The sequence below is a fragment of the Campylobacter concisus genome (genome assembly GCF_050447485.1).
In the GTDB taxonomy this organism is placed as follows: Bacteria; Campylobacterota; Campylobacteria; order Campylobacterales; family Campylobacteraceae; genus Campylobacter_A; species Campylobacter_A concisus_BQ.
In genome coordinates this window covers 57,672-104,887 of sequence record NZ_JALMFY010000002.1, presented here as the reverse complement: position 1 = coordinate 104,887, position 47,216 = coordinate 57,672, and the positions used below count along the sequence as shown (strand labels likewise).

48 protein-coding genes (1 of these 48 only partly in view) are annotated in these 47,216 nt (G+C 39.7%); 30 read left to right on the top strand and 18 right to left on the bottom strand.

Features of this window, described 5'->3' with window-relative positions; all coding sequences use genetic code 11:
- Positions 1-446 (bottom strand): ABC transporter substrate-binding protein (locus MTT29_RS09905; RefSeq protein ID WP_429800541.1); only part of this gene is annotated, 446 nt, incomplete at its 3' end.
- 218 nt (positions 447-664) lie between these two features.
- Between MTT29_RS09905 and MTT29_RS09900 the strand changes: the two genes are divergently transcribed.
- Together MTT29_RS09900 and MTT29_RS09895 are read left to right on the top strand one after the other, a co-directional pair.
- Positions 665-2,896 (top strand): nitric-oxide reductase large subunit, encoded by a 2,232-nt coding sequence (locus MTT29_RS09900; RefSeq protein WP_429800540.1) that lies wholly within the window; start codon positions 665-667, stop codon positions 2,894-2,896.
- A 71-nt stretch (positions 2,897-2,967) separates the two neighbouring features.
- Positions 2,968-3,522 (top strand): DUF1523 family protein, encoded by a 555-nt coding sequence (locus MTT29_RS09895; RefSeq protein ID WP_103611345.1) that lies wholly within the window; start codon positions 2,968-2,970, stop codon positions 3,520-3,522.
- Positions 3,523-3,535: 13 nt separating this feature from the next.
- On the opposite strand, the gene ybeY is transcribed toward MTT29_RS09895, so the two are convergent.
- The gene (gene ybeY / locus MTT29_RS09890) at positions 3,536-3,973 is read right to left on the bottom strand and encodes an rRNA maturation RNase YbeY (RefSeq protein WP_429800539.1); all 438 of its coding nucleotides are present in this window, start codon (positions 3,971-3,973) and stop codon (positions 3,536-3,538) included.
- 24 nt (positions 3,974-3,997) lie between these two features.
- Between ybeY and queC the strand changes: the two genes are divergently transcribed.
- Positions 3,998-4,696, top strand: a complete 699-nt coding sequence (gene queC, locus MTT29_RS09885) for a 7-cyano-7-deazaguanine synthase QueC (RefSeq protein ID WP_429800538.1) — start codon at positions 3,998-4,000, stop codon at positions 4,694-4,696.
- Between the two features lie 56 nt (positions 4,697-4,752).
- Here the strand turns inward: queC and MTT29_RS09880 are convergent, their stop codons facing one another.
- Both MTT29_RS09880 and MTT29_RS09875 read right to left on the bottom strand, forming a co-directional pair.
- Positions 4,753-4,959, bottom strand: a complete 207-nt coding sequence (locus tag MTT29_RS09880; protein WP_429800537.1) for a hypothetical protein — start codon at positions 4,957-4,959, stop codon at positions 4,753-4,755.
- On the bottom strand, positions 4,956-5,396 hold the full coding sequence (locus MTT29_RS09875; protein ID WP_429800536.1) for a hypothetical protein: 441 nt from the start codon (positions 5,394-5,396) through the stop codon (positions 4,956-4,958). Before MTT29_RS09875 ends, MTT29_RS09880 begins: the two co-directional genes overlap by 4 nt.
- A 220-nt stretch (positions 5,397-5,616) precedes the next feature.
- Here MTT29_RS09875 and hcp point away from each other — a divergent pair, with 220 nt between their 5' ends.
- Complete coding sequence (gene hcp / locus MTT29_RS09870) at positions 5,617-6,945, top strand: hydroxylamine reductase (RefSeq protein ID WP_429800535.1); 1,329 nt, start codon at positions 5,617-5,619, stop codon at positions 6,943-6,945.
- A gap of 33 nt (positions 6,946-6,978) precedes the next feature.
- Here the strand turns inward: hcp and MTT29_RS09865 are convergent, their stop codons facing one another.
- From MTT29_RS09865 to mobB, 5 genes are read right to left on the bottom strand one after another with little or no spacing between them, the layout of a single operon-like run.
- On the bottom strand, positions 6,979-7,956 hold the full coding sequence (locus MTT29_RS09865; protein WP_429800534.1) for a ferrochelatase: 978 nt from the start codon (positions 7,954-7,956) through the stop codon (positions 6,979-6,981).
- Entirely contained in the window at positions 7,957-9,891 is a 1,935-nt protein-coding gene (metG, locus tag MTT29_RS09860) for a methionine--tRNA ligase (protein WP_429800533.1), read from the bottom strand.
- Positions 9,892-9,906: 15 nt separating this feature from the next.
- Positions 9,907-10,125, bottom strand: coding sequence for a hypothetical protein (locus tag MTT29_RS09855; protein ID WP_002940116.1), 219 nt, complete (start codon positions 10,123-10,125; stop codon positions 9,907-9,909).
- 5 nt (positions 10,126-10,130) lie between these two features.
- Complete coding sequence (locus MTT29_RS09850) at positions 10,131-10,988, bottom strand: class 1 fructose-bisphosphatase (RefSeq protein ID WP_429800532.1); 858 nt, start codon at positions 10,986-10,988, stop codon at positions 10,131-10,133.
- Positions 10,988-11,467: a molybdopterin-guanine dinucleotide biosynthesis protein B gene (gene mobB, locus MTT29_RS09845; protein WP_103646102.1), complete on the bottom strand. Its 480-nt coding sequence runs from the start codon at positions 11,465-11,467 to the stop codon at positions 10,988-10,990. Before mobB ends, MTT29_RS09850 begins: the two co-directional genes overlap by 1 nt.
- Positions 11,468-11,588: 121 nt before the next feature.
- Between mobB and MTT29_RS09840 the strand changes: the two genes are divergently transcribed.
- Positions 11,589-12,068, top strand: a complete 480-nt coding sequence (locus MTT29_RS09840) for a hypothetical protein (RefSeq protein ID WP_429800531.1) — start codon at positions 11,589-11,591, stop codon at positions 12,066-12,068.
- Here MTT29_RS09840 and MTT29_RS09835 read toward each other — a convergent pair.
- Genes MTT29_RS09835 through gltX form a run of 3 tightly spaced genes read right to left on the bottom strand, consistent with a single transcriptional unit; the run spans position 11,989 to position 15,201 of the window.
- Complete coding sequence (locus tag MTT29_RS09835; RefSeq protein WP_429800530.1) at positions 11,989-13,626, bottom strand: lytic transglycosylase domain-containing protein; 1,638 nt, start codon at positions 13,624-13,626, stop codon at positions 11,989-11,991. The two genes, MTT29_RS09840 and MTT29_RS09835, sit on opposite strands and share 80 nt — an antisense overlap.
- Positions 13,604-13,897, bottom strand: a complete 294-nt coding sequence (locus tag MTT29_RS09830; protein WP_429800529.1) for a YggT family protein — start codon at positions 13,895-13,897, stop codon at positions 13,604-13,606. The genes MTT29_RS09835 and MTT29_RS09830 overlap by 23 nt, the downstream gene beginning before the upstream one ends.
- Before the next feature lie 8 nt (positions 13,898-13,905).
- The gene (gene gltX, locus MTT29_RS09825; protein WP_429800528.1) at positions 13,906-15,201 is read right to left on the bottom strand and encodes a glutamate--tRNA ligase; all 1,296 of its coding nucleotides are present in this window, start codon (positions 15,199-15,201) and stop codon (positions 13,906-13,908) included.
- 146 nt (positions 15,202-15,347) lie between these two features.
- Here gltX and mscL point away from each other — a divergent pair, with 146 nt between their 5' ends.
- From mscL to MTT29_RS09790, 7 genes are all read left to right on the top strand, one after another.
- Positions 15,348-15,755: a large-conductance mechanosensitive channel protein MscL gene (gene mscL / locus MTT29_RS09820; protein ID WP_107856048.1), complete on the top strand. Its 408-nt coding sequence runs from the start codon at positions 15,348-15,350 to the stop codon at positions 15,753-15,755.
- Between the two features lie 99 nt (positions 15,756-15,854).
- The gene (locus tag MTT29_RS09815; protein ID WP_107805582.1) at positions 15,855-16,493 is read left to right on the top strand and encodes a Crp/Fnr family transcriptional regulator; all 639 of its coding nucleotides are present in this window, start codon (positions 15,855-15,857) and stop codon (positions 16,491-16,493) included.
- A 120-nt stretch (positions 16,494-16,613) separates the two neighbouring features.
- Positions 16,614-17,186 (top strand): cytochrome c3 family protein, encoded by a 573-nt coding sequence (locus tag MTT29_RS09810; RefSeq protein WP_103603629.1) that lies wholly within the window; start codon positions 16,614-16,616, stop codon positions 17,184-17,186.
- A gap of 9 nt (positions 17,187-17,195) precedes the next feature.
- Positions 17,196-18,563, top strand: coding sequence for a multiheme c-type cytochrome (locus MTT29_RS09805; protein WP_429800527.1), 1,368 nt, complete (start codon positions 17,196-17,198; stop codon positions 18,561-18,563).
- Between the two features lie 588 nt (positions 18,564-19,151).
- Entirely contained in the window at positions 19,152-19,493 is a 342-nt protein-coding gene (locus MTT29_RS09800; protein ID WP_429800526.1) for a metallophosphoesterase, read from the top strand.
- A gap of 8 nt (positions 19,494-19,501) precedes the next feature.
- A complete protein-coding gene (locus MTT29_RS09795; RefSeq protein ID WP_429800525.1) occupies positions 19,502-19,894 on the top strand; it encodes a hypothetical protein in 393 nt (130 codons plus the stop codon).
- Between the two features lies 1 nt (position 19,895).
- Positions 19,896-20,696 carry a phosphatidylserine decarboxylase gene (locus tag MTT29_RS09790; RefSeq protein WP_429800524.1) on the top strand — a complete coding sequence of 267 codons (801 nt, stop codon included), beginning with the start codon at positions 19,896-19,898 and terminating at the stop codon, positions 20,694-20,696.
- Positions 20,697-21,100: 404 nt separating this feature from the next.
- Here the strand turns inward: MTT29_RS09790 and guaA are convergent, their stop codons facing one another.
- From guaA to MTT29_RS09775, 3 genes are all read right to left on the bottom strand, one after another.
- Entirely contained in the window at positions 21,101-22,633 is a 1,533-nt protein-coding gene (guaA, locus tag MTT29_RS09785; RefSeq protein ID WP_429800523.1) for a glutamine-hydrolyzing GMP synthase, read from the bottom strand.
- Between the two features lie 10 nt (positions 22,634-22,643).
- Positions 22,644-24,032, bottom strand: coding sequence for a sodium:proton antiporter NhaD (gene nhaD, locus MTT29_RS09780; protein ID WP_429800522.1), 1,389 nt, complete (start codon positions 24,030-24,032; stop codon positions 22,644-22,646).
- 113 nt (positions 24,033-24,145) lie between these two features.
- Complete coding sequence (locus MTT29_RS09775; RefSeq protein WP_012001408.1) at positions 24,146-24,313, bottom strand: LptM family lipoprotein; 168 nt, start codon at positions 24,311-24,313, stop codon at positions 24,146-24,148.
- Positions 24,314-24,343: 30 nt separating this feature from the next.
- Between MTT29_RS09775 and MTT29_RS09770 the strand changes: the two genes are divergently transcribed.
- The 4 genes from MTT29_RS09770 to MTT29_RS09755 are packed head-to-tail and all read left to right on the top strand — an operon-like array spanning position 24,344 to position 30,207.
- Positions 24,344-24,796: a hypothetical protein gene (locus MTT29_RS09770; protein WP_021089660.1), complete on the top strand. Its 453-nt coding sequence runs from the start codon at positions 24,344-24,346 to the stop codon at positions 24,794-24,796.
- On the top strand, positions 24,790-26,607 hold the full coding sequence (gene uvrC, locus MTT29_RS09765; RefSeq protein ID WP_429800521.1) for an excinuclease ABC subunit UvrC: 1,818 nt from the start codon (positions 24,790-24,792) through the stop codon (positions 26,605-26,607). The genes MTT29_RS09770 and uvrC overlap by 7 nt, the downstream gene beginning before the upstream one ends.
- The gene (locus MTT29_RS09760; RefSeq protein WP_429800520.1) at positions 26,604-27,338 is read left to right on the top strand and encodes a hypothetical protein; all 735 of its coding nucleotides are present in this window, start codon (positions 26,604-26,606) and stop codon (positions 27,336-27,338) included. Before uvrC ends, MTT29_RS09760 begins: the two co-directional genes overlap by 4 nt.
- Positions 27,328-30,207 carry a hypothetical protein gene (locus tag MTT29_RS09755; protein ID WP_429800519.1) on the top strand — a complete coding sequence of 960 codons (2,880 nt, stop codon included), beginning with the start codon at positions 27,328-27,330 and terminating at the stop codon, positions 30,205-30,207. The genes MTT29_RS09760 and MTT29_RS09755 overlap by 11 nt, the downstream gene beginning before the upstream one ends.
- A gap of 56 nt (positions 30,208-30,263) precedes the next feature.
- Here MTT29_RS09755 and MTT29_RS09750 read toward each other — a convergent pair whose 3' ends face one another.
- Complete coding sequence (locus MTT29_RS09750; protein ID WP_004317216.1) at positions 30,264-30,617, bottom strand: histidine triad nucleotide-binding protein; 354 nt, start codon at positions 30,615-30,617, stop codon at positions 30,264-30,266.
- Between the two features lie 118 nt (positions 30,618-30,735).
- On the opposite strand from MTT29_RS09750, the gene pheS reads away from it, so the two are divergent.
- The 9 genes from pheS (at position 30,736) to MTT29_RS09705 (ending at position 41,192) form a co-directional block, all read left to right on the top strand.
- Positions 30,736-31,731, top strand: a complete 996-nt coding sequence (gene pheS / locus MTT29_RS09745; RefSeq protein ID WP_429800518.1) for a phenylalanine--tRNA ligase subunit alpha — start codon at positions 30,736-30,738, stop codon at positions 31,729-31,731.
- Entirely contained in the window at positions 31,728-34,064 is a 2,337-nt protein-coding gene (pheT, locus tag MTT29_RS09740) for a phenylalanine--tRNA ligase subunit beta (RefSeq protein WP_429800517.1), read from the top strand. Before pheS ends, pheT begins: the two co-directional genes overlap by 4 nt.
- A complete protein-coding gene (gene aroA, locus MTT29_RS09735) occupies positions 34,061-35,347 on the top strand; it encodes a 3-phosphoshikimate 1-carboxyvinyltransferase (RefSeq protein WP_429800516.1) in 1,287 nt (428 codons plus the stop codon). The genes pheT and aroA overlap by 4 nt, the downstream gene beginning before the upstream one ends.
- A complete protein-coding gene (locus MTT29_RS09730; protein ID WP_429800515.1) occupies positions 35,328-36,152 on the top strand; it encodes a 4-hydroxy-3-methylbut-2-enyl diphosphate reductase in 825 nt (274 codons plus the stop codon). The genes aroA and MTT29_RS09730 overlap by 20 nt, the downstream gene beginning before the upstream one ends.
- Before the next feature lie 80 nt (positions 36,153-36,232).
- Positions 36,233-37,909, top strand: coding sequence for a 30S ribosomal protein S1 (locus tag MTT29_RS09725; RefSeq protein WP_107714188.1), 1,677 nt, complete (start codon positions 36,233-36,235; stop codon positions 37,907-37,909).
- A gap of 5 nt (positions 37,910-37,914) precedes the next feature.
- Complete coding sequence (locus MTT29_RS09720; RefSeq protein WP_429800514.1) at positions 37,915-38,397, top strand: hypothetical protein; 483 nt, start codon at positions 37,915-37,917, stop codon at positions 38,395-38,397.
- On the top strand, positions 38,391-39,971 hold the full coding sequence (serA, locus tag MTT29_RS09715; protein ID WP_429800543.1) for a phosphoglycerate dehydrogenase: 1,581 nt from the start codon (positions 38,391-38,393) through the stop codon (positions 39,969-39,971). The genes MTT29_RS09720 and serA overlap by 7 nt, the downstream gene beginning before the upstream one ends.
- Before the next feature lie 21 nt (positions 39,972-39,992).
- Complete coding sequence (efp, locus tag MTT29_RS09710; RefSeq protein WP_004317246.1) at positions 39,993-40,559, top strand: elongation factor P; 567 nt, start codon at positions 39,993-39,995, stop codon at positions 40,557-40,559.
- Positions 40,560-40,583: 24 nt separating this feature from the next.
- Positions 40,584-41,192, top strand: coding sequence for a DUF4304 domain-containing protein (locus MTT29_RS09705; RefSeq protein ID WP_429800513.1), 609 nt, complete (start codon positions 40,584-40,586; stop codon positions 41,190-41,192).
- A gap of 592 nt (positions 41,193-41,784) precedes the next feature.
- On the opposite strand, the gene MTT29_RS09700 is transcribed toward MTT29_RS09705, so the two are convergent.
- Both MTT29_RS09700 and surE read right to left on the bottom strand, forming a co-directional pair.
- Positions 41,785-42,432 carry a tRNA threonylcarbamoyladenosine dehydratase gene (locus MTT29_RS09700; RefSeq protein ID WP_429800512.1) on the bottom strand — a complete coding sequence of 216 codons (648 nt, stop codon included), beginning with the start codon at positions 42,430-42,432 and terminating at the stop codon, positions 41,785-41,787.
- Positions 42,422-43,198 carry a 5'/3'-nucleotidase SurE gene (gene surE, locus MTT29_RS09695; protein WP_429800511.1) on the bottom strand — a complete coding sequence of 259 codons (777 nt, stop codon included), beginning with the start codon at positions 43,196-43,198 and terminating at the stop codon, positions 42,422-42,424. Before surE ends, MTT29_RS09700 begins: the two co-directional genes overlap by 11 nt.
- 102 nt (positions 43,199-43,300) lie before the next feature.
- On the opposite strand from surE, the gene lpxB reads away from it, so the two are divergent.
- From lpxB to MTT29_RS09670, 5 genes are all read left to right on the top strand, one after another.
- A complete protein-coding gene (gene lpxB / locus MTT29_RS09690; protein WP_429800510.1) occupies positions 43,301-44,335 on the top strand; it encodes a lipid-A-disaccharide synthase in 1,035 nt (344 codons plus the stop codon).
- A 3-nt stretch (positions 44,336-44,338) separates the two neighbouring features.
- Positions 44,339-44,824, top strand: a complete 486-nt coding sequence (gene greA / locus MTT29_RS09685) for a transcription elongation factor GreA (protein ID WP_103581979.1) — start codon at positions 44,339-44,341, stop codon at positions 44,822-44,824.
- 62 nt (positions 44,825-44,886) lie between these two features.
- The gene (locus MTT29_RS09680; RefSeq protein WP_429800509.1) at positions 44,887-45,678 is read left to right on the top strand and encodes a UDP-2,3-diacylglucosamine diphosphatase; all 792 of its coding nucleotides are present in this window, start codon (positions 44,887-44,889) and stop codon (positions 45,676-45,678) included.
- Entirely contained in the window at positions 45,678-46,631 is a 954-nt protein-coding gene (locus tag MTT29_RS09675) for a chemotaxis protein (RefSeq protein WP_012001425.1), read from the top strand. The genes MTT29_RS09680 and MTT29_RS09675 overlap by 1 nt, the downstream gene beginning before the upstream one ends.
- 8 nt (positions 46,632-46,639) lie before the next feature.
- Positions 46,640-47,216, top strand: partial view of a hybrid sensor histidine kinase/response regulator gene (locus MTT29_RS09670; RefSeq protein ID WP_429800508.1) — the 5' portion only. The gene runs 1,775 nt beyond the window's last position; the window shows 577 of its 2,352 coding nt (coding positions 1-577); the start codon lies at positions 46,640-46,642; its stop codon lies off the right edge, out of view.

Sequence of the window (47,216 nt, the reverse complement as noted above, 5' to 3'; positions counted from 1 at the left end):
TAGATGCTTTTCTCCATATCTGGATAGTCTCTAAAGATCAAATTTACCGCGCTAAAGCCATTTTTGATAAGTTCATCTTGAAAATTTTTGTTATACACTATGATAACGTCAGGTGCAAGTTTAACAAGCTCTTCGATCTGAAGGTCTTTGCCATTTAGTGCAGCTGGTAAATTTTTAAGTCTTGGATAGACGTGCTCAAACCACTTGTTGTTTTTGATCAGATCAGTTGTGGCTACAACCTTATCCATACCGCCAAGTGCTAGGATGATCTCGTTGTTTGCATTCCACAGTGCTGCGATCTTCTCAACCTTCTCAGGCACGCTTACTTTGACACCTTTCATATCTGTGATGCTTCTAGCAGACTCAGCTGCGCTTAGGCTAAGAGCTGTAAAAAGCGAAGCAACAAGGCCTATTTTAGCCACTTTGTGCATGAAATTCATTTGCATATTTTTTCCTTTTTTCGTGTGAAATAGTTTGGTTGGTATATTACTGCTATTTACATTAATGTTATGTAAAATTTGCATGTTCATTGTGAAAAAATTGCATGTTTTGTAAATTCATATAAAGTTAATAGGATAAATATTCTCTTTTTATTGACATATATCATTAGTCACTATTTTGAAATGAGATAAACTTTCTCCTAAATTTTAAAAAAGGAGAATTGATGCGTGAATACAAGAGATACTGGCTCGCACTTGTTGCTGTGCTGGTAGTTTGCTTTAGTATTTTAGGCTACTACGGCGTTGAGGTTTATAGAAATTCGCCTCCAGTTGTAAATTTCACTGACGAAAATGGCAAGGTCGTGATCGATAAAGAGAGTATCTACAAAGGTCAAGAAGCTTGGCAAAGCATAGGCGGTATGCAAGTTGGCTCTGTTTGGGGGCACGGGGCATATCAAGCGCCTGATTGGAGTGCGGACTGGCTTCACAAAGAGCTAGTTGCCTTTTTAGAGATCAAGGCTGATGAAATTTATCATCTAAAATACACCGATCTAAACGACGAGCAAAAGGCAAATTTAAAGGTTTTGCTTAAAAAAGAGTATAGAGAAAATAGCGTAAAGGACGATAAATTTGTGCTAAGCGCCGATAGGCTAAAGGCGATAAGTCAAGTAGCTAGCGAGTATGCTGCTCTTTTTGGAGATGATCCGAAGTTTAAATCTTTAAGAGAAGCTTATGCGATGAAAGAAAACACGCTCCCAGGTGCAAGCGACAGAGCTGATCTAAATAACTTCTTCTTCTGGTCGGCCTGGGCGACAGCGACAAACAGACCTGGCAGCGAGGCAACCTACACAAACAACTGGCCGCACGAACCACTAATCGATAACGTGCCAACAAGCGAAAATATCTTTTGGTCGATTGCAAGCGTCGTGATACTTCTAACAGGAGTTGGACTTCTTGTTTGGTTTAGCTCATTTTACGGCAAAAAAGATGATGAAAAGCTTGAGCCTATCAGCGAAGATCCGCTTAAAAAGCTAAATTTAACACCATCACAAAAGGCACTTAAAAAGTATCTCTTTGTCACATTAGCTCTATTTGCGTTTCAAATTTTAATAGGCGGCTTTACAGCTCACTACACAGTCGAAGGACAAGAATTTTATGGCATAAATTTATCAGCCTACATTCCTTATTCGCTTGCTAGAACGTGGCATATACAAGCTAGTATCTTCTGGATAGCGACTGGATTTTTGGCAGCCGGATTATTTTTAGCCCCTATCATAAATGGCGGCAAGGATCCAAAATTTCAAAAGCTTGGCGTTGATCTGCTCTTTTACGCGCTACTTTTCCTTGTAGTTGGCAGTTTTGTGGGTGAATATTTAGCTATCGCAAACATCATGCCTATAAATTTAAGCTTCTGGCTTGGACATCAAGGATATGAATATATCGATCTTGGACGAGTTTGGCAGATCATTTTGTTTGTTGGTCTTGTCATCTGGATGCTTCTGCTTCTTCGTGGATTTGCAGGCGGGTTTAAAAACAAAGGCGATAAAAATTTACTTGCTATCTTTGCTATGTCAGCGGTTGCGGTTGGCTTGTTTTACGGAGCAGGACTATTTTATGGTCAAAGAAGCCCGCTTCCAGTGATGGAGTACTGGCGCTGGTGGGTTGTACACCTTTGGGTTGAGGGCTTTTTTGAGGTATTTGCGACAGCATCACTTGCCTTTGTCTTTGTTTCTTTGGGCCTTGTCTCAAAAAGATTTGCGACATTTTCAACGCTTGCAAGTGCGTCACTCTTTATGGTAGGTGGGATCCCAGGCACCTTCCATCACCTCTACTTTGCAGGCACTACAACGCCTATAATGGCTGTTGGTGCAAGCTTTTCAGCGCTTGAGGTCGTGCCTTTGGTCTTGCTTGGAGCTGAGGCATATGAACACTACAAACTTCAGTTCGCTCAAAGCTGGGCTAAAACGCTTAAGTGGCCACTTTACTGCTTCATCGCAGTTGCCTTTTGGAATATGCTAGGTGCTGGTGTCTTTGGATTTTTGATAAATCCTCCAATTTCACTATTTTACATCCAAGGACTAAATACAACGCCAGTTCACGGACACGCGGCACTATTTGGTGTTTATGGATTTTTGGCACTTGGCTTTGTTTGGCTTGTGGCTACTTATTTATTTAAAGGGCAAGAATTTGATGAAAATCTGATGAAAGTTGGCTTTTGGGGACTAAATGCGGGACTTATGCTAATGATCGTGCTTTCACTACTTCCAATAGGAATTTATCAAGCATTTGCAAGCTTGGAGCAGGGCATGTGGTATGCAAGAAGTGCTGAGCTTTTACAGCAGTCGCACTTGCAAAATTTAAGATGGTTAAGGATGCTTGGCGATACGATTTTAATAATCGGCGGCATCTGCTTCTTTGCTCAGCTTTTAAAATTTATGCTTAATAAAAAGGCTTAAATTTATGGGGGCGCTTTGCCCCTTTATTTAAGCTATCTTTTCATAAAATAGCGCAAATTTAAAGGATAGAAATGATGACATTTTTAAAGAGAATTTGCGTTACATTTGTTGTGCTTTTGCACCTGTTTTTGGCGTTTTTAGTTGATTTTTCATTTCCACACTACGCAAGCGTGCAGATAACTGGCGGCGACGTAAAACGCATGGATAAAGATGGCATAATAGACGCTAAAAACCCAGCCGACGGCCCTGTAAGAGATGTCTATTTTATCTACACAAAAGATGCGAAAAACGCTGAAAAAGTTATGGCTTATAGAAACGAAGATACGGCGTGGGGCTTTCCATTTTATTTTAAATTTAACTCAGCCGACATCCAAGCCAAGGCTCAAGGCTTTACAAATAGCGATAAAAACGTCACTATCAAATACTATGGATATAGAATTTCTATGCTAAACGAGTTTAGAAACGCGATCTCGATAAAAGATAGCGGCACAAATACCAGCTGGCCTATCGCTAGCTACGTGCTTTACTTCATTTTATTTATCTCGCTTGTTATCTGGATAAGAAAGATAAATAAGGCTTTTGCGCCAAAAGTTGAAAATTTAGAGACAAAAAAAGAGGCTGTATAAAACAGGGGCTTTATCAGCCCTTTTTGTTTATTAGATCAATGAGTCTAACGTCCTCGCTTCTTACGATTAGGCTCTTTGGCAAGTTAAATTTAGCTATCACCTCGCACTCTTTCTCTCTCATCTGCCCATCATCTTTTTCATGATCGAAGCCTAAGATATGCAGCAAGCCATGTGTGAAAAGTAGCGCAGTTTCGGCATCTTCGCTGTGATTTAGCTCGGCTGCTTTTTCTTTTACCATATCTTTGTTTATGACTATTGAGCCAAGTGGGGCGTGTATGACAAGCTCAAGGGGGAAGCTTAAGACGTCAGTGGTTTTATCTATGCCGCGCTCGGATCTATTTAGCTCTCTCATCTCATCTTTATTGATAAAAACTAACTCAACTTCACCTGGCGTTAGATATGAGCAAATTTGATCTAAAATTTCAGGATAACTCTCTTCGCAAAGTATCATTTTTGGCTTGTCCTTAGTAAATTTTTGTATAATTTTAGCAAATTTAAAGGGCAAAATATGAAAAAAGCAGTTTGTATAATGAGCGGCGGTATGGATAGCACGCTTTGCGCTGTGATGGCAAAAAGGGCTGGATATGATGTGGTCGCACTTCATTTTGACTATGGCCAAAGGACGATGAGGCGAGAGAAGCGCGCTTTTGACGAGATATGTGAGCAACTGGGTGTGGTTAAAAAGATAAACCTTGATGTTGGCTTCATCGCTCAAATAGGCGGAAACTCGCTAACGGATAAGAGCCTGCAGATAAGAAAAGATGGCGTTAGCAAGGATGTGCCAAACACCTACGTGCCGTTTAGAAATGGCGTATTTATCTCAATCGCTGCCGCGCTTGCCGAAAAAGAGTGGGCACAGGCGATCTACATAGGCGTGGTCGAGGAGGATAGCTCGGGGTATCCTGACTGCAAAGAGAGCTTTATAAAAAGCATAAATGAGGCGATAAATTTAGGCACTTCGGCTGATTTTTCTTGCGAGATCATAACGCCGCTTGTAAATTTAAGCAAGGCTGATATCGTCTCAAAGTCGCTTGAGCTTGGCTCGCCAATAGAGCTAACATGGAGCTGCTACGAGAGCGAGGACGAGGCGTGCGGGCTTTGTGATAGCTGCAGGCTAAGGCTAAATGGCTTTAAAAAAGCAAACGCCGTTGATAAAATCCCTTATAAAAAGTGAAATTTGCCTTGAAATTTAAAAGCTAGCTACTATAAATTTAGCAGCTAGCCTAAAATTTATTCTAAATTTAGTTCCCTTATCTGTTTTGCAAGCTTCTCTTTGTACTCAGCTAGAGAGCTTTTGATGATATTTGCATAGTCATTTTGATTTACCAAAAAGTACTCCTCTTTGCGTTTTACGACCGTGCTTAGCTCTTTGTTATTTACGCTTAAAATGGTGCTTATATCAGCGTTTAGACCAACTTTTACCGCACCAAGCGTCATATAAGTCCAAAGTTTTCTATCCTTGCATTGACGCTTATCGTATCCTTGTCTATCTCGTTTTCGTTTTTTATGACCAAAAAGCCGTTGCTTCTAAAGGCGTCTTCTATGCGCGCCATTACTATGCTAGTTGTCCTTTGTTTATTTTCTAAAATGACGTTCCACAGCCCTTTGCCATAGCCGTTTCTGGTTCTACCGATGTATTTTTGCTTCTCCTTTGCGCTAACTTCATTTACATTGTGCTTATATAAAGATGGAGTGCTGGCTTGTTTTGGGTTGTTTTCAAAGGCTCTCACATCCTTGACGCTTTCGATGTAAATTTTTGTCTTTTTGCTAATGCTTGAAGGTGCTTGTTCATCTGGTAAGCTCACAAATATCCCCTTTGGAGCGCAGCCACAAAGCATAAAAGCGGCAAATACCACTAGTAATAAATTTTTCATTTTCATACTTTTAAATAAATTTCAAATGTAAATCGTTTTTTTGTAAATTTTATTAACTCTTTGTGCTAAATTTCAAATTTATATTTTGATATCCATAATCATAAAACCTTAAATTTAACAACTAAAATTTAAATTTAACTTTTCTTGACTGCTATCAACCAAAATGGCTAGCCACCTAGGATAAAATCCGCTTAAATTTTTAAATTTACAAGGAGAGACGATGAAAGATATGAAGATGTTTTGCCATCAGTGCGAGATGAGCGCTGAGGATGGATGTGGTGCAAAGGGCCAGCCTATGGGCACCTGTGGCAAGAGCGACACGCTAGCGCTTTTGCAAGATACGATGGTTTTTGGCTTAAAAGGCCTTAGTGCATACCGCCACCACGCGCACGAGCTTGGCGCTGATACTAGCAACGTTGATCGCGTTATGGCTGATACGCTTTATTTTACGCTTACAAACTCAAATTTCAACTTAGATGAGCACATCAAACAGCTTCTTGAAGTAGGCGGTGCTGGTGTTGAGGTGATGAACCTGCTAAGCGAGGCTCACACGGCTAAATTTGGCATCCCAACACCAGTTAGAGTGAGCCAAAACAAGGTTGAGGGCAAGGCGATTTTGGTAAGTGGCCACAACTTATACGCCCTAAAAGCGCTACTTGAGGCGACAAAGGATAAAGGCATCAACATCTACACTCACTCAGAGATGCTACCAGCTCATGGATACCCAGAACTACGCAAGTATAGCCACCTAAAAGGCAACGTCGGCAAGGCGTGGTTTGACCAAACTAAGCTATTTAACGAATTTAAAGGCGCGATACTAATGACAACAAACTGCATCGTGCCACTACGCTCAAACTGCACATACGCTGACAGGCTATTTGGCTACTCAATCGCTGGCACAAACGGCGTAAAACACATCGAAAACGACGACTTCACACCACTTATCGAGTGCGCTTTAGCTTGCGGCGACGTTAGCGGCTTTGATAGCGACGAGAGCCTAGTAACTGGCGGACATTACAAGACTATTTTAACTTTAGCCCCACAAATTTTAGACGCGATAAAGACTGGCAAGATCCGCAGATTTTTCGTGATCGCTGGCTGTGACGCGCCTGGCAAGGGACGTGAGTACTATAGAGAGCTAGCTGCTAGCCTTCCAAAAGACTGCGTCATACTTACTTCAAGCTGCGGTAAATTTAGATTTAACGACATCGACTTTGGCAACGTCCCAGGCACCGAGCTACCACGCTACATCGACCTTGGCCAGTGCAACGACAGCAACGGCGCAGTTAAAATAGCCCTTGCACTAAGCGAGGCAACAGGCATCGCAGTAAATGACTTGCCAGTCTCTATCGTGCTAATGTGGATGGAGCAAAAAGCGGTCATCATCTTGCTAGCGCTATTTAGCCTTGGTATCAAAAATATCAATGTAGGACCTAGCTTGCCTAAATTTTTCAATGAAGAGATCATAAATTTCTTAGTGGATAAATTTAACGTTAGACCAATTAGCGGCGACGCGCAAGCTGATCTAAAATACTTCTTAGGTGAGTAAAAAACTGCCAGGGCTTAGGCTCTGGCTCTAAATTTAAAAGAGTCCGCTTTGCTCTTTGCTTTGGCTAAGGCTATCAAGTAGTTCTTCTTTTTTGCAAAGCACAAGGGAGTAGACGAAATTTTGTAGCTTCTTTATCTCGTCTAAATTTTCATAAAAAATGGCGTTTTCAACCTTTAGTGTGCTATCTTTTGGCAGGCAAAATTTAAGCTCGCTTTCGCTGAAATTTCGCCTTAGAAATATGCTTTCAGTCAAAAATAGCTCCTCGTCTTCTTCAGCTATCACCGCTCTAAAACTGCTACCAAAACCAACTGGCTTAAAGTCTTTGTCGATAAAGACTGGGTCAAAGTGCGATGAAATTCTGCTCTCTGTCACTTTAAAGCCAATATTGTTTTTCTTAAGATAGCCAAGAAGTCCGCAAAACATCCCAGCAAAAACTCTAGGGATGGATAAATTTTGATAGTATTTGTCATCGTAAATGAGCGTTGTAAAAAAGATCGAGCTTGGATTTAGCACGCTTATGTTTGTGTCAGTCCAGGCTGTCTCGTAAAGTAGCGAGAGCCTTTGAAGTATCCTTGTATCGTCGCTAAAAAATGTGTCAAATAAATTTGCATGAAAAATTTTATAAAAAAGCTCGGTCAAATTTTCAGGTATGACGTGGGCGTTTTTTTCGAGGTGTGACTTCTCTAAAAGCGCTTTTATGAAGGGATTGACCGCGCAAAATTTGATATTTTTGTGGATCGCTTCAAAGCGCATGAGCTTGATGATAGCCGTTTGCAGGCTTGCTACCTTGATAAAAGCTATCTCATCGTCGCTTGGCGCGATCTCCTCTTCACTAATGATAGCGTAGGCGCCTTGCTTTATCGCAGGTGCGATCTGATCGCTTTGTGTGGCGATGAGAGCGTAGCCTCGTTTTATGTTTTTAGCCTCAAACGCGAAGCTAGTCACGCTTGAGATGCTTGGGTTGTTTAAAATTTGCCCATTTATTATGTGGGTTAAATTTTCTATCGTCATTTAGCCAACGATCGCGCCGTTTTTGACCTTGCCCTGCGTGCCAAGAAGCGTTAGCGAGCCGTCTGATGCGCTTAGGATCATGCCTTGTGAGACATATTTTTTCATCATTGTTCGCTCTTTTAAATTTGCTAAGACGCAAACTTGCTTGCCCACAAGCGAGCTAGGCTCGTAGTATTTGGCGATGCCTGATAAAATTTGACGTGGCTGCTCCTCGCCAAGATCTATCTTAAATTTAAGCAGCTTCTCACTGCCCTCAACTCTCTCACACTCGAGCACTTCGCCTACTTTTATCACTATTTTGGCAAAGTCATCGATACTAATGATACCTTCTTCTTTTTTCTCCTCTTTTGGCTCAGCTTTTGCCTCTACTTTTGCTTCTTCTTTTGACTCGCCAGCCTCGCCCATTAGCTCTTTTTCTATCCTTGGGAAAAGTGGCTCAGTAGCTTTTGCTACAAAATTTGAAATTTCATTTTTTAATACAAGGCTTTCATAAGAGGCCGTATCTATGCTAAAGCCAAGCGTATCAGCTATCTTGGCGCAAGTTTTTGGCATAGCTGGGCTAAGCAGTATCGCCACTTTTGCAAGTAAATTTGCGCAAAGTGCCACAAGTGCGTTTGCCTCGTCGCTTTTGCCAGCTTTTACAAGTGACCATGGCTCATACTTTGCAACGGCTGCGTTTGCAAGCGTTACGACCTTCCAAAGATCCTCTAAATAGCGGTTTGTCGCTAAATTTTCTAAATTTTTTATCGCCTCATCAAGATAGCCCTTCGCCTCATCAAGCTCGGCTTTGTGAAATTTGATCACATCTTTTGAGTCGATCTTATAGTCGCTATACTTTGCGCTCATGCCTACAATTCGGCTTAGCAAGTTGCCAAGTCCGTTGCCAAGCTCTGAGTTTATGCGCTCGATCAAGGCCTTTTGGCTGTAGTCGCCATCTTGTCCAAACGGCACCTCTCTAAGCAAAAAGTATCTGAAATTTTCAAGTCCATAAGCGTTTGCGACCTCCCTTGGGTTTATGACGTTGCCTTTGCTTTTGCTCATCTTTTCGCCATCTATCGTCCACCAGCCGTGCGCTGCGACGTGTTTTGGTAGTGGCAAGCCAAGGCTCATCAAAAATGCCGGCCAATAAACTGCGTGAAAACGCAAAATGTCCTTGCCGACGATGTGCGTCGTATGCGGCCAAAAGTCCATTCTAGCGTTATCTCTTGAGTATCCTAGCGTTGTTAAGTAGTTTATGAGTGCGTCAAGCCAAACGTACATAACGTGCTTGTCGTCATTTGCGCTCTTTGGTAGCTTTATGCCCCAGTCAAAGCTCGTTCTTGTCACTGAGAGGTCTTTTAATCCGCCTTTTACAAAGCTTACGACCTCGTTTTTCTTGCCCTTTGGGATGACGCAAAGCTCGTCATTTTCATACCATTTTAAAAGCGCGTCTTCATATTTTGAAAGCTTAAAAAAGTAGCTCTCTTCTTTGACTAAGGATGTCACGCGGCCGCAGTCTGGACAGCGGTTGTCCTCGAGCAGGTCTCTTTGGTTAAAAAATGTCTCGCAGCTAACGCAGTAAAAGCCCTCGTATTCGCCCTTGTAGATATCGCCGTTTGTTTGCATCTTTTCAAAGACATTTTGCACGGTTTGCTTGTGCTCTTCGTCGGTTGTCCTTATGAAGTGGTCGTAGCTTATCTCAAATTCATCCCAAAGCGATCTAAATTTCGCACTGATCTCATCAGCATACTCTTTTGGCGTCTTGCCTCTAGCGCGAGCTGCTTGCTCGATCTTTTGACCATGCTCGTCTGTGCCAGTCATAAAGTAGGTATCTTTGCCTTGCAAGCGGTTAAATCTAGCTAGTGTGTCAGCGATGATAGTCGTGTAGGCGTGGCCGATGTGTGGTACGTCATTTACATAGTATATCGGAGTAGTTATATAAGCTTTTTCTTTCATATTTTTCCTTTAAATTTAAAAATCAAATCCGCCGTCACTGCCGGTGTTGCCTTTTGACATCGAGTTGTAGCAGCTATTTACATACTCTATCCTCGTCTCGCAGTCAAAAAATGCCTCGCAGTTAAAACAGCTTTTACGCCCTTTTTGCTCTTGGCACTCTTGCATGATCTTAGCCTTTTGCTTTAGGGCTAGCTCGAATGCGTCAAGTGGCTCGTTTGCTTGTGCTTCTTGCATTATTTTTACTCGTAAAATTTATGCAAAAGAGAAATTTCATCACGCGAGCCAAAGAAGCATGGCGTTGTTTGGTGGATTTTTTCTATTTTTATATCAAAAAGTGTTTGGTTTTTGCCATCTGTCGTTGCGCCCTTTGCGTTTTCATATATAAAGGCAAATGGCAACACCTCAAAGACAACCCTTAGCTTGCCATTTGGATGATCGCTCGTTGCTGGGTAGCTAAAAAGACCGCCACCTTTTAGTAAAATTTGATGCAAGTCGCTCACCATCGCACCTGAATATCTTAGCCTGTAGCCCTCGTTAAATAGCTCGTTTATGAAGTTTCTATGAGTTTGGCTCCAGCCTTTTTGCGTAGCTCCTGTGGCGTTTAGCTTGCCTTTTTCTTTTAGCTCAAGCTCTTTTACAAATTTAAACTCGCCATCTTTGCCAAGCCTATAAAATTTAGGCAAAGCACCTTTTTTCTCGGCAATTACTAGCTCAAGTCTTGGACCATAGATGCTGTAAGCTGCGGCTATTAAATTCTCTGGTTTTACCTCGTTTTCATATATGCCAAAGATCGAGCCAACGGCGAAATTTACATCAACTAAGCTTGAGCCATCGAGTGGATCGTAAGCGATGATAAATTTAGCATTTTTGTTTATCTCAAGCTCATCCTCTTTCTCTTCGCTAATTAGTGCTTTTACGCAAGAAAGCTGCTTAAATTTAGCTGTGATGATCTCATCACTTTTGACGTCAAGCTTTAGCTGGGTGTCGCCTGTTGCGTTTTCGTGAGTTGTGTAGCCAAGATCGGCGTATTTTATGACCTCGCTTATCTCTTTTGCGATATCTTTAATGGTGTTAAAAATTTGGTTTAGTTCTTGCATTATACAGCCTTTGCATTTTTTATTATCCACGCACAAATGGCGTCTATATCGTCTAAATTTAGATTTGTGATCTCGTAGGGGATCTGCTTTTTATAAGTGGCGATCGCATCTGAAAAGCTAAGATAAGCTTCATCGATCTCGCCTCTAAAGACGCTTAGTCTTGGCAGTGGCAGCGTCTTTAGCCCCTCGACTAAGAGTATGTCAAACTCGCCGATCATCCTTATGACCTCGTCTATGCCTTGCGAGCTTTGTGAAAAATAAGTCGTTCTAGTCGGACTCATCACGACTACGTCAGCTCCTGCCTGAGAAAATTTAAAGCTATCTTTGCCTTCAACGTCAAATTTGGCCTTGTCGCCTGGGTCGTGCTTGACTACGACGACCTTTAGCCCATCATCTATAAATTTTTTTGCGACTTTTAAGATAAGTGTCGTTTTTCCGCTGTTTGAAGGGCCAGAAAAAGCAATGGCAAGTCTTTTCATAAGAGCCTTTTTAGTTAAAATTTCTTGCGATTATAGCTCATATTGGCTTTAAAATTTATGAGTGAAATTTAAAAAATAAAATGCTAAAATGCGAGAAAATTTAATGTTTTAAGAGTTTTTTATGAGAAAATTTACACTATTTTTTATATTTATTTTGATGATATTTGGTTGTGCTGATCAAAAAGTGATCGTGCATGAGCCACTAAAAAATGAGCTTTTAGCCTACACAAGCAAGAGCGAGATCATAGATGGCACAGATAGAACGCTCATAATCGCAACCTATCTAAATCCTATATATAACTCAAATTTAGACGAGAGTAAAGAGCACTTTTTAGTAGCCATAAACCCAAAAGAGCATGCGCAAAATTTAAATAATATAAAGGTAAATGGCGACTCAAATGCCACAAGTGCAAGGCTGCTTAGTGAAAATGACGAGATGCTTAAATTTGCTGGATTTTCTATGCCTTGGGCGGTTTATTATGAAGTGACCGCACCAAGTAAGCAAAGTGACGATCTCGCGCTTAGTTTCGAAATTTATCAGTCAAAGCCGGTTTTGTTAAATTTTCGAAAAGTTGCGAAATCTTTATACTGGAACCATTAAGCGCCCTATAGATCACGTAGTTTGCAAGCACCTTCTTGCCGTAGTTTCTAGTCTCTGCAACAGGGACTAGCTCGATCGATAAAAATGGCTCAAATTTCCCCTCTTTAAACATATCATCTCTTGTTATGACTTTTTTGGTAAAGCCGATACCGCCGTTATATGCGTATGCGGTAAAGAGTGGATGATAGAGAAATTTATCAAGGTAGTTTAGGTGGTGATTTGCAAATTTAAAGGCGACATCAGTTTTAAAAAGATCGTCCTGGTCAAAATTTGGGATTTTTAGCTCTTTTTTGCCAATCGCATTTGCAAGAAATGGCATAAACTGCATCATGCCAAGGGCGTATGAGGTAGAAACGACGCTTGGGATAAAGAGGCTCTCTTGCCTTGCAAGTGCGTAGATCATCGACTTTCGCTCAGTGCTGATGCCCTCAAGCTCTGGTGAGCTTGGCATCAAAAAGTACTGCTTCTCCCAGCCGTGCGCCTTTTGCATGAAGTATGCGTATGCACCGATGCTCTCGTTTGTGTAAAATTTCATCGCAAATTCGCTTGCTTGTGTGGCGTTCATATCCTTTGCAAGAGCTGCGGTTTTGTTCCATAAAAATGGATCGCTCACATCAAAATTTTCGATATTTTGCTTGCTAGGTCTTGGCACGATCACTTCAAGTGGCTCGCCACCTATCATATCTCTAGCATAAAGCGAGTAGATATTTGCATCTTTGCTAGCACTTAGCTCTTTTAAAAAGCTCTCATCGCCGCTTAGCTCATACTGCCAAAATGTGGCATTGTCCCTTTGCCAAGCCCTATCAAAGGTATTTTTAGCTCTTGTGAAAAAACTAAATGCAACGTCATTTTGACCAAGCAAGATGGCGTTTAGCCCAAGTGTAAATGCGTCGTTCTTCTCAGTGACAGCTGGATCTATGCCAAGTAAATTTCTTCTAAAGCTTTCATATTTTTTATTAAAGACTACATCGTTTAGTAAATTTGTAAAGCCCTTTTGCATGTAGAGCTTGTTCATAAAATTTGCTTCAAAATTTACGCTAAAAAGCGCACTTTTACTTTGCGGGCTTGAAGCGTTAAAAAGATCTAAAAAGCTCTTTGCATCGTTTGCATTTGCAAAGCTAAGAGCTGGGTTTGGCTCGTTTAAAGTGCGTAAAATTCTAGCTTTTTCTGGGTTTATGCTTGCAAGATTTGCCGCTAAAATTTCACGAGTTTTGCTATCAAGTTTTAGAGAAAAGCTCATCGTTGTTAGTAAATTTTGGCAAGCCAAGCTAGCAGTTGTGATGTTGCTTGCGTTTATGCCAGGGCACTTGCTAGGGGCTGCTTTGGGAGGTAAAATTTTATTGATTGATTTTTGAACTAAGCCACTTTTTCTAAAAACGTCGCGTGAAAGCTCTGCTATCTGCTCCTTTGTGTAGCTGCCCTCGTTTATAAGGCGGTTTATGTAGTAGTCTTTTGCAAGGCTTTTTGGCTCGTTTTTTAGCTCCTCGTAGGTGTAAATTTTAGCTAAAAGAGCAACGCAGGCTAAAGAGAGGATACTAAAGTGACGCAGCAAAAACAAATAAAAGCCTTATTAAAAATTGATCTATGAGTTGAAGTGCTAAAAGCACGATGAGTGGGGCAAAGTCGATACCGTTAAATTCTGTTTTGATGTAGCGTCTGATGAGGCTATAAACAGGATCAGTCAGCCTATAAAGTAGCTGCACGACTGGCGAGCTAGGATCAGGCTTGACCCAGCTAATGAGAGCGGCTGCGATGATGATCCAAGTATAGACCGTGATGATAAGGTGCAAAATGTTTGCGACCGCTGAAAATAGGGTGGAAAGTATCATTTTTGCTCCTAGATTAAAATTTTGCCTAGATCATCTTTAATGAGTGGATAGAGCTCGCTAAGCTCAGGGCCGTGAAGGTCGTTTGTAAGAAGCGCACGTAGCGGCATGAAAAAGTTTTTGCCTTTTAAATTTGTAGCACTCATAAGCTCTTTTTTAAACTCATCAAAACTCTCGCACGCTTTTAAATTACGAGCTGCTTTTTTGATGATCTCAAATTCGTTTTTATACTCATCTGGAGCTATTTTTGGTGAGTATATAGCCTCTACTTTTGCCTTTATCTCAGGCACTAGCGAGCTTTCTTGAGTGTAAAATTTAACTAGCTCAACCTTGCTATCATCCACGCCAAAGATCTCCTTTATGCGCTCTTTTGAAGCAAGCTTGATGTGTTCTCTATTTATCTGCTCAAGCTTTTTCACGTCAAATCTAGCAGGTGAGCGTGAAATTTTAGTTATATCAAACCACTTTACTGCCTCTTCGATCGTAAAAATTTCAGTTGGAGTTTTGTTGCCAAGAAGTATCAGATAGTTTGCGATCGCCTCAGGTAAAAATCCCTGCTCAAAGAGCCATTTTACGCTTGATTCGTTCTCGCGTTTGCTCATTTTTTTGCCCTCTATATTTAAAAGGATAGGCAAATGCGCATAGTTCATCTTGCCGGTGTAGCCAAGCCCCTCGCGTATGAGGTCTTGCTTTGGTGTGTTGCTCACGTGATCCTCGCCGCGTATGACAAAGGTCACGCCCTCAAGCATATCATCAACCGCGCAGGCGAAGTTATAAGTTGGAGTTTTGTCTGCTCTCATGATGACAAAGCTATCAACGGCGTCTGGCTCGAAGCTTAGCTCGCCTTTGATCGCGTCTGTAAAGCTCATCGTACGTGTTGGTTTTTTCATGCGGATGACAAATGGCTTCTCGCAGTTTAAAACTTCAGCGTCGCTTAGTCTCTCGCAGGTGCCGTCATATCTATATGCCACGCCTTGCTCTTTTGCTTTTTGTTTTTTTGCTTCGAGCTCTTCTTCGGTGCAAAAGCAGGCAAAGGCCTTTTTGTCGATGAGAAGCTTTGATGCAAGCTGTCTGTGGAATTTTAAATTTTCACTTTGGATGTAAATTTGCTCTGGTTTTATGCCAAATTTGCTCAAAATTTCTAAGATATCTTTCTCTTTTCCCTCGATATTTCGCTCTTTGTCAGTATCTTCTATGCGTAAAATAAAGCCACTTTTATCTTGCAAAGAACAAATATAGTTGAAAATAGCAGCACGTAAATTTCCTATGTGCATATCTCCTGTTGGAGAGGGTGCAAAACGATACATAAGCTCATTCCTTACGTTAAATTTGAAGTTTGGATTATAACACTAGCTTGATAAATTTAAAGTTATGTAATTTTAAATTTTTAGGCTAAGCAAAGCATATTTTTTATAAAATCCGCACGAAAATCTAACTATCATAGGAGAAAACAATGAGTTTTATAAGCGAATTTAAAGAATTTGCGATGCGCGGAAATGTCATAGATATGGCAGTTGGTGTTGTTATCGGTGGGGCATTTGGAAAGATTGTCTCATCACTAGTTGGCGATATTATCATGCCAGTAGTTGGCGCTATAACAGGCGGTGTAAATTTCACTGATCTTAAGCTAACACTAAAAGAAGCAGTAGAAGGCGCGCCAGCTGTTACGATAAACTATGGCTCATTTATACAAACAATGGTTGATTTCTTAATCATTGCGTTTTGTATTTTTTGCGTCATCAAAGCTTTAAATACACTTAAAAATAAACTACCAAAAGAAGAAGAGGCAGCTCCTGCAGAGCCTGAAACTCCAGCTGATATAGCAATTCTGACTGAGATCAGAGATCTTCTTAAAAAATAAATTTTTTAATCAAAAGGGAGAAAGCTCCCTTTGAAATCCGTTAAATTTTGTCCTATTTTTTATGCTAAAATGCTTTTTTATCTTAAAAGCGAGTAAAATATGATAGAACAAATCCCATTTTTTCAAGGTCTTGACGCAGAGGACCTAGCCAAACTTGAAGCAATCAGTGTTGTTAAAAAATACAAAAAAGGCGAGTTTTTATTTATAGAGGGTGAGGAGCCAAAGTGGCTTACATTTTTGATAACTGGCTCGGTTAAACTTTATAAAACTACGGCAAATGGTAAGGAAATTTTTATCCATCAGCTTGCACCTATGAATTTTGTAGCTGAAGTCGTAAATTTTGAAAATATCCCTTATCCTGCAAGCGCCATTTTTACTATCTCTGGTGAAGTTTTAAAGATAAATTATGAAAAATTTGAAGCACAATTTTTAACAAAGCCAGAAATTTGCATGAAATTTCTAAAATCAATGGCTCAAAAGATAAGAATAACTACAAATTTACTTCATCAAGAGCTCATCTTAAGCTCTGAAGAGAAGGTTGCTAGGTTTATTTTAGATCATGAAGATCTATTTAATGAACTAAAGCATACAAAAATTTCATCAATACTCAATATGACTCCAGAAACTTTTTCGAGAATTTTAAATAAATTTAAAACAAATGGTTTGGTCAAACTTGATGAGAAGAACCAAATTCTAGAAAAAAATGTAGGTGGGCTACAAGAAATTTATTCTTATTGAAAGTTAATATCAAATAAATATTTTCATTTACTTAAAGAAAAAATTTATATATTTTTGGATAGTATTCGTCTAAAATTTTCGTAAAAATTTACGATATATTGATAAATTCAGGAGGAAATTTTGGCTGAAGTTAAGAAGAAATTTTTTGTTTGGTCATCTGTGATAATAGGCATCGTAATCGGCCTTATTGCTTCTATGGGCATAGCTGATGCACTTCACGCGACTGGTAGCGGCTACATCTGTACCATTTGTCACACGATGGATCCTATGAATGCTGCATATCATGAAGATGTACACGGCGGCAATAACAAGCTTGGCATAAAAGCTGAATGCTCAGCCTGTCACCTAAATCATACAAGTGCCTATACCTATGTGCTTACAAAACTTAAAGTATCGATAAATGATGGCTATAAGACATTTTTTACAGATACAGACAAGATCGACTGGCGTAAAAAACGCGAGCATGCATCTCACTTTGTCTATGATAGTGGTTGTATGACTTGCCACTCAAATTTAAAAAATGTTATTCAAGCTGGTAAATCATTTTTGCCACATAGAGATTATTTCGTTCTTGGAAATCCTAATAAAAAATCATGTGTTGATTGTCATGAGCACGTTGGTCACAAAAATTTAGGACTACAAATCGATAAATTTGAAGCAATTAAAAAACAAGAAAACAATAAAACCAAGTAAGGAGGAGAGATGTTTAAAAAGTCGCTAATGTTATTAGCCTGTCTAATGTCTTTTGGCTTTGCCGCAAACATGGATGCAAATAAATCTGACGCTTTAAACCTTAATGTTGTAAAAAACATTAAAGTTGCTCACAAAATGTCAGACTTATCAAAAAGCTGTGTTGAGTGCCACGCTAAAGAGACACCCGGCATAGTTGCCGATTGGAAAAATAGTCGCCACGCTCACGTTGGCGTAAGTTGTATGGATTGCCACTCTGTAAATGCAGATAATCCTATGGCTTCAGTTAAGGTGCATCCAAAAGATTCTAACAACCACGTTTCAATGCTAGTTAGCCCAAAAACTTGTGCTAAGTGTCACGAAAATGAGGTTGAAGAATCTGTTAAGAGTGGTCACGCAAGAGGTGCTATGCAAATGTATGCTAACCCTGCGATGGTAAAACTAATGTATCACTATGAAGGTATGGATCATCCAGAATACAAAATGGCTCCAGACGCTACTGGTTGTACACAGTGCCACGGAACCGTCATCAAACTAGACGCTGATCACAAACCTACAAAAGAGACTTGGCCAAACTACGGTATAGGTAATGTTTATCCTGATGGTGGCGTAGGCGAATGTAAATCATGCCACAGCGCACACACATTTAGCATAGCTGAAGCTAGAAAACCAGCTGCTTGTGCATCTTGCCACCTTGGACCTGATCACCCAGATATTGAGATATTCAACAACTCAATGCACGGACATATCTATAATAGCGAAGCTCACAAATGGAATTTTGATGCTGCTCCTGATACATGGGATGTACCAGACTTTAGAGCTCCAACTTGTGCAGCTTGCCACATGAGTGGTGTTGGTGAAACAACAACAACTCACAATGTTTCAAGAAGACTAAAATGGAACCTATGGGGCGTCAGCAGTAAGCTAAGAACAGCTGGTGATGAACAAGCTGCTGTTGTTTACGAAAAAACTGGCAAACTAACCATAGGAACACCTCTAGCAGGTCATCCAAATGGACCAGAAGCAGCAAGAGCTGAGATGAAGCTAGTTTGTAAAGTTTGCCATACATCAACTCATACAGATAACTTCTTCATTATGGGTGATAAGCAAGTAGAGCTTTATAACGTTTACAGTGCTGAAGCAACTAAGATGCTTGAAGAGTTGAAAGCTAAAAACCTACTACTAGAAGATGCTTGGTCAGATGAATTCCAAGATGTCTACTATCATATGTGGCACCATGAAGGTCGTCGTATGAGACAAGGCGCTCTAATGGGTGGTCCTGACTACTCACACTGGCATGGTGTATTCGAAGTTAAGAACGACATTAGAAAACTTCGCAAAATCTATAAAGAAAGAATTGAGTCTGGCAAAGTCCAGTAATTCTTTTTAAGGTGGGAGTTTTCCCACCTTTTTATTTTTAAATTCCAAATTTTATCTTTTAGTTATTATCCTAAGGCAAATATCTTTTAATAATTATTTTTGTAAATTTAAATTATAAAATCATACGGCTTAGCACTACAAATTGTTCTAAATAATTAATAAAATTTATAATGTAAATTTAAAAATATAAAATATAATCCTTGTTTTCAAGGAGATATTTTGGGACTTTTTCGGATTATTATTGGGGCATTTATCTTTAGTGTTTTTACAAATTTATACTCATATAAACGTTTTATAAAAAAGGTATCTTTTTTTACTCCACATCTTAAAAAAATTCGCATATTTTTCTATATTATTAGTGTGCTTGAGTTTGTATTTGTTCTTCAGCTAAGATTTTCTTTTTTAAATATAGAACTCTATCTGATAGCAGGAACGCTCATTGGCTTTTCTCTATTTTTATTTGGTGTTAGTTTATTTTATGATGTTGTTAGATCTATTTGCTCAAAAGCTAATTTTAATCCCACGAGACGAAAATTTATTAAATTTTGCTTTGATGTGACATTTGTCATTTTTGTAGTTGCTTGCTTTTTGAAAGGAATTTTTAACGCACTTACTCCGCCAAAGATCAGACAGATTAGTATAAAAATAAAAAATTTACAAAGTGATCTAAAAATAGCCATGATAACGGATGTGCACATTGGTGAGTTTTTGCAAAAGGATTTTGTGGCTGAGCTTGTAAAAGAGATAAATTTGGCTAGACCAGATATGGTTGTGATAGTTGGCGACTTGGTTGATATGAGAGCTGAGCTTATAGGGGATTTTTTAGATCCATTAAAAAATCTTAAAAGCACCTACGGCACCTTTTATGTCCCTGGCAATCACGAATACTACCACGGAGTTGATGGGATACTAGAAAAATTCGCGCTCTAGGCATTAGGGTGCTTGGCAATAAAAATGAAAAAATAGCTGGCATAAATTTAGCAGGGGTCTATGATCTAGCTGGCATAAGGTTTAAAAATTTAGAGCCAAATTTAGACGAAGCGCTAGCAGGATGTGACCCAAATTTGCCGATTATCCTACTATCTCATCAGCCAAAATTTATAAAAACTATGCAAAAAGATGTTGATCTAGTTCTTTGCGGACACACGCATGCTGGGCAAATTTTTCCTTTTAGTATCCTTGTTTTGCTGGATCAAGGTTTTTTACATGGGCTTTATAAGATTAATGATAAAATGCAAGCTTATGTTAGTAGCGGTGCAGGATTTTGGGGACCTCCGGTTAGGATCTTTGCTCCTAGTGAGATCGCTATTTTAAATTTAAGCAAGGACTAAAATGAACAAGGACAATCTCTTTTCTCAAATTTTTGGCAAGGTAGCAAAAATAAACTTTTTCAAGCCGCTTCAAGAGCTTATCAACTCCTTTTATGTAAAGCTATTTAAGATCGACATGAGCGAGTTTAAGCCAACAAGTGAGTATAAAAATTTAAACGAACTTTTCACCAGGGAGCTTTTGAAGCCAAGAGAATTTGACGCAGCAGATGAGATATTTATAAGTCCTGTTGATGGTACCTGCCTTAGCTTTGGTACCACAAAAGAGCTAGAAGCTTTTAGTATAAAAGGCATGAGCTACGGGTTAAAGGAGCTTTTAGGGCAGGGCGAGCTTGAAGGCGAGTTTGACTTTGCCAATATCTATCTTAGCCCAAAAGACTATCATCACTATCATGCACCTTGCGATATTACGATAAAAAAAGCGGTCTATATCCCTGGCAAGCTTTACAGTGTGGCGGTAAAATGGCTTGGCAAGGTCGATAGCCTTTATACTAAAAACGAACGTGTGGCGCTACTTTGTGAGATGAAAAATGGCAAAAAACTTTGGCTAGTTTTCGTGGGTGCGCTAAACGTTGGTAAGATGAAATTTTGCTTTGATGAGCGTATCCAGACAAATGCGATGGCAAATTTTACGCAAATTTATGAATATGAAAATTTACACATCAAAAAGGGCGAGCGTCTTGGAAATTTCGAGCTTGGCTCAACCATCGTCATACTTAGCGAAAAAGATGCGATCGAGTACAACCTCTTTGAAAACAAAGAGCTAAAATTTGCTGAAGCGATCGGCAGGATCAGAGAAATATAAATTTACAGCCAATTTTAAAACTTGGCTTTAAATTATTGATTAAAAACACTTGACATTTTGTAAAAATATATCAAATTAGAAAACATTCTTTGATATTGCATATTTTTTTAAGCGATATTTATAAGATTATGCAAAATGTTTTTAGCTTATAAATTTTCTATGACCGTCTAGACATCTGTAAATTTAATATTTTGCCTATATCTAACTGAAACTTTGTTGTGTAACTTTACTCTACATTTTTACTTTAAAATATAAAAAAGGTATAAATTCAAGTGCTCATTTTTCGTCTTTAAATATCTTATTGAAAGTATTTATTTAAAAGAGCTAATTTTATATTTTGATTTTAGGATTAAAGCTGGCGTAAGATATCATCTATCGACCAGCTTTATTTATTTAAGAGGTTCTTACTCCCACTCGATAGTTGCAGGTGGCTTGCTTGAGATGTCATAAACTACGCGGTTTATGCCGTTTACTTCGTTTATGATGCGGCGGCTTACGTTTTCAAGTAGGTCGTAAGGAAGCCTTGAAAAGCTTGCAGTCATGCCGTCGCTCGCGTCGACCACGCGCACACAAACAGCATTTTCATAGGTGCGATTATCGCCCATTACGCCAACAGAATTTACATTTAAAAGTACGCAGAATGCCTGCCAAGTTTTGTTATACCAGCCACTACTTTTTAATTCATCGCGCAAGATCACGTCGGCTTTGCGAAGTAGCTCAAGGCTTGGTTTATTCACCTCGCCCATGATGCGGATAGCAAGGCCAGGTCCTGGGAAAGGGTGGCGGAAGACTAGATCGCGGCTTAGTCCAAGCTCAAGTCCTAGCTTTCTAACCTCGTCTTTAAAAATTTCTCTTAAAGGCTCTATCAGCTCAAATGTCATCCAATCAGGCAAGCCACCAACGTTGTGGTGGCTCTTTATCGTCTTGCTTGAGCCAACGACTGAGCTTTCGATGATATCAGTATAAAGAGTGCCTTGAGCTAGAAATTTCACATCGCCATGCTTCTTAGCCTCTTTTTCAAAAATTTCTATAAATGTCTCGCCTATGATCTTGCGTTTTTTCTCAGGATCAACGACGCCGGCCAAGCGGCTAAGAAAGATCTCACTCGCGTCTATGCTAACTAGCTCAACACCAAGCTTGGTTCTAAATGTAGCTTCAACTTGCTCTTTTTCGTTTGTTCTAAGAAGTCCGTTATCGACAAAAACAAGGATCAAATTTTCAGGCACAGCAGCTGCTAAAAGTGCTGCAGTCACAGAGCTATCCACGCCACCACTAACTGCGCAAAGCACCTTGTGAGTGCCCACTGTTTTTCTGATCTCTTCTATCTTATTTTTAGCGAAGCTTCCCATGTTCCATGTGCTCTCGCAGCCACAGATATGTTTAGCAAAATTCTTTAAAATTTGCGTGCCATACTCGCTATGTTGCACCTCTGCATGAAACTGGATCGCATAAAATTTACGCTTATCATCGCCAAAAGCGCAATAAGGCGAATTTTCGCTAATCGCAATCGCCTCAAAGCCCTTTGGCAGGTCTTTTACATAGTCGCTATGGCTCATCCATACGATTTGTTTTGAAGGTGTATCTTTAAAAAGATCGTGCTCTTTTATGACGCTAAGTTCAGCCTTGCCGTACTCTTTGTGATCAGCTGCTAAAACCTCAGCACCATGTGTGTGAGCAAGTAGCTGCATGCCGTAGCAAACGCCAAGTATAGGGATATTTAGCTCAAAGACGCCGTTATCGCAAAAGTAGGCATCTTTAGCATAAACACTAGCTGGGCCACCACTTAGAATGATACCTTTTGGATCTTTCGCCTTTATATCGCTTAGTTTTGCGTTAAATGGCAAAATTTCAGTATAAACTCCCTCTTCTCTTAGCCTTCTAGCTATTAGCTGAGTATACTGCGAACCAAAGTCCAAAACTATAATCGTATTGTTCATTTATAACCTTTTAAAAGTAGATGTGAAAAATTTCAAACTGCACATACCAAACAATGAGTGATACGATGTATCCTAAAACTACCATCCATGCATATTTCATATGCGCACCAAAGGTATAAATTCCTTTTAATTTACCCATTACTCCAACGCCAGCTGCTGAGCCAAAGCTGATCATCGAACCACCGATACCAGCTGTAAGTGTCACTAGTAGCCACTGACTCATAGCCTCGCCCGCATCAGCTCCCATAGCTGGATTTGCTTTTAGCACAGCTGACATAACAGGGACGTTATCAACGACTGCTGAAAGGAAGCCAACACCGATATTTACAGGTGTTGAGCCAAATTTATCATAAAGTGACACAGCGTAATTTAAAAATCCAGCAAAGTGAAGAGCGCCAACTGCAGCTAAAATTCCAAAGAAGAAAAATAGCGTGTTGTTCTCGATCTTTGACATATAGTGAAAGACATTCATAGGCTCTTCGTCTTTGTGAGCTTTTTTGAAATAATATGTATAAAGGCTAAGTAGCGAGAAGCCAAACATCATGCCCCACATCGCTGGTAAATGAAACAACTGATGCATCATAACAGCACAAAAGATGGTAAATGCACCTATGAAGATAACCGCTTTACCGCCTTTTTTCATAACCACTTTTGGCTCATTTGCCACGTCAAAATGAGGCGCAGTATTTGGCACGATGCGTGAAAGTAAAAACGCTGTCACAAACCAGCCGATAAATGAAGCTGGGAAAAGTGCGAAAAAGTCTAAAAATGGTGACTTGCCAGCTGCCCAAACCATAAGTGTAGTGATATCGCCAAATGGACTCCACGCTCCGCCTGCATTTGCTGCTACGACGATGTTTATCGCACCTGCGACTAAGAAATTTGTATTATTTCTATCTATCGTTAAAAGAACAGTTGATAGGATAAGCGCTGTTGTTAGGTTATCAGCCACTGGGCTAATGAAAAATGCCAAAATTCCAGTTAGCCAAAATAGCTTTCTGTAAGTGTAGCCTTTTGAAACTAGGTTGTATTTAAGTGCGTTAAATACATCTCTTTCAACAAGTGCTTCGATAAATGTCATCGCTACCATTAAGAAAAATACGATCTGAGCTATCTCTAAGATCAGGTGATTTACCTCATTTTCTAGCGAATGCACATCCATGCCGTTTATAAGCATATAAACGCCGATTAGCAAAAACATAAAAGTGCCGATAAAAATGGCAGGTTTTGCCTTGTCGATGTGAAAATTCTCTTCTGCTGCTATGAAAAAGTATCCAACAACAAAAATGATAAGCGATAAAATTCCCGCCCATGTAGTAGTTAAGTCAATAGCCGCAGCTTCTCCGTCAGCACCAAAGGCTAAAGCAAAAAACAAACTTAGAAGTCCAAATAACCTCATATACTCTCCTTGTAAGATAAAAATTTGCGTATTTTACTTAAATGAGCCTAAAATTTAGGTTAGTTAAATTTATTAAGCTTGCATTACATTTTTATCTTACGCCAAATTTAAGATCAAATTTTATTGATCTTGTCAGTTTTTTTCTCTTTTACGGGTGCATCGCCATAAAATGGATCGTCCTTGTAGCCGCAACCACTAAGTGCAAAAAGAGCGAAAATTAAAATAAAAGATGATAAGATTGCCTTATGAAAGACGCCAAATTTATGATAGATGCTATCCACGAAAATCCTTTGTATAAAGAAAAATTAAGCATGGCAGACGAGTGCCAAGAGCTTCTTCGCCTCATGGGTAAAGCAAAGCGATTTTACATAGCTTTTTGCTACGTTAGAGAAGGCATTTTAACCTTCGTTCTCACTCATCCCTCAGGGCTTTTGGAGCTTAGACGTGATAGTAGTATAAATGATATAAAAGGGTTATTAAAAACCTTTTGCAAATTTAATAAAAATAGCATTTTTGCAAGCGTCATCGAGCCAAAACCTCTTAGCGAGATCAACTATATAAAAAATAAAAAAGAAGAAAATATAAGATTTATCGTGAGCAAATATCTAAAATTTTTCACGCCACAACCTACTCAAAGGTCAAATTTCATCACTCCAGCAAGCAAGGGCGAGTTTAAAAATTTAGCCACAAATGAGCAAATTTATAAGAAATTTGAAGAGCTAAGAGAAATTTTGTTAAAGAAAAACGAGCAGGCAAGATGCTAATAGACGAGATAAGAACGCTTCCAAACGAGCCTGGCGTATATCAATATTTTGACGCTCAAAACAGACTTTTATATGTCGGCAAGGCCAAAATTTTAAAAAACAGGGTCAAAAGCTACTTTAAATTTACCCCAAGCCTAGCTCCAGCTGAAAAGCTAAGCCCAAGAATTTCAAAGATGATAAGCGAGGCGGTGCATCTTGAATACATCGTCACACCAAGCGAGGCAGACGCGCTCATACTTGAAAATTCATTTATCAAACAGCTTAAGCCAAAATACAACATCTTGCTTCGTGACGACAAGACCTACCCTTATATCTTTATAAATTTAAACGATGAATTCCCTAGATTTGAGATCACCAGAAAGGTGGTAAAAGGCTCAAATATACGCTATTTTGGGCCATATTTTAGTGGAGCAGGAGAGCTTCTTGAAGCGCTTTATCTAAATTTCAACCTAGTTCAGAAAAAGTCCTGCATCAAAGGCAAAAAAGCTTGCCTATTTTACCAGCTAAAACGCTGCTACGCCCCATGTGAGGGTAAAATTTCAAAAGAGAGCTACGCCAAAATAGTCGCTGACGCCACAGCCGCTTTGCAAAATCCAAATTTGCTAATTGCCCGCCTTGAAGAGCTCATGCTAAACTACGCTAAGGCCGAGGACTACGAGCAAGCAGCCGCGACTAGAGATAAGATGCAAACGCTTAAAAATATGCAAACAAAGGTTGAAGTTGATCTAGCTAAGCTTGAAGACTTTGAGGCCTACTCAGTCGCTTGCGTGCATGATATGATCTGCGCGGTGAGATTTAGCGTGCAAAGTGGCAAGATAACAGGCGTAAAAACCGATATCACGCAGGCTAAAAACGCTCAAAGTGACGAGATAAACGAGGCTTATAAGCAGGCCATTTTAAAAAGCTTTATCGCTGGTCAGCCAATAATTAGCACCAAAATTTACGTCAATGAAAACTTTGAAGATAGCGAGCTGGTGGAGGAAATTTTAAACGAGAGATTTGGGCGTAAATTTAGCATCACTTGCCCCAAAATAGGCGACAAGCGTAAAATTTGCGAGATAGCTACAAAAAATTCTGAAGTTAGCATCGAAAAATACCTAAAAACGCACGATAATGAGCTATTAAACGAGATAAAAGAGTATTTTAATCTAGCTCACACGCCTTACGTGGTCGAGGCTTACGACAACTCGCACCTTTTTGGCGAGGCAAGTGTGGGGGCGATGGTGCGCTATGAGCATGGCGAGTGGGCGAAGCAAAACTACCGCCACATGCACCTAAATTCCAAAAACGACTACGATCAGATGAGAGAGAGCCTAACTGCCAGAGCGCTTAGGTTTGACAAGCTTAGCCCGCCTGATCTTTGGGTTATTGACGGCGGCGAGGAGCTTTTAAGCTTAGCCTGCGAAATTTTAGCAAGCAGCGGCGCAAACGTCGATGTGATCGCTATCTCAAAAGAAAAAATAGACGCCAAAGCTCACCGCGCAAAGGGCGAGGCAAAGGATAAAATTTATACAAAAAATGGCAGTTTTAGCCTAAGCACGAGCGATAAAAAGCTGCAGTTTTTCCAAAAGATGCGCGATGAGAGCCATAGATTTGTCATCAGTTTTCACAGAAAAACAAGGCAGAAAAACGATATGCAAAGATCAGTGCTAAGACAAGCTGGCGTTTCTGAGGGCAGTATCGCGAAATTAATCAGCTTTTACGGAAGTTTTGATAAAATCAGCGAAGCAAATTTAGACGAAGTGGCAAAAATAACAAACAAAAGCGTAGCAGCAAAGCTTTTAACGCTCAAAGAAGGAAATTTGAAGTGATAATATACGACAAAAACGGTCAAATTTTAGCGATGGGAGATATCTCTCTTGGTCTGCTTGAATTTAAAGATATAAGGGAGTTTTTAAGCGAGCATAAAGACATTGACGAGCTAGTTTTAGACTACAAAGAGTCTGGAGTTTTTATAGATTATCTAGCAAAAAGGCCAAATTTAAGAGTAAATTTAAAGACTAAAAACGGCAAAATTTTAAATGCGACGCTTAAATTTTCAAAGATCAGCTCAGTAAAAAACGAAGAGTATTTTGAGCTTTTAATCCTCGATCAAACAGAAATTTACAGCCAAAACCAGCAAGCTGCGATGAAAGCAAAGACAAAGCTTCGCTTGCCAAATTTAAAGGTAGATGAAAAAGAGCTTTTAAACAAAGAAGAAGAGGTTTTAAACGAGAGCTGGTTTAGCGAGACGGCTAGCTTTTTAAATTTAAGCAAAAGCGAGTTTGCGACCTACCTTGGTATATTTTTAAGCAAGGCAAAAGACAAGATGATCTTTATCCAAAGTGCGGTGCAAGCAAGAGATACTAAATTTTTAGAAGAGAGCATAAAGATATTAAAAGAGCCGGCTCTAAATTTAAAGATCACTCCGCTTGTGGCAAATTTCGATGCGCTACTTACCAGACCAAACAAAATGAAAAAGATCGCTCATATCAATGAAAGACTAGGCGAAATAAGCACGCTTTGCAATAAATTTTCAAAAAGGCTTGGCCATGAAGGTTAGTAAATTTTTGGTTCTTTTGCCGATATTTTTGGCGGCTTTCGCTTGCTTTTACAATGGCGCGCTCTACTTTGATAAATTTAGGATCTCTTATGGCATAAATAGCGAGGTAAAAAGAGAAAGTTTGATAAGAAAAACCTTAGATGCGATCGTTTCAGAAAGAATTGCTTACGAAAGATATGAAAAAACTAGGTCGCCACAAGACGAGACGGCTTTAAGAGAGGCAAATGCTGCTAAGAATTTAGTTGTAAAAAGTTTATCAAACACTCTTTCTAACACACCAGATGATAAAAGGATAAGAGATAGGCTAAATGAGGTTTTAAAAAACGCAAATGCAAGTTGGGAGAGCTCTAATCTCTCGTTTCTTAGATTTGTTGAGTTAGCAAATTCTGCTGTTGAAAGTGGGCAAGTAGTGTTTAGAGATGTTGCTTTAGATATTGATATGAAGCGTTATATACTCTCTTTACTCAGAACCTATCAGCTGCTTCAAAACGTAAATATCACAAAAGAGCATATCTTGGCTGTGCTTATGGGCAAAGAAAAAATCACCGAAAGTTCGTTAAAACAATCTCTAAATAGCCTTAAATACAATGATATAAATGCAAATTTACTCCCAAATGGCGATATAAAAGACAACATAATAAGAGATATAGATAGGCTTGACAATATAGAGACCTCTCAGGGCTATGACGAGATCCGCTTGAAGCTAAGGCTAAACAATGAGCTAACACGTGATGAAATTTTGCAGATATATACCTTTGAAGGCAATAGAGCCAAGCTCTTTAGCAAGATAGCAAATGTCTTAAGTGACGAGCTAAAGAGCCTAAATGACAACTTTAGAGTAAAGGTGTTTTGTCTAACGCTTTTGATGTTTTTTCTTTCGCTTTGGCTCTTTTATGCTGGCTATAAAACATACATCTGGCTAAAAGATCTAGAAAATTTAAACCAAAAAATGAAGCTTATAAGAGATGAGATTTTAAAAAGAGGGGATAGAAATCCACAAAATTTAATAGAAAATTTCATAACCCTATATAAAGAGCTACTTCAAAAGTATGAACAAGAAAGAAGCTTTGCTGCGATAAAAGATAGACTGCTTGTTAGGCTAAGTAAGAAATTTTATCAAGCAAAAGAGCAGATCTTTAGCTCGGTCGCTACCCTAAAAAAAGATGAAAATGTGGTAAAAAATGAGCTTCTTTTTGAAAATTTAGAAAAAAATAGCCAAATAATCGCGCTAAATTATAGCAATATAAAAGGCTTGCTTGATAGCAAAAATGGTGAAGTTGGACTAAATTTAAAGCCATTTAACCCACAAATTTTATTTTCAAACATACTTGAAGCGCAGATACCTTTTACGCAAGAGAAAAAGCTAAATTTCTTAACCTATCTTGACGCAAACATTAGCGACGAGCTAGAGGGAGATAGCGAGAAGATAAGCGTTGTATTTGGCTCTATCATGCAAGCTATCGTGACAAAATGCGATAAATTTGCCAACTTGATAGTGGAGATAAAAAATGTCAGCGACGCTCTTAGCCAAAGTGGTCTTTTGTTCATCGAAACAAAGATAAGGACAAATCAAATTTTCATAAATGAAGAGCAGATAAAGGCTTTAAGCGCAGAAGATGAAAGCGAGATAAACGATGAAGAGAGCGAGTTTTATCTCAGACTTGCTAGCTTTTATCTAGGGCTTTTTAACTCAAACCTTGATATAAGCACGCTTGGCGGAGCTGGCAATGAGTTTAAATTTATCCTTAGTCTAAAAAAGGTGCAAAAACTGCAAAATTTCAGCCTAAATCACGAGCTAAGGATCGCGTATCTGCCTGATATAAATGCAAAATACAATGAATTTTTCGCAGCCACTTTAGAAGATATGGGACTTAGGTTTCAAAATATCATCTCAAACAACCAAGCACTAGCGAAAAACTACGACATCGTCTTTGCAAGGCAGAGTGCGAGTAAAAATATAAATATAAAAAATGCGGTCTTGCTAAAAGATCCGCTCACACCACTTAGCGTTGCACGGCTTGTCTATATGGAGAAGAACAAGGGCGAGAGCTTGGCTGAAGAGAAAGTGCTCTTTTTGCTATGTGATAAAAATCCGCTTAGTCTTGAGATGTTTTCGCGTGCTTTTAGCTTTTTAGACTGCGAAGTCATAGGCGTTAGCAGCCACAAAGAGCTTAAACAAGCGCTGCTTTTAAATAGATTTAACGCGGTCTTTATCGATGCTTCATTTTTTGAAAATGGCGTGGCAAATTTCGTAAAAGAGATAAGATCGCTTCAAGAAGAGAAGATAAATTTGGTCGCCGTGGTCTCAAATACCTCAAACATCCCTGAAAGAGAGCTGCTGCCAGCTTTTGATGAGAAGATCAGAAAGCCTTTTAGCAAAGATGAGCTAAATCAAATTTTGCCTAAATTTATAAAAAACTATAAGCCAAGTAAAGAAAATAGATACTTTAGCAAAAATGAAAATATAGTGATTTACAAGAGCACGAAGCTTGAAAATAAGATATTTGCTGGCGCTCTTGGCGAGTTTCAAAACACGCTTGAGGTCGCAAATAGCTTTAGCGAGCTTTTGATAAAGATAAAGACGAAACCTTGCTCGCTAGCACTTGTGGATGAAGCAGCGGAGGGCTTTGATATAAAAGAGCTTTTAGCTACGATATCTGAGCTTAGAGCTGGGCTAAAGCTAGATGCTAGAGTGCTTCTTTTTAGCAACAACTTAGAGCTTAAAAATCAAAAAGAGTATATAAAAATCCTATCTCCAAGTGTGAGCAAGATAGAGCTTACAAACTTCGTAAAATCAGAGCTTGGCGAGATAAATTCGACCCAAAATGAACTAAAGAATAACTTTAAGTTTATAAAATTTAAGGTTTGAGCATTTGAAGTAGAAATTTAAAGAATTTAGACTCAAAAAGAGTCTAAATTTTATTTTTAAAATGTGCTTTGTGGATCAGCTACGCCTTCGCTCCAGCCAAGTTTTGCGCCAGCAAGCAGGTGAAAGTGTAGGTGCATGACCTCTTGACCGCCGTTTTCGCCGCAGTTTGTTATGAGGCGGTAACCGCTCTTATCAACGCCCATTAAGCTCGCCACTTCTTGGATAAATTTAGTCATCTCACCCATCAAAACTGGATCCATCTCTTGGAAGTTTTTGTAGTGTTTTTTAGGGATGATGAGGATGTGGATCGGCGCTTTTGGGTTGATGTCGTTAAAAGCTAGAAATTTCTCGCTTTCAAGCACTTTGTTACAAGGAATTTCACCAGCAACAATCTTTTCAAATATGGTCATTTTAGCTCCTTTGAAAGTTTGAGAAATTATATCAAAGTGTGCTTAAATTTCGCGCTTTTTATCTTGATTTTAACTCTTTTTCTATAAAATCGATGCAAAAATTCATAAAGGTAAAAAATTGCAAGATTTCATTAACAAAATCAAAAATGAAATTTCAACTCTTGATGATCTTGAGAAGGTCAGGGTAGAAATTTTTGGCAAAAAGGGCATCTTGGCGCAAGGTTTTGCAAAGCTAAAAGAGCTTGGCGAGGATGAAAAAAAGGAATTTGCAGCAAATTTAAATAAGCAAAGAGATGAGCTAAGCGCGCTTATAGAAGCTAAAAAGGCCGAGCTTAGAGAGCAAGAGATAGATAATAAGATGAAAAAAGAGGCCGCTGATATCACGCTCTTTAACGAGCCTGTTGCTAGCGGGGCGCTACACCCTGTAATGGCCACGATGGATAAGATAATCGAGTACTTTTTAGCTCTAAATTTCTCGCTCGAGACTGGGCCGCTTATAGAAGATGATTTTCACAACTTTGAGGCGCTAAATTTACCAAAATACCACCCAGCAAGGGATATGCAAGATACATTTTACCTAGATGATTTTAGACTTTTAAGGACGCATACGAGCCCAGTTCAGGTGCGAACTATGTTAAATCAAAAGCCACCTATCCGCATGATAGCGCCAGGCACGGTCTTTAGACGAGATATGGACTTAACGCATACACCGATGTTTCACCAGGTAGAAGGCCTTGTGGTGGAGGACACTGAGAAAGTTAGCTTTGCAAATTTAAAATCAATGCTTGAGGGCTTTTTAAAGCACATGTTTGGCGACGTTGAAGTGCGTTTTCGCCCTAGCTTCTTTCCATTTACGGAGCCTAGCGCAGAGGTTGATATTAGTTGTATATTTTGCCATGGCAAGGGCTGCAGGGTGTGCAAGCAGACTACTTGGCTTGAGGTGCTTGGATGTGGCGTTGTTGATCCAAATGTATTTAAGGCGGTTGGCTATAAAAATGTAAGTGGATATGCCTTTGGCCTTGGCGTTGAGAGATTTGCGATGTTGCTTCATAGAGTGCCTGATCTAAGGTCACTTTTTGAGGGAGATTTAAGATTGTTGGAGCAGTTTAAATGATAATTTCAAAGCATTGGTTAAACGAGTGGATCGACCTTAGCGAGGTTAGCGGCGAGACACTTTCAAAGACATTAAACTCTATCGGATTAGAAGTTGATAGCTATAAAGAGATAAATTTACCAAAGAGCATCGTAGTTGGCTATGTAAAAAGTAGAGAAAAGCACCCAGACGCCGATAAGCTAAGCGTTTGTCAGGTTGATGTTGGCAGCGAAACGCTTCAGATCGTGTGCGGGGCTAAAAACGTCGAGGCTGGTCAGTTTGTGCCAGTCGCGCTCATTGGCACGACGATGCCAAATGGTCTTGAGATCAAAAAGGCAAAGCTAAGAGGCATCGAGTCATGCGGTATGATCTGCTCTTCAGCTGAGCTAGGGCTACCTAAGACAAATGACGGTATATTGCCACTTGATGAGAGTATCGGCAAGCTAAAACTTGGCACAAGTCTTGGTGAATTTGAAGCGTTTAAAGATGTGATCATCGAGGTCGATGTCACAGCAAACAGGGGTGACTGCCAAAATTTACACGGCATCGCAAGAGAAATTTGCACCGCGCTTGATCTAAATATGAAAGATAGCCACGAAAATGAAGATAGCGAAAATTTACTAGGCATCGGCAGGATCGCGTCTGTGCGAACCGAAGATAAGGTAAATGGCTCGTTTTTGTATAAAGCATTTGAGCTAAAAAAAGCATTAAGTGAAAATTTATTAACTCGCTTGCGCCTAGCTCTTATCGAGTGCCAAAAGACAAATTTAGTAGAAAGACTGCTTGAATACGCGACATTTTGCACGGGCGTTTTATTTAGAGCTTATGATCACACTAAGCTTGTAGGCGAGGGCGAAAAAGCTGTTTTTGACATCAAAAACGGCGAAAATGGCGAGTGCGTGGTCTTTTGCGAGGATAAAAATTTAGGTGTTGCTGGAATTTACCAAAGCGATGAGGCTAGGGTCGATGAGGGCTCAAAGGTGATCTTGGTAGAGGCTAGCTACGTAAAACCAGATGTTGTCTCAAAAGCCATTTTTGAAAATAAAAATTTACCAAAAGGCGATCAGGTTTATCGCTCAAGCCGTGGTAGCGAGCCAAATTTAGCTTATGGGGCGGACTATCTTTTTAAAAGGCTAGCTGGCTTTAAAGATAGCCTAAGCCTTTTTGCAGGCTCACAGCAATCACTTCTAAACACCGAGCCTATCACGCTTAGCATCTCACTTGGCGAGCTTAAAAATATGATCGGACAAGAGGTTGCAAGAAACGATGTCGTTAAAATTTTAAAGAAACTTGGCTTTGAGATCGCGGTAAATGTTGAGCAAGAGAGCTTTAATGTAAAAGTGCCGCTATTTCGCCACGACATCGTAAATTCTCATGATATCTGCGAGGAGATCGTGAGGATAATAGGCATCGACAATATCGCCTCAACGCCATTAAATTTCGCAGAGAAAAATAGGCTAAATAAGACATATTTTGACTATAAAAATGCTTTAAATTTAAGGCGTCGTGCAGCCGATAATGGCTTTTTTGAAAGCGTGCACTACGTATTTGACAGCCTTGATGAGCTAAGTGAGCTAAATTTCAAACCTTGCAAGATCAAGATACTAAATCCTATAAACAACGAGCTAAACACGCTTAGGCCAGCACTTGTTAATCACCTTCTAAGCTCGAGCGAAAAAAATATCAAAAACTCAAAGCGCTCAGTTAGACTTTTTGAGCTTGGCGAAGTTTTTGACGAAAATGCAAACCAAGGCTTAAATTTAGGCTTTGTCGTATCAGGTCTTTTAAAAGAGCCAACACTGATAAACGGCGCAAAGGGCGAGGAGGCAAATTTCTACGCATTTGCAGCAATGGTGCAAAATGTAATAGGTAAATTTGAGCTAAAACCTTGCCGAGAGATCTCATATCTTAGTCCATACGAGCAGGCACACATCTATCAAAATGGCGAAAAGATCGGCTATATCGGCAGAGTTGATGCGAGAGTAGAGGCAAAAAGAGATCTGCCAAAAACTTATGTTTGTGAGATTGATTTTGCAAAGCTTAAATTTGAGCCAATCCTTGCAGTGCCATACTCAAAATTTCAAAGCACTACAAGGGATCTTAGCCTCATCGTGCCTGAAAATTTCGAGGCTGGACGAATTTATGAGTGCATAAGAGGGCTAAATTTAAAAGAGTTAAAAGAGTTCTTGCCGGTTGATATCTATAAAGATGCGAAACTAAACGGCGCGATCAGTCTTAGCCTTAAATTTACATTCCAAGATATGGAAAAAACGCTTGAAGATGACGATATAAACGCACTTATGGATAAAATTTTAAGCGAGCTAAAAGAGAAACTAAATATCGGAATAAGATGAGAATTTATCCATTAGACAAAAGTCTAAATTTAACTATCGACGAGATCGCAGCTGACAAGTCTATCTCGCATAGATGTGTGATCTTTTCGCTTTTAAGCGACAAGCCATCTTGCGTTAGAAACTACCTAAGAGCAGGCGATACGCTAAATACCTTAAAAATAGTCGAGCTACTTGGCGCAAAGATCGAAGATAACGGAGCTGAGATAATAATCACTCCACCACAAAAGATAAAAGAGCCAAATGAAATTTTAGAGTGTGGCAACTCTGGCACAGCGATGAGGCTTTTTATGGGGTTACTAGCCGCACAGGATGGCTTTTTTGTATTAAGTGGCGATAAATATTTAAATTCTCGTCCGATGGCAAGAATAGCAAAGCCTCTAAATGAGATGGGTGCAAAGATAGATGGCGCAAATAATGCAAACAACGCTCCTCTTTGCATAAGAGGGACTAAATTTGAAAGGTTTAGTTTTGAGAGCAAGATCGCTTCAGCTCAGGTAAAAAGTGCGCTTTTGCTAGCAGCTCTTTATTCAAATGGCTGTAAATTTAGCGAGCCAGAGCTAAGCAGAGACCACACTGAGCGTATGCTTGCAGGCATGGGAGCTGATATAAAGCGTGATGGCTTAGATATCACTCTAGAGCCTATGAAATCGCCACTTGCGCCACTTGATATAGATGTGCCAAATGACCCAAGTTCGGCATTTTTCTTTGCGGTCGCAGCTCTAATCATCCCAAATTCGCATATTATTTTAAAAAATATATTGCTAAATAAAACTCGCATCGAAGCTTACAGGGTTTTAGAAAAAATGGGAGCTGAGATAAAATTTCATAAAACTTCAAGCAAATACGAAGATATCGGCGACATCGAGGTTAAGTACTCGCCAAATTTAAAAGGCGTAGAGGTTAGCGAAAATATCTCGTGGCTCATCGACGAAGCCCCAGCTTTAGCCATTGCATTTGCATGCGCCAAGGGCCAAAGTAAGCTAACAAACGCAAAAGAGCTTCGTGTAAAAGAGAGCGACAGGATAGCTGTCACGATAAATGCGCTAAAGCAGTGCGGCGTCGATGCTAGCGAGCTTGAAGATGGCTTTATCATAAATGGCTCTGAGGCGAAATTTGCCACTATTGATAGCCACGGAGATCACAGGATCGCCATGAGCTTTGCCATACTTGGACTAAAATGTGGCATGCAGATAGAAAAGAGCGAATTTATCGCCACTTCGTTTCCAAATTTTGCTGAAATTTTAAAGAAAATGGGAGCTAGAGTTGAAGATCGAGCTTGCTAGTAGTTATGGATTTTGCTTTGGCGTAAAAAGAGCGATAAAGATAGCTGAAAACGCTGGAGATGCCGCAACTATCGGCCCGCTCATACATAACAATGAAGAGATAAATAGGCTTGAGAAAAACTACAATGTAAAGACGCTTGAGGGCATAGATGAGCTAAAAGATGAGAAAAAGGCGATCATCCGCACTCACGGCATCACAAAAAACGACCTTGCGGAGCTAAAAAAGACTGATATAAAAGTGATCGACGCAACCTGCCCATTTGTGACAAAGCCACAACAAATTTGCGAAAAAATGAGCGAAGAGGGCTATGATGTGGTGATCTTTGGTGACGTGCACCACCCAGAGGTAAAAGGGGTGAAGTCATATGCCAAGGGCAACGTCTACGTCGTGCTTGAAGAGAGCGAGCTAGAGGGCGTTAAATTTAAGCAAAAGGTCGCGCTCGTTAGCCAAACTACTAGAAAAGTTGAGAAATTTATGCAGATCGCAAACTATCTCATGCTTCATGTAAAAGAGCTGCGCGTTTTTAATACGATCTGCAACGCGACATTTGAAAACCAAGAGGCTGCTAAAAATTTAGCCAAGCGAGCTGACGTGATGATAATAATCGGTGGTAAAAACAGCTCAAACACAAAACAACTCTACCTAATATCTAAAAATTTCTGCGAAGATAGTTATCTTATAGAAAGTGAAGAAGAGCTTGATGGATCATGGTTTGAGGGCAAAAATTTGTGTGGCATAAGTGCAGGGGCTAGCACACCTGACTGGATCATACAAAAAGTCGTCGATAGAATCAAAAAAGTATAAAATTTATCCTAGCTAAAGCCACAATTAACTATAATAAGCCAATTTGCCTCTACTGGCATAATAAAATTTAAAGGATCAAGATGGCTGTGAACAAAAGTGTTCAATTAGGAAAAGCAAAAGACGAAGATATCGAAGATATCGATTTTGCTGCGATGTTAGAGGAGTCTTTTAAAAAGACTGAAGAAGATAGTGACGCAAAGATCGTCAGTATCAATGGCGATGAGGTTTTAATCGACGTTGGCAAGAAGTCAGAAGGCATTTTAAATGTTTCTGAGATCACTGACGCAAACGGCAACCTGACGCATAAAGTTGGCGATACGATCAAAGTTGTAATAACTGGATCAAGAAATGGAAGACCTATAGTGTCGCACAAAAAAGCACTTAGAAAAGAGAAAGTTAAAGCTTTCATCGAAGCTTACGATCCTGAAAATTCTGGCGAAATCGACGTAAAAGTAGTTGGAAAAAATAAAGGTGGTTTTATCACTCAAGACGCAAATGGCGTAGAATTTTTCTTACCAAGAACGCACAGCGGATTTAAAAATGCTGAGGGAGTAGTTGGAAAATCATATAAAGTAAGAGTTATAAAAGTTGATAAAGAAGAGAATAGCATCGTTGTCTCAAGAAAGAAAATTTTAGATGACGACCGTAAAAAACGCAAAGAAGCTCTATCAAACATAGTAGAAAACGATAGTGTTATAGAGGGCACAGTTAAAAAGATCACAACTTATGGTATGTTTGTTGATGTCGGTGGTGTAGACGGACTTGTTCACTACAGCGAGATAAGCTACAAGGGTCCGGTAAATCCTAGCTCTTTATACAAAGAAGGCGATAAAGTTTTAGTTAAAGTTATCAGCTATGACAACGAAAAACGCCACTTATCTCTATCTATCAAGGCTGCTACTCCAGATCCTTGGGAAGAGATCATAAGCGACGGCCTAGAAGTTGGCGACACTATAAAAGTAACAGTTAGCAATATCGAGCCTTATGGTGCATTTGTCGATCTTGGAAATGATATTGAAGGATTTTTACATATATCTGAAATTTCATGGGACAAAAATATCAAAAATCCAAAAGATCACATCAGCGAAGGCCAAGAGATCGATGTTGAGGTTATCGAAATAGACGCAAAAGGACACCGCTTAAGAGTAAGCCTTAAAAATTTACTTCCAAAGCCATTTGATGAATTTAAAGCAAAATTTAAAGAGGGCGACGTAGTAAAAGGCGTTGTAACAACCATCACAAATTTTGGTGCATTTGTTAGAGTGGGCTGCGTTGAGGGCTTGCTACACAATGAAGACGCTTCTTGGGATAGAAACGACAAATGCAAAGATATGTTCAAAGCTGGCGACGAGCTAGAAGTGAAGATCATCAAAATAGACAGCGCTGAGCAAAAAATTTCTCTAAGCCTAAAAGATCTAAAACAAAGCCCAGTTCAAGTATTTGCTAATAAATTTAGTGTAGGCGACATCGTAAAAGGAACGATCCGTGACATTAAAGAATTTGGCGTATTTGTTGAGCTTGGCGATAACGTCGATGCGCTAATCCGCAAAGAAGATCTAGGTAGTGTAGATGCAAGCACGTTAAAGATCGGCGATGAGATCGAAGCTGCTATTGCATTTATCGATGAGAAGAAAAATAGAATTCGCCTAAGCATACGCCGTTTAGCAAAACAAAAAGAGCGTGAAGTGTTAAATGAGATCAACGACAACGATGACAAAGTAACACTTGGCGACATTATAAAAGAACAATTACGCTAGTATAAATGGGCAGACGCACACTTTTATTAGTAGTTGTTCTGCTCTTTGTGATATTAGGTTTGGTTGGAATTTATCTTGTTAAATTTGCAAGTGTAAATTTCGGCCAAACTACTGAAAAAAATATGACAAATGAGCAAAATATAACCAAAAATACAGCTGGCAGTGAAAACTGGATCAACGAGCTGGCAACTATTAAGAAAAAAGATTACGTATTGCCTGTAAATGAAATTTTTATAGAATACAACCGACCTAAGATAGAAAAGCCAAAGATCACAGCATATGAACTTATGATAGATAAAAACGATGTCTACTCTATGTTCTGTTTGATGCAGACTTTGCGAAGTAGTGAGGTTGATTTTACTGTTGTAAAGGACGGCGCCAAAAGCCAGATCTTTTTAAATACCCAAGACTCAAAGTTGCTTCAAAATATCATACTGCATCTAAGAGTTTACGACATCCACTCAAGTGTGAGAGAGGTAAAATTATGAAAACTATCATTGTTTGCGACGCGATACACCCAGTAGGTTTTGAGCTTTTAAAAAAAGAGCAAGATATAAATATAATAGACGCAGTTAATACCCCAAAAGACGAGCTTTTAAAAATTTTAGGTGAGGCCGATGTAGCGATCACTAGAAGCTCGACTGAGGTAAATGAGGACTTTTTAAATTCTGGCAAAAAGCTAAAAGCTATCGTTAGAGCCGGTGTTGGCGTTGATAACGTTGATATAGATGGCTGTTCAAGAAGAGGCATCATCGCTATGAATGTCCCAACTGCAAACACTATCGCAGCGGTTGAGCTAACTATGGCTCACATGCTAGCGGCTGCAAGATCGCTCGAGTACGCTCACAATGACCTAAAGCTAGATAGAATTTGGAAGCGTGAGAAGTGGTACGGGGTTGAGCTGTTTAAGAAAAAACTAGGCGTGATCGGCTTTGGCAACATCGGCTCAAGAGTAGCAGCTCGCGCAAAAGCTTTTGGCATGGATATCATCGCGTACGATCCATACATCGATCCATCTAAAGTTATCGATATGGGCGGCACTTATACTAAAAATTTTGATGACATCTTGGCATGCGACTTCATCACGATCCACACTCCAAAGACCAAAGAGACAACCGATATGATCGGCGCTAAAGAGATAGCAAAGATGAAAGATGGCGTAAGACTTATAAACTGCGCTAGGGGCGGCCTTTATAACGAAGAGGCGCTTTATGAGGGGCTAAAAAGCGGCAAGGTAGCTTTTGCTGGCATCGATGTTTTTACAAAAGAGCCAGCAACAAGCCATCCGCTTCTTGATCTAAATAATGTAAGCGTCACGCCACATCTTGGAGCAAATACCCTTGAGTCGCAGCGCAACATTGCAGTAGAGGCAGTTGAACAAGCTATCTTGGCAGCACGTGGTATAAGCTATCCAAACGCTTTAAATTTACCTATAAAAACAGAAGATCTACCACCGTTTGTTGAGCCTTATATTGATCTTACAAGCAAGATGGCTTTCTTGGCAGCTCAGATAAACAAAAGCGCTATCAAGGCTATCCGTATAGAAACTCACGGGCAGATTAGCGAATATGCAAATTCAATGCTAACATTTGCCATAGTGGGCGCACTAAAAGAGAGTCTGGGTGATGCGATAAACTACGTAAATGCTAAATTTTTATGCGACGAAAAAGGCATAACTACCGAAACTAGCACAGGTGGAGATAGCATCTTTAAAAACAAGATCACGGTTCGAATTACTACTGAAAATGGCATCGTAAGCGTTGGTGGCACGGTCTTTGGTGAAAATCAACAACGCATAGTAACCGTAAATGGCTTTAAGACTGACTTCAAGCCAAAAGGCAAGATGATCATCTTCAAAAACCACGACGTACCGGGCGTTATCGCTCAGATCAGTAAAATTTTGGCTGATGAGAAGATAAACATCGCAGACTTCCGTCTTGGCAGAGATGAGCACGGCATGGCGCTTGCGGTCATCTTGGTTGATGAACATATAAAAACAGAAACGCTAGAGAGATTAAACGCACTTGAAGCTTGTGTTTGGGCTCAATACGCAGTTATATAACAAATTACGAAAGGATAAAAAATGGCTTCATATTCAATGGGCGATCTAAAAAAGGGACTAAAGATCGAGATCGATGGCGTTCCTTATAAAATCGTAGAATATCAACACGTTAAACCGGGCAAGGGTGCAGCTTTTGTTCGTGCAAAGATCAAATCTTTTGTCGATGGAAAGGTGCTTGAAAAGACTTTTCACGCAGGTGACAAGTGCGAGCAGCCGCATCTTGAAGAGAAAGAGATGCAGTATCTCTATGACGACGGCGAGTTTTGCCAGTTTATGGACACGACTACTTACGAGCAAGTTGCGATCAGCGATGAGGACGTGGGTGATGTTAAAAAGTGGATGATCGATGGCATGATGGTTGAAATTTTATTTCACAACGGCAATGCGATCGGTGTTGAAGTGCCACAGGTAGTCGAGCTAAAGATAGTTGAGACTCCACCAAATTTCAAGGGCGACACACAAGGCGGCAAAAAGCCAGCTACTCTTGAGAGTGGCGCGGTAGTTCAGATACCATTTCACGTACTAGAAGGCGAGGTTATCCGCGTTGATACAGTTCGTGGCGAGTACATCGAGCGTGCAAATAAATAATCATACATCTGGCACGTTAAATTTATGAAAGAGAAATTTGACGAGCTTATCGCTCTGCTAAAGCCGCTATTTAAGGATAATGGCTTTAGCAAGAGCGCTTTAAATTTCTACAAAAATACTCCAAATTTTACCTGCGTTGTAAATTTTCAAAAAAGTAGTGGCAATAGCTCAGAGCGCACGAGATTTTATATAAATTGCGGCATTTACGCTCCTTTTGTAGAGGCTACTCTTGGCAAAGAAGTGCTTAGTAAGCCAAAAGAGTATGAGTGTCATTATAGAGCTAGAGCGCATGAAATCACTCGCACAGCTGCTGCGTACTACGAGATAGAGCCAGATAGTGACATGGCTAAAATTTATGAAAATGTAGCAAACGACCTTGGCTTTGTTTTTAAATTTTTGGGGCAAACTAACTCTGAAGCAAATTTAATAGAGCTAATGCTCGAACAAAACGGCCTTGCAGCGATAAATCAACTCTACGAATATCTTTTAATAAAAGATAAAAGTAAAATTTTGATCTCTCATGTCAAAAAGCTCTTCGCAAAGCACGGTAGCGAAGCAAGATGGGAGAAATTTCAAAATCAGATAAACGAGCTACTTAGAAAATATAAACAAGATGAGATAAAATTTAAATGATAAATCGAATTTGATTATACAAAACAGCAATAGGATCAGGTAAATATGTAAACTTTAGGCCTATTTTAAATTTTTATTTATTTAAACTACTTACTAAATTTCAGGATTTATAATTTTTAAAGTTATATTTTCAAATAGAAATTTGTTATGGTTTGCAGTGTGCCAGCATTAAAGCGTGCACTTCTAATGTGCGAGGGGGTACTGGGCTTCGTCTCGTAACTGCAAGTAGATGTGGGATCTAAAGTGAGATAAGGGGACGGCTTCGTGTCTGTCCTACAGTTGCGAGCTTGTGAAGCAAAATTCAAGTCCCCTTGTCTCCCTTTTAAATAAAAAGAAATTTGCAAATTCAACCAAGCTTTTTTACAAATTTAAAAAATTCATTCACTCGCAAGAATTGACTACTAAAATTTGGCTTCGCTTACAGCTTAGCTCAAATTTTAGAGCCGAAATTACTTGTTCATGAAATTTTAAAATTTGCTAGATGCTCATCTTGGATTGTTAAATTCGTCTCTTGTAGAGCTGACTATTAAATTTATATCCAAAAATGTTAGCTCTAATTTGAAATTTTTCTCGGAGTGTAAATTTAGACTTACTATCCAACTATCTTTTTAACAGCTAGTGAGGCTAAATTTAGCCCAAAGCAGGCAGTCACGCCCATGAAGCTTCCAAGTGGCTTGCAAAGTGGCTCTTCTGTTGAAAAGACCACGTCAAATTTACCGCTAAAGCCTGATTTTTTGAGCTCATATCTATATTTTCTAGCTAGTGGATCGACCGAGGTTTTCCAAACGCTAGCCACCTTTATTTTTGTAGGATCGACTCTTTTTGCACCACCCATCGAAGCTATAAATTTGCTAGGATCTACTGCGTTTGCAAGGGCGATCTTAGCAGCGATATCATCGATAGCATCAATCACCACGTCAAATTTACTAAAGTCAAAACTAGCGACAAACTCAGGCGTAATCAGCGTCTGCATAGGCGTGACGCAAGGATAAATTTTGGCAAACTCCTCCACCTTTACGCCACCCACATTTTCGCTGTAAATTTGGCGGTTTTGATTTGTCACGTCAAAGATGTCTTTGTCGATCAGCGTGATGCTCCCGACCCCGCTTCTAGCGAGCGCATCCACGCACATCCCGCCAACGCCTCCAGCTCCGCAAACTAGCACTTTTGCGCTTTGAAGCTTGCTAAAACCATCCTCGCCAAATAGCCATCTTATCCTTGTAAATCTATCATTTTGCATCAAATTCCCCTTTTAAACTCTCCAAACTCTCGTATGAGGTCATGTTTAGTTTTATGGGCGTTATCGTTGCAAAGCCCTCATTTACCTTGCTGATGTCGCTTGGCTCGCCTTTTTCGTATTCAAGTGCGGCGTTTCCAAGCCAGTAGTACTCGATGCCTCTTGGATTGCGATTAAGCGTGGCATGCGTGGCGTAGGTGCGTCTGCCAGCTGGCACGACGGCATAACCTTTGAAATTTTTGCTAGTTGTGGCTGGGATATTTACGTTTAGAAATTCCCTTGGATTTAGCGAAATTTCATCATTTAGCACCTTTGGAGTGATAAATTTCACCACCTCTTTTGCTAGCTCAAAGCCAAGTTCATTTAGTGAGTTGTTTTCATAAAACTGCGAAAAAGCGATGCTTCTAATGCCCTGTAAAACGCCCTCCATCGCCGCTCCACACGTGCCAGAGTAGGTGATGTCCTCGCCTAAATTTGCCCCGTGATTTATGCCACTTATCACTAGATCTGGCTTTTTATTATAAAGTGCGTGAAGTGCGAGATAGACGCAGTCGCTGGGCGTTGCGTCGTCAAGTTTAAAAAAGTTATCATCAAGTTTTATAAATCTAAGTGGCCTTGTGAGAGTTAGCGAGTGAGCGCAGGCTGATTTTTCAGAGCTTGGAGCTACGATCGTGACATTTACACCATCTAACTCGCTTAAAGCTTCTTTTAAGGCAAGAAGGCCAGTCGCCTCAAATCCATCGTCATTTGTTATCAAAATTTCTTTCAAATTTTATCCTTTAAAGGGTTGGATTTTATCACAGCTTTCTTAAAATTTTAAAGAATTTTTGCGTATAATGCCCCTAAAAAAAGACCTGATGAAAGTGTGTAAATGAAAATTTTAGTCTCCGCTCTTGAGCCATCGGCAAATTTGCATTTAAAAGAAATTTTGAAAAATTTCGAGGGCGAATTTGAACTAATGGGAATTTTTAGCGAAGAGCTTGGCACGCCATATATGAAAAGCAGTGAGTTTTCAGCGATGGGCTTTGTCGAGGTTTTGCCGCTCATCTTTAAAGCAAAAAAGGCGATGAAAGTGATGAGCCAGATGGCAAAAGAGGCTGATGCAGTGCTGCTAATAGATAGTCCAGCCTTTAATCTGCCGCTTGCAAAGGCGATAAAAGCAGCTGGCGCAAAAGCAGCCGTGACATACTACATCTTGCCTCAAGTTTGGGCGTGGAAGCCAAAAAGAGTGAGCGTAGTGGAGAGGTATTGTGACAACCTTGCTTCGATCCTGCCATTTGATGCGAAATTTTATAGCCGATCGACCTACGTGGGTCATCCTTTGATAGATGAGATAAAGCTTAAAAAAACTAGTCTAAGTAGCAGTGGCAAAGTGGCTTTTCTGCCAGGATCAAGAAGGTCAGAGATTTCAAGGCTGATGCCAGTTTATAGAGAGCTTGCTAAAAAGATAGAAGCAAAAAGATTGCTTGTCGTGCCGCCATTTTTGCTTGATAAAGTGGGTGAAATTTATGGTGACACAAGCGATTTTGATATCGTCTCAAACACGCCTGACGCCTTGTATGAGAGTGACTTTGCCTTTGTATGCTCTGGCACGGCTACGCTTGAAGCAGCGCTCATTGGTACGCCATTTGTGCTAGCATACAAGGCAAAAGCGATAGATGTTTTCATCGCTAGAAAATTTGTAAAGATTAAGCACGCGGGACTTGCAAATATAATGTTTGACTTCATGGGCAAAGAGCCGCTTCATGAGGAATTTATCCAAGAATTTGCAACGGCTGAAAATTTGCTAAAAGCTTATGAGAGCTGTGATAGGCAAAAATTCTTAAAAGGCTGCGATGAGCTAAGGGCTTACTTAGGGCATGGCAGCAGCAAAAATGTAGTAAAAATTTTAAAAAATATGGAGTAAAAAATGAGTGAACCAATGACAATGCACGGATATGAGAAGATAGAAGCTGAGCTAAAGGACCTAAGGCTGGTACAGCGCCCTCAAATCGTAATAGAGATCGACATCGCAAGAAGCCACGGCGATCTTAAAGAAAATGCTGAGTATCACGCAGCAAAAGAGAAGCAAGCCTTTATAGACGCTAGGATCGCTGAGCTTAGCGCGCTTTTGGCAAATGCTGAAGTGATCGATCCAAGTAGCTACGAGCATGATAGGGTGAGGTTTGGCTCAAGTGTGACGATAATGGACGAAGAGACCGAGGTTGAGCATACTTACACGATAGTTGGTGTGAGCGAAAGTGACCTAGACAAGGGCTATATCTCGATAAACTCACCTCTTGCAAAGCAGCTTTTAGGCAAGGCTGAAGGCGATGAGGTCGCGCTAAATTTACCAAAAGGCAGAAGCGATGTTGAGATCGTGAAAATTTGCTACAAGCCTATAAAATTTGACTAAAAAGATGAGGCAAAGAGCTAAAACTGCTTTTTGGCTCTGCTAATTTTTAATTAAGGCAAAATTTGAGTGAATATCTATATGTCCCCGTTATAAAAGAAGGCGCGATCTTTTTGGCTGATGCGCATGAAAATGTAAATAGAGATGGCTTTTTGAAATTCTTGCGCGCCGTTGATAGCGGAGAGATCAAAGAGCCACCGCAGATTTTCTTGCTTGGCGATATATTTGATTTTTTAACGGGCGAGGGCGAATATACGCAAAAATTTTACGCTGAGCACTTAAGGCTTATAAATAAAATTTCACAAAAGGTGGAAATTTTTTACTTCGAGGGCAACCACGATTTTAGACTTTCAAATTTATTTAATAAAACTAGAGATTTTTGGGACAAAGGCGAGAGGCTAAGCTTTGAGGGGGTAAAGGTCTATGACATTAGCGCTCAGCCAGTGAAATTTAGAACTATGAGTGGCGAGCACGTCCAGATCGCGCATGGTGATATATTTTTGCCTTTTATAGATAAGTATGCGCTTAGGTTTTTAAGGCTTAGATGGTTTTTGAAATTTATGAACGCGCTTGATAAAATTTTGGATTTTAAAATTTCAAAAGCGATACTAGCCAAACTTACTAAGAAAAATCTGCACTATAAAATTTCAAACTTCAAGGAGCTAATGAGCAAGCATTTGCAGGGCTTTGACGCAAGTATAGTGATAGAGGGACACTATCATCAAGGTGAGCTATTTGATATTTACGATAGATTTTATATAAATTTACCTTGTTTTGCATGCGAGCAAAGTTATTTTGTTGTAGAATACGCCCAGCAAAAGTTGAATTTGCTCAAAATGAGTTTGAAAGGACATTGATGTTTGGAGACAACGTACTAAAAACGGGCTCAAACGAGATGGAACTTGTTGATTTTCGTATCTTTAAAAAGGCCGAAAACAAAGTATATGAAGGAATATACGGAGTCAATGTCGCAAAGGTGCGGGAGATCATTAAGATGCCAAATCTTACCGAGCTTCCTGGCGTTCCTGAGTATATCGAGGGAATTTTTGATTTAAGAGGTGTGGTTATCCCTGTTATAAATTTGGCAAGATGGATGAATATCGTCGAGCCAACTGAGGGTGTAGTCATAAAACCACGTGTTATTATCGCTGAATTTAGCGGTATATTGATCGGTTTTATCGTCCATGAGGCCAAGAGGATCAGACGTATAAACTGGAAAGACATAGAGCCTGCAAATTTTGCTGCTGGAGCTGGTACTCTAGATAAGGGCAAGATCACAGGTGTAACGAGAATAGAAAACGACGAAGTACTTCTTATCCTTGATCTTGAAAGCATCGTTGAAGAGCTAGGAATTTACTCACCAAAGATCGAATTTGACGTAACAGACGATCAAAAGATCAAAGGTGCTGCTTTAGTTCTAGATGATAGCTCAACTGCTAGAAAGCTAGTAAAAGACGCACTTGAGAAGATGGGTCTTAGCGTAGTTGAAGCTAAAAACGGCGTTGAGGGATTAGAGAGAATGGAAGAGCTTTATCAAAGATATGGAGATAACTTAACAAAAGAGCTTAGAGTTATCTTAAGTGATATCGAAATGCCACAAATGGATGGATACCGCTTTGCTTCAACTATTAAAAATGATGATAGATTTAAAGATGTTCCGATTGTGTTTAACTCTTCATTAAGCAACGAATTTAGTGAGGTTAAGAGTAAAGAAGCCGGTGGTGCTGCGTATCTTACAAAATTTGATGCTGGTGTATTTTATCAAGAGGTGCTAAAAGTGATTGAAGCACATTCTAAATCTGCGAAGTGAGGTGAAGTATGGATGATATGAAAGAAATAATGGAAGACTTTTTAATAGAGGCTTTCGAACTTATTGAGCAGATAGACCATGACCTTGTTGAACTAGAGGCAAACCCTGAAGATTTGGAGCTTTTAAATAGAATTTTCCGTGTTGCTCACACAGTAAAAGGTAGCTCAAGCTTTTTAAATTTTGACGTTTTAACAGAGCTTACTCACCATATGGAGGATGTTTTAAACAAAGCTAGAAAAGGCGAGCTAAAGATCACTCCAGATATCATGGACGTTGTCCTTGAGTCAGTTGATATGATGAAAGGACTACTTGAGAGCATTAGAGATAACGGTAGTGACGCAGCCGCTGGCATTGATATTAAAAATATCTGCGCTAGCCTGACACAAATTTCTGAAGGTGAAGCACCAAGCGCAGCCCCAGAAACTCCAGCAGCACCAACTCCTGAGCCAGTAAAAGAGCCAGAACCAGCCGCACCAGCTGAAGAAGCAGCTCCTGAAGTAAGTGATGCTGAGCTTTCAAAGCTAAGTGACTCTGAGGTTGAAGCTGAGATAGAAAGACTCTTAAAAGTTAGAAAAGCAGAAGATC

Coding starts and splice junctions, on each gene's coding strand:
- MTT29_RS09900 (WP_429800540.1), top strand. CDS start 665: ATGCGTGAATACAAGAGATACTGGCTCGCACTTGTTGCTGTGCTGGTA.
- MTT29_RS09895 (WP_103611345.1), top strand. CDS start 2,968: ATGATGACATTTTTAAAGAGAATTTGCGTTACATTTGTTGTGCTTTTG.
- ybeY (WP_429800539.1), bottom strand. CDS start 3,973: ATGATACTTTGCGAAGAGAGTTATCCTGAAATTTTAGATCAAATTTGC.
- MTT29_RS09880 (WP_429800537.1), bottom strand. CDS start 4,959: ATGACGCTTGGTGCGGTAAAAGTTGGTCTAAACGCTGATATAAGCACC.
- MTT29_RS09875 (WP_429800536.1), bottom strand. CDS start 5,396: ATGAAAAATTTATTACTAGTGGTATTTGCCGCTTTTATGCTTTGTGGC.
- hcp (WP_429800535.1), top strand. CDS start 5,617: ATGAAAGATATGAAGATGTTTTGCCATCAGTGCGAGATGAGCGCTGAG.
- MTT29_RS09865 (WP_429800534.1), bottom strand. CDS start 7,956: ATGACGATAGAAAATTTAACCCACATAATAAATGGGCAAATTTTAAAC.
- metG (WP_429800533.1), bottom strand. CDS start 9,891: ATGAAAGAAAAAGCTTATATAACTACTCCGATATACTATGTAAATGAC.
- MTT29_RS09855 (WP_002940116.1), bottom strand. CDS start 10,125: ATGCAAGAAGCACAAGCAAACGAGCCACTTGACGCATTCGAGCTAGCC.
- MTT29_RS09850 (WP_429800532.1), bottom strand. CDS start 10,988: ATGCAAGAACTAAACCAAATTTTTAACACCATTAAAGATATCGCAAAA.
- mobB (WP_103646102.1), bottom strand. CDS start 11,467: ATGAAAAGACTTGCCATTGCTTTTTCTGGCCCTTCAAACAGCGGAAAA.
- MTT29_RS09840 (WP_429800531.1), top strand. CDS start 11,589: ATGAGAAAATTTACACTATTTTTTATATTTATTTTGATGATATTTGGT.
- MTT29_RS09830 (WP_429800529.1), bottom strand. CDS start 13,897: ATGATACTTTCCACCCTATTTTCAGCGGTCGCAAACATTTTGCACCTT.
- gltX (WP_429800528.1), bottom strand. CDS start 15,201: ATGTATCGTTTTGCACCCTCTCCAACAGGAGATATGCACATAGGAAAT.
- mscL (WP_107856048.1), top strand. CDS start 15,348: ATGAGTTTTATAAGCGAATTTAAAGAATTTGCGATGCGCGGAAATGTC.
- MTT29_RS09815 (WP_107805582.1), top strand. CDS start 15,855: ATGATAGAACAAATCCCATTTTTTCAAGGTCTTGACGCAGAGGACCTA.
- MTT29_RS09805 (WP_429800527.1), top strand. CDS start 17,196: ATGTTTAAAAAGTCGCTAATGTTATTAGCCTGTCTAATGTCTTTTGGC.
- MTT29_RS09790 (WP_429800524.1), top strand. CDS start 19,896: ATGAACAAGGACAATCTCTTTTCTCAAATTTTTGGCAAGGTAGCAAAA.
- guaA (WP_429800523.1), bottom strand. CDS start 22,633: ATGAACAATACGATTATAGTTTTGGACTTTGGTTCGCAGTATACTCAG.
- nhaD (WP_429800522.1), bottom strand. CDS start 24,032: ATGAGGTTATTTGGACTTCTAAGTTTGTTTTTTGCTTTAGCCTTTGGT.
- MTT29_RS09770 (WP_021089660.1), top strand. CDS start 24,344: ATGGCAGACGAGTGCCAAGAGCTTCTTCGCCTCATGGGTAAAGCAAAG.
- uvrC (WP_429800521.1), top strand. CDS start 24,790: ATGCTAATAGACGAGATAAGAACGCTTCCAAACGAGCCTGGCGTATAT.
- MTT29_RS09755 (WP_429800519.1), top strand. CDS start 27,328: ATGAAGGTTAGTAAATTTTTGGTTCTTTTGCCGATATTTTTGGCGGCT.
- MTT29_RS09750 (WP_004317216.1), bottom strand. CDS start 30,617: ATGACCATATTTGAAAAGATTGTTGCTGGTGAAATTCCTTGTAACAAA.
- pheT (WP_429800517.1), top strand. CDS start 31,728: ATGATAATTTCAAAGCATTGGTTAAACGAGTGGATCGACCTTAGCGAG.
- aroA (WP_429800516.1), top strand. CDS start 34,061: ATGAGAATTTATCCATTAGACAAAAGTCTAAATTTAACTATCGACGAG.
- MTT29_RS09725 (WP_107714188.1), top strand. CDS start 36,233: ATGGCTGTGAACAAAAGTGTTCAATTAGGAAAAGCAAAAGACGAAGAT.
- MTT29_RS09720 (WP_429800514.1), top strand. CDS start 37,915: ATGGGCAGACGCACACTTTTATTAGTAGTTGTTCTGCTCTTTGTGATA.
- efp (WP_004317246.1), top strand. CDS start 39,993: ATGGCTTCATATTCAATGGGCGATCTAAAAAAGGGACTAAAGATCGAG.
- MTT29_RS09705 (WP_429800513.1), top strand. CDS start 40,584: ATGAAAGAGAAATTTGACGAGCTTATCGCTCTGCTAAAGCCGCTATTT.
- MTT29_RS09700 (WP_429800512.1), bottom strand. CDS start 42,432: ATGCAAAATGATAGATTTACAAGGATAAGATGGCTATTTGGCGAGGAT.
- lpxB (WP_429800510.1), top strand. CDS start 43,301: ATGAAAATTTTAGTCTCCGCTCTTGAGCCATCGGCAAATTTGCATTTA.
- greA (WP_103581979.1), top strand. CDS start 44,339: ATGAGTGAACCAATGACAATGCACGGATATGAGAAGATAGAAGCTGAG.
- MTT29_RS09675 (WP_012001425.1), top strand. CDS start 45,678: ATGTTTGGAGACAACGTACTAAAAACGGGCTCAAACGAGATGGAACTT.